We start from the raw sequence: 57,179 nt of genomic DNA, 5'->3' as shown, positions 1-57,179 counted from the left end.
ATTATCTCTAAATTCCATATCTATACCTGTTAATGTTAAACTTCTTTTTCTTTAAGGCGAATGTAGGTAATCAGCCATAAGCTGAGTGTGATGGCAGCCGAAACGAGGAATATCCATAATAAGATTTCATCTTTTTGAACCATAACATTTCTCATTACTTTATCGCCAATGAATAAGATACTTGCTTTGTATATCATATAGAATGTAATAGCGCTGAAAATAGCAACGGAAATGGCTGTTTTGATATAATGGAAACGGTTAAAATAGACCGATCCTAAAAGAAATATGCTGATCACCAGGAATGGAATAGGAAAATAACTACTCAAATACGTCAAATAATTTTTATCGCTGGTTACTTGTTTAGAAATACTTTCAACCCCATTTAAATGTGAGTGTTTTGCTGATTCCATTTTGAATTCACTTAAATGGCTGTTTACATATTTTACAAAGCCCAGATCAATGATGTAAAAAATGAGCAGATAGCTAATTACCGCTAAAAAAGCAGTATAAAAAAGAGCACCGGCAAATTTCTCAAAGGTAGAGGCGGGTAACATTAATTCTTGTATGGCTCTTGGTTTTTGCCCTAATATGCTGAAATAACTGCTTGAGGTGATGCTGATGAAAAGGAAGCCCAGGAAAATAAACAGGCCGTACCTGAAGCGCATATCAAGATTACCATCATAATCGAAATTATCTCCAATTGGGGATGGAATGAAATAGCAGTAAAATGAAAAGATCACGGCAACCAGAATAACCAAGGTGAGCAGGTAAACTTTTCCAAAGTCGAGCCATTGTCTTTTTAGCAGTAATCCAAATCGGTTTAAGTTGAATATATTACTCATGAGTGCTTAATTAAAATAAGGTTTGAATTTTGTTTTCTCTGTTAAAATGGCATTAAACAGCAGTTCCATGTCCAGTTTACTGTCTTCCTGATGATAGTTTGGCATTACGGCATGAAAGCCAGAGAGCGATGGTTCAGCATAAATAATGCTGGGATCCATTTCTTTAACTTTCTTAAAGGTGAGCTTTTCTGTAATTTCTTCGATAGAAGCTTGTAGCGCGATGTTGTTCTCATCCAAGATGATTACGGTATCAATCAGATTATCCAAATCCCTCACCTGGTGTGTAGAAATTACAATGCAGCGGTCATCTGTTAGGGCAGAAGCCATAATTTTTCTGAACTGTGTTTTCGAAGGAATATCTAAGCCGTTAGTAGGCTCATCCATAATGATGAGTTTGGCTTGTGTAGCCAAACCAAATGCAATAATCACTTTTTTCTTTTGCCCATAGCTCATATTAGTGAGTTTTTGGCTCACTGGAATATCAAATTCCTTCATCAGATCTGTAAAATAATCATGGTTAAAGTTTTTGTAAAATGGAGCATTGGCTTTGAGGTAAGCATCAATTTTTATGGCAGGTAAATAAAATTCCTCCGGAATAAAACAAATTTGTTCCAGCATGGCCGGTTGCCTGCTGGACGGATCGAAGCCGAACACATCGAGGGTGCCGCTTTTTGCATAAACCAAACCAGCCAGATTTTTTAATAAGCTGGATTTGCCTGCACCATTTTTTCCAAGTAAACCGTAAATATGGCCGGCACTTAGTTGAAAGCTCATATTTTTAAATAATGGCTGGTGCTTGCTATAGCCAAAATTAAGATTGTTAACTTTTATCATACCTACTGTATTAGTTAAATAATACACTAATGTATGGTGGATTTTTTAAACCTCCAAATTTTTTATTTATTTTCTCAACCTTGTTATTTATAACATGTTTGTAAAATGTAGATTTATCTTAACTGCATTAAAACATGATTAATGTGGAGATTGTCTGTTTATATAGTAACGCGATAACAATGGATATAAAATGAGCTTATTTGTTGGGCAGATTAGCAATTGGATTAAGCTTTTTCAGCCATGGTTTAGTCAGGGTGCCAAAACTTTATCTATGTTATTGGCCTGCCTGTCGAATAACAGTTACGCGGTTGATCATCTTATAAAAAAATAATTATGGAATACAGAAAAATAGGAAATTCAGATTTAGAACTTTCAGTAATTACCTTCGGTGCATGGGCTGCAGGCGGCTGGATGTGGGGAAGTACAGATAGAAATGACGCCATAAACGCAATCAAAGCTTCATATGATTTAGGGGTTACCTCTATTGATACGGCTCCGATTTACGGGCAAGGCGATAGTGAAGAAATTGTAGGCGATGCCATTAAAGGAATCTCCAGGGATAAACTTCAAATTGTAACTAAGTTTGGAATGCGCTGGGATTTAGCTAAAGGTGACTTTGGTTTCAAAAGTAAAAACAACGAAGGGAAAGATATTGATATTTATAAATATGCCAGTAAAGAAAGCGTAATTTATGAATGTGAGCAATCTTTGAAACGTTTAGGTACAGATTATATCGACTTATATCAAATCCATTGGCCGGATGTAACCACGCCAATCAGCGAAACCTTCGAAGCCGTAAGTAAGTTAATTGAACAGGGAAAAGTTCGTTATGCGGGAGTTTGTAACTATAGCGCAGCACAATTAAAAGAAGCAGATCAAACTATAGAAATCGTCTCTAATCAAATTCCATTCAGTATGATTAATCGTGCTGTGGAAGATGAAACGGTACCTTATTGTATTGATAACAATAAATCAGTTTTGGCCTATAGCCCGATGGAACGTGGATTGCTTACCGGTAAAATTACGCCAGATTATAAATTTGAAGAAGGTGATCACCGGAAGGATGTAAAGTTCTTTTCGGCAGAGAATATTGAAAAAACTAATGCCTTTTTAGCTAAGATCAAACCTTTGGCTGAGGAAAAAAATGCATCACTTTCTCAATTGGTTTTAAGGTGGACGGTAGAACGCCCTGGAATTACCATTGCTTTAGTGGGGGCCAGAAATGCCAAACAATCCGTACAAAATGCGGAAGCCATTAATGTAAAATTATCTGCAGATGAAATTCAGTTCATTAACACCGAATTGAAAAATGCAGGTTTTTAATCAAGATTAGTTAGTCAGCGGTTATCAAAGGCATGTTAAAGTAGCAATTGTTTTTGAAAATCCCAGATGAGAATCGATAATATACATATATCAATAAAATAAAAACATGTCAAAATTATTCTCTCCTTTAACCTTAAAGGATGTTACTTTAAAAAATAGAATTGTAATCTCACCAATGTGCCAATACTCAGCCGTAGACGGATTCGCGAACGACTGGCATTTGGTTCACCTGGGGAGCAGAGCGGTAGGTGGAGCAGGTTTGATCATTCAGGAGGCATCGGCAGTAACGCCGGAAGGCCGGATTACTTATGGAGATTTAGGAATCTGGAAAGATGAACATGTAGAAAAACTAAAGCAAATCGTTTCCTTTATCCATGAAAATGGTGCTATTGCTGGCATCCAGTTAGCACATGCAGGTAGGAAAGCAAGTTGCGAATTACCATGGAATGGTGGCGAACAAATTGCTTCGGGCGAAAACAGCTGGAAACCGGTAGGCCCTTCGTCAATTCCTTTTAAACAAGGTCAGGTAGAACCACAGGAACTAAGCATTCCTGAAATTCAGGAAATCGTTTTTGCTTTCAGATCAGCAGCAAAACGGGCCTTGGATGCAGGCTATAAAGTGGTAGAAATTCATGCGGCACACGGCTACCTGTTGCATGAATTCTTTAGTCCGTTAAGCAATAAACGTACAGATGTATATGGTGGGAGTTTTGAAAACCGCATTCGTTTGGTAATCGATGTGGTGGAAGCAGTACAATCTGTGTGGCCGGAAACGTTGCCGTTATTTGTGCGGATTTCTGCAACAGACTGGACAGAAAATGGTTGGAATGAAAATGATTCTATCCAATTGGCTGCAGTATTAAAAGATAGGGGAGTAGATTTAATAGATGCATCTTCTGGTGGAAATGTACCAGATGCGTTTATTCCTGCCGGACCAAATTATCAGGTGCCGTTTGCAGACAAAATCAGAAATGAAATTGGGATTTACACTGGCGCTGTTGGCGTAATCGTAGATGCAAAACAAGCAGAAGAAATTCTGCAGGAAGGCAAAGCGGATTTAATCTTCATCGCCAGAGAATCTCTTAGAGATGCTTATTTCCCTACACATGCTGCACAAGTATTAGGCGATGATATAGAATGGCCGAATCAATATGTAAGGGCGAAAAGAGAAACTTTTAAGAAATAGGTTCTTGAGTGTGGCGGTTTAATAAATAGTGCCATATAATAGCTTTGACAACTTTTATGGGCAACTACTAGCTATAAACAATGGTCATATCAAAAAAAGAGTTGTCAACCTTAATAGCAAATGCAGCTATAAAGTTGACAACTCTTAAAATGAAATCTTTTAAGCTAGGTTTCTATAGTCATACCTCGCTATAACGATTACCAATTATTATGGCTTTCGCTACGTGCCAATCTAGAAACGATCAACGAAAAACGCTTATCCTATTTCGCCACTATAAACGGTACATACAATCCGAAAGTAATATTTCTTCCTGTATTGTAAACCCCTAAGTTTGGATCTTCAGAACTTAAACGTCCTGGTTTATATCTGCTCAAGGCATCATAATATTTCTGATTCAATAGGTTATTTCCAGATACGGATAATTTAACCGGTTGTTTACCTAAATTGAATGTTGCGCCAATGCCAGCGTTTAACAAAGTATAGCCACTGGTTGGCGTTTCAAAGGTGTTATCTACACGCGTTTGTTTAAAGGCAGAGTTGATGCCAACGGAAAGATAAGCATCATTGGTTCCTTTAAATTTAGGCTCAAAACGAAGTTCGTTTCTTAAGGTACCTGCCGGGATGAATGCCAAAGGTCTGTCTAAACTATTATTGTGTGCATGAACGTATCCGAAGGTATTTTCAAAGTGAATAAACGAAACCGGGTGGATGGTTAAGCTTGCTTCTGCACCATATAAGTTAGCATTTACCTGACCATAACGATAAACACGATATTGGTTACCTTCTGAAATAGTCGTTTCACCATTATTTGATGCGTAAATGAAATTATGGATATAGTTATTGTAAACACTTGCACTTGCACTAATGATTTTACCTTCATATTCTAAGGCGGCATCTACCTGGTAACTGCGCTCCGGACTTAAATTCGGATTCCCAATTTCGTATCGGAAAGTACCTTCATGTACGCCATTTGAAGCCAGTTCTGCCGGATTCGGTGCCCGGAAAGCCGAACCTGCATTTGCCTTGAAGTTTAACTCCTCATTAAATTGATGGGTAAAACCTAAAGCACCACTTACGTTAGAAAACTTATTTTGGAAAGGTGCAAAACGTTCTTCATCATCTACAAACAATTGTTTGCCGTTGTTTTTACGGTAATCGTAACGGGCACCAATGCTTAAGGTATTGCTTTCCCAGTTCTTTTTCACGTAAGCAAAAGCACCGATACCATAAGTGTTGTAATTGGGGATTAAGAACTCGTCATCTGCTTTATTTTGACTACGGCCAGCATCGGCACTTACGCCGAAAACAGGCTGCCAGCCATCCATTTCATGCAGGTAATATTTCAAATCCCCATTATATGTTTTCAGGTCGAAGAATAATGAAGGGCTTGGTCCGTCTTCCAACTCGCGACGTTGATTTTGCTGGTAACCGAAATCTGCTTTCAAATTGCCATTGCCCAGAATAAAGTTGTTATTTAATGCAATTTTAAAATGTCTGATGTCCTGACGAGGGTATTCCAGGCTGCGGCTTTTAAATTCTGAGTTTAAAAACGGATCGCCGTCTTCCTTTACAAAGTTTCCATTCGCATCTAAACTCGGATCGTAAAAACCAATGTTATTGCGGAAACTGGAAACGTTTAAATGAGAATATCCCCAGCTTTTATTTAAGCCAACCATACCACTTAAATCGGTTTCATTAAATCCTGAATTTGGAAAATATCCCGTAGGGGTTTTAAAAGAATAAGCATTTTTATAAGTTCCACGGGCTCTCCAAACAAAACCATTTTCATTGCCGGTAAGCATTAAAGAGTTTGCCGTTAAGCCATTATTAGTAGAGTAGTTGGTAATCAATTCACCTTTCACCTGGCCATCTGGCGCCGTGCTTGGTTCTAATAAATTGATTACGCCGCCTAGTGCATCCGATCCATAAATTAAAGAAGCCGCACCCCTCAACACTTCAACGCGGTCTGATTTAAACTGATCAATCTCAATTCCATGCTCATCTCCCCATTGTTGTCCTTGTTGTTTAATTCCATCATCTAAAGTTACAATACGGTTGTAGCCTAAACCCCTGATTACTGGTTTTGAAATTGATGGTCCGGTGGTGATTTGTGATACACCCGGAATTCTGGTCAATGCATCAATCAGATTAGTAGATGGTGCCAGCAACTGGTCCTTTCCAATCACTGTGGATGATGCACTGTTTCGTTTGCTCGTGCTACTGATCATACTTCCCGTAATCACCACTTCTCTTGTTTCTATAGCAGTAGGCTGCAAGGCGAAAGTGATGTTAGGTGGCGTTGCGAAATTTACAATTTGAGTAGCTGTTTTATAGCCGATATAATGCACTTCCATTAAATAACTGCCTTTCGATGGCAGGTTATTTATGGTAAATTCTCCATCATTATTCGTTACTGCTGTAACCTTTAAATCGGGAATATAAATTGTTGCGCCCGCTAATGCCTGATTGTTGCTGGCATCAATTACTTTTCCTGTGATGTCTTTTAAAGCAGTTGCAAAAGCAGTGCTGCTTATTAATGTATAGATAATCATTAAGCGGATTAGCTGTAATTTTTTCATTTGTTGTATTTTAATGTTTAAACATGATGAATCCTGCGATTTTTTTCAATCAGAGCAACCTCATCACGATAGTAAATTGTAGTGAAAAGAAATAACCTGGTGGAACTTTTACAAGCATCACAGGTATGAATAGAAAAAACGAGGTGATAACCTCTAAAAAGACTTAGGCTAAAGGAGGGCCACGGAGACTGGTACTGAGTAACCTGGTGTAGGAACTTTTTAAAACAGGTGCTTTCTGGCTAAAAATGGTTACAGAAAGAAAAATCCGGTATATGTTATGAATTTGCACGTAGTCTTTTTCAAAACTGGCATTACAAATTAAACAGTTATCACCATGGGCTTCTACATGAGTAACATGATGACAATTAATTTCTTTCTTTGGAATTGGAATTTCCCGGTGGTGATGTAAAACACTCCAGGGCGTTAAAGCAATAGCAAACGTTAACAGCATAAATGCTGAAAAATATTTCCTGATATTTTGCTGATGCTTTTTCAATGGGTCAAAAGTAGTAATTATTAGTTATAAACTTCATCTTTGGAAAGTAACATTGCTTATATCGTATTTGCAACTTCAAAAATTTATTAATCTAAGGTTTGCTACATGAAATGGCTCAAAAGAAATAGTATTAACATTGGAATTTTAACCTTACTATTGGTAATGATCCTGATTCCGGATGCAAAAGCAACTTTAATCCGGGGATTAATGACTATTGGATTCTTTAAGCCCAATGTAGAGGAGGTAGCTTCAGGTGAGTCAGACCTCAGTGGGCTTAAATTTAAAGATGTAAAAGGTAATGTTGTAGATCTGGGTGATTTAAAAGGGAAAGTTGTTTTTCTTAACTTTTGGGCTACCTGGTGTCCACCGTGTAGGGCAGAAATGCCATCACTAAAACAAATTGTATTCACAATTTAAAGATGATGATGGCGTAGTATTCATCTTTGCAGATGCAGATGGTGAACTTTTAAAATCCAGCAAATTCATGACCGGCCGTAAATATGAAATGCCGGTTTATAAGGTAGAAAGCAACATTCCGGAACAAATATTCGCGGGCGCCTTACCCACCACAGTTATTTTTGATAAACGAGGCCGGTTATCCTTCAAACACGAAGGGGTGGCGAATTATGCTGATCAGAAAATGGCAGATTTTATCCAAAAATTGAAGATAACCAACTAGTTTCTATCAACAAACGGATTGTTTGCCTTTTATCCTTCAACTGCAAAGAAAAAATAAGTCTTTAATTTATGTAGTTGACTACGTATATTTGTGGAATAATATTTTTACTATGCAAAGCGAATTTAAAATTGAACGGTTAAGCAATCAATCCTGCAAAGAGATTATTGAGGTTATTTTACCCATCCAGCAAATAGAGTTTAATGTAGCTATAGATTTAGCTGCCCAACCTGATTTACTGGACATTGAAAAATATTATGATGGTTCTGGCGGAGCATTTTGGGGAGCTAAGCGCGATGGCGAACTTATCGGTACAATAGGCCTTATTGCCGCTGCTGAGCATGAATCGGCAACAATTAGAAAGATGTTTGTGAAAAAAGAATTCCGCGGTAAGGAATTGGGCATAGCACAAGTGTTGTTAGAAACCCTTTTAGCTTATTGCCGGGCTGAACATTTAAATAAAGTATATTTGGGTACCAAGGACATATTACAGGCTGCATGCCGTTTTTATGAGCGTAATGGTTTTAAGCAAATTGCAGCAGAAGATTTACCTGTTTATTTTCCACGGATGGCTGTAGATAATGTTTTTTATAACCTGGATTTAAAATCTTTGTAATGGAACAAAATGTAATTGATGCTTCTGGTTTGCTGGCCATTTCTACGCGTTTGCAGCGACTAAGTGATCAAATCCGTAAAGATGGTTTATTGATTTATAAAGCATTTGGCATCGATTTTCAACCGAAATGGTTCCCTGTGCTTTATACGCTGTATAAAAAATCGACCATGAGTGTCGTTTCCCTTTCCGATGAAATTGGCTACGCACATCCTTCCACGATTAGCTTATTGAAAGAATTAGAGAAGGAAAAATTGATTCGATCTACAAAAGATAAAATAGATACGCGCAAACGATTGATTGAACTTACAGAAAAAGGAAAGGAACTTCTTGCCAATATGGAGCCTGTTTGGGAAGTGATTATCAAGGCTACAGCAGAGATTACCAATACGGAAAATAACCTGATGAAAGCCATAAATGAAGTAGAAGCAACCTTAAAAGAAAAAAGCTTTTTGCACAGGGCGGAGGCTTACCGCAAATAGGGGAAGAGAAAGGAGTGATTTCGAAGCTAATTGATTTTAATGGCTGGGATGGTTAACCAATCATTTTGTTATTTTTGCAGCCATGATTTCATTTTTCGAGGCTACACTAAAACAACTTTCCATCCACCATACCGGTAATAAACTGGTTGAAGAATATTATAAATTATCTGATGCGCCGCTCCGGCTAGATGATGAGGTTTTGAGTAATTTGCTGATGCAATATTTCCTTAAGCCTTTCGAAAAAGTGAATGAAGTTTACCATTTCTTTCATCCTAACGATAACTTAAACTTAAATGAAGTTTATCATTTTGCACATGAAATTTTCGAAAATACCGAACTTTTTCATGAAGACTCGCAACAGCTCGCTAAATATTTATATGATGTAGCCAATCACCCAAAAATTAAATCAGGCGAACTTTATGTAGCCTATTTTGAAAAGGTGCAGATTGAAGGTGAGCAACTGGATGTACTGGGTATTTTTAAATCGGAAACGAAAGATACTTACCTGAAAGTTTTTCCTAAAGATGATGGCTTTAATATGAGCTATGAACAGGATGCAATCAGCATTAATAAACTGGATAAAGGCTGTTTAATTTTTAATACCGAAAAAGAACAAGGTTATAAAGTGGTGGTACTGGATCAGTCGAAAAGTAGCAATGAATCTGCCGTTTATTGGAAAGATGAATTTTTAAAGCTGAAAGTTAGAAACGATAGTTATAACCAAACCAATAACGTTTTGGGCGTTTACAAAAACTTTGTAACGCAGAAGCTGGATGATAATTACGAAATCAGTAAAGCAGATAAAATCGATTTGCTAAACCGTTCGATGAAATATTTCAAAGAGAAAGAAACCTTTGATATGGAAGAGTTTGGAAACGAAGTGATTGGGAATACTGAAGGAATAGAATCATTCAAAAACTATAAAAAGAATTACGAAGAAGAATTTGAATCGCCCATTGCCGATAACTTCGAAATTGCCGAATCAGCAGTGAAAAAACAGGCACGGGCTTATAAGAGCGTGCTTAAGCTTGATAAGAACTTTCACATCTACATCCACGGAAATAAAGATATGATCGAAAAAGGTTACGATGATGATAAATCAATGAACTTTTATAAGGTGTATTTTAGAGAAGAGGAGTAGGTTAAGAAGTCGTTAGTCGGGAGTCTTTAGTCATGAGTCCGGGGTGGAATGAGTTGGGAGTCTTTGGCTCGAATAGACTATCGACTACAGACTTTGGACTAATGACTGCGGACTAAACTGATTAAATCCGCTGTTGCGCTTTCAATGCTAAATACTGGTTAATCACGTTAACCGTTAATTTTTGAGGGGGTGTAAGTACCGAAAGGATGCCATGTTTGTTAAGCTCTTTCACCATCAGCTTTTTCTCGTAAATAAATTTTTCGGCGATGGTTTTGTGGTAAATGCCTTCAATATCTTTAGCTGGTTCGGTACTGAGCGCTTTGAGTTCGGTATTTTCGAAAAATACCACCAGAAGTAAATGATACTTAGAAATTCTTTTTAAATAAGGAAGCTGCCTTTGAAGTGCCGATAAGCTTTCAAAATTGGTAAAAAATACCAATAAACCACGTTGCTTAATTACTGACCTTATGGAGCTGTACAAAAGTTCGAGATTGCTTTCCAGGTATCTTGTTTTCTCTTTGTACAACACGTTCATAATGGTGCCCAGCTGTCCGGCTTTTCGATCTGCGGGAACGATGGCTCCAATGGTTTCTGATATGGTGATTAAACCTGCCTTATCCTCTTTAAGCATCGCTACTTTTGCGAGGGCAACACTTGCATTAATAGCATAATCCAATAAACTCAAACCTTCAAACGGCATGCGCATCACCCGCGATTTATCAATAATGCAATAGATGTTTTGCGAGCGCTCATCAGTATAAGTGTTTACCATTAAAGCACTTTTCCTGGCGGTGGCTTTCCAGTTTATGGTGCGAATGTCATCACCACCTACATAGTTTTTAATCTGATCGAACTCCGTACTTTGGCCAATTTTCCTGATTTTTTTTATGCCAAACTCTGTGAGGTACCGGGATACCGCCATTAACTCATATTTACCGAGATTTATAAATGATGGGTAAACGGGTAAAACTTTCGCGCCATCGAAATTATACCGGCGGGTTACTAAACCTATTGGCGAAGCAATAAAAACCCTGATAAAACCAAAATCATATTCGCCTCGTTTGGTTGGCCGTAAATTGTAATGAATGGATTTGATGGCGCCGGGTGGTAAATTCAATCGGAAATCTTTATCCCGTAGCTGAAACTGAAAAGGGATTTCATCAATTACCCTGACATTTACAGTAAAGCCATACTTGCTCTTTACTTCAATTTCAATCGGATTTTCATCGCCGTTACTTAAACGTTTGGATGTTAATCTCTTTGCCTCAATTCCCTGAACATTGCGGTATAAAATAAACAGATCAATAAACCACAGCATCAACACTACACCTAAAGCAATTTCCGGGATTTCGCCCAGCCAGCTGAAAAAAAACTTCAGCAGAAAAAGTAAAATACAAAATCCCAGGGCCGCAAATAAGCGGTCAGTTAAAAAGAGATTGGTATAATATTGCTGAAAGAATTTTTTCAAGGTGTATTATTTAATATGGTGGCGATTGGTGGTTATGCTGCTATCTGGGTACTTCAATTTTCTTAATAATTTGATGTACGATATCACTTGTGGTTAACCCTTCCATTTCCTTTTCTGGCGATAATAAAATCCGGTGCGCCAATACCGGAATGGCAACCGCGATAATATCATCTGGTGTTACAAAATCACGATTTTGAATGGCAGCTAACGCTTTAGCACTGTGCACAATGGCTAATGATGCCCTTGGCGATGCCCCTAAATAAAGTGATGGATTATTGCGGGTTTCATTTACAATCTTCGCAATAAATTCCAAAAGCTTAGGTTCTACAAATAAATTACGGATAATAGATCTGGCTTCCTGGATTTGCTGAACAGATAGAACCGGCTTTACATCGGAAGCTAAACTTTTATTCACCAGCGTATGTTGTGCCATCAAAATAGCTGTTTCTTCTTCAAGAGATGGATATTTCACCTCAATTTTAAATAAAAACCGGTCTAATTGTGCTTCGGGCAAGCGATAAGTTCCTTCCTGCTCGATCGGGTTTTGCGTGGCTAATACCATAAAAGGCTCGTCCATTTGGTAGGTTTCGCCATCAATCGTTACCTGGCGCTCTTCCATTACTTCAAATAAAGCCGACTGTGTTTTTGCAGGTGCACGGTTTATTTCATCAACCAGGATAATGTTTCCGAAGATTGGTCCCTTTCTAAACTCAAAATCGCCGCTTTTGGTGTTAAAGATAGGTGTTCCCAAAACGTCAGAGGGCATTAAATCTGGCGTGAACTGAACACGGGAAAACTGTGCATCAATAGATTTTGCCAATAATTTTGCGCTTAAGGTTTTAGCCACACCCGGCACACCTTCAATCAGGATATGGCCGTCGGCAAGTAAGCCAACAATTAGAAAATCGATAACCTGTTTTTGTCCGATAATGATACTGCCAAGCACACTTCTGATCTGTTCTACCGCCGCATTCAGGGCAGTTAAATCAGTGCGTTGGTTAAATTGTTCCTGCTCCATGGCGTTGTGTATTTTTAAAAAACTGTTCTATACTATCGTTTAAAATAATGAGTTCATGGTCGCTTACGCTGGCCATGGTTGGTATTTGCATAAAATACTTTGTTAATGTTTTGGCAGATGTTTCATTGATTCCCGTTTTCTCTGCTAATAATTTTGAGAAATTGCTATCTATTTCATTCGTTTTGAGGTAATACCTGGATCGTAAATATTCCATAAAATAATTGATTTTCTTCATGGCAATATCCTGGTTATTCCGTTCGTGGTAATAGACACTGCCTACAACGGTTACAAATTCAACAGAAGCATTTGTCATCAGATCAACAGTTGGGATAATGCGTTGTTTCCGTTTAACCTCATAAAGTACAAAAATAATCAGGCTGAAAATGGTTAGGTAATAAGCCCATTTCAGTTCCGGATGGGTAAAGAAAACCCTTAAAACATCTGTCGTTTCATTTTTTTGCCTGGAAAAATATTCGTCCAGAATAATCGTTTTGCTGTTTTGAAGGTAACTTAAAGTTTTGCCGGCATATTCTGCGCCATATTTATCAAGCAGCACAAAGTTGGTGTAAAAACCAGGTTCAGCAATGAGATAAAGCGATCCCCTGCCAAAATCATACTTAATAAAATTAGGCTGATTAGAAGAATTAAGGCCTAAAACGGTCACTTTTTTGAAATTAAGACCAGTAAAATACTGACTGCCTATCCCCCGGTCAAATCCGTAATTGGCATCGGTTTTTAGGTTTGGATTGGTAAAGTTTAATGAAGTTCCATTGGCCGACATTGAGCTTGCTGTACTAAACTTCAGCATTTTTTCGAGTTTGCCAAAATCATAGCTCGCGATAAATACATGATTACCTGCCTGGATATATTTTTTTAACTGTTCAAAATCATGGTCGGCCAGGTTCACTTTTTGAGCCACAATTAAATAAGAAGATTGATTAAAACCTTTGTTTTTAAGTGTATTGTAAATGGGAACTTTTGTTCGGTTAACCGTTGCGTGTGGTGCAATATCTTTGATCCTGTTATGGAGAATATAAGTGCCGTAAGGAATTTTATCTGAAGAAAGATAGGTTGGCGCCCAGTTGGTTGGCGTGGGCTTGTTGTATTCTGCCAGCAGGTAAGCCACGATAATGATTAAACCTAGTGCGAAATAAATTTTGAAACCCCTCATTTAATCTGATTATTAAACTGGTTAAACGACTTTTTTATAGGCTCAAACTTATTGGCATCTATCGGAAAATCTCCATACCAGATGTAATCAAACTGAAGGGTAAGATCGCTAAAATCACGCTTTAATTCCGGCTTACTGATTTCTGTTAAATAATTGTAATTGGTTTTATCTGGTTGCCATTGAATAATCTGCGCATCGCTAAGTTTCTTTAATGCCCGTAAATAAAGCAATCTCACTGCGAGGCGGAATTTACCATCTGCAACTAAACGTTGCAGTTCTTTATCGTAATCTATTTCGTGGATATTTTCATTTAAAACGTCGTAAGGTAAAATGGTTTCAAGTGGCTTTTTACTGAAGATATTTTTGGCTCCAATCATTTTTACGATTAAAAACGCCAGTAAAGCGATTCCTATACCAATGAAGAAATATCTAGAAACAGCGTTAGATGCTGCACCAACAAATAATTTACTAATCATTTTCCAAAACCACATCCAGAATTTCTCCCAAAAAGAGAGTTGCCTGCCTTCTACCTCATCATATTGAAACTCCTTTTGTTCTTTGTAATCGCTGATGGCACGTTTGTCAAATTTCGACGGGGTAATTTGGCTGCTGTCTGTTTTCATTGCCCTTTTTACCGGCACAGGTTTAGCAACCTGGGCTTGAGCAGTACCAATTATGGGTGCAAGACAGATTAAGGAGATTAAAAAATATTTCAAAAACTTCGGCATTCTAATATTCTTCAGGGCGGGTATCAGTTGGTTTTTCTGTATTTCCGAAATTAGAGATGCGTTCCATTAAACCTATACTTTCTTTTTCTTCGACCAGGCTAAAGTACATTAAAGAAACAGTGATAATGGGTACAATGGTAAATACCTGGCAAAGCGACTGTAAAATTGTGGTAATCATAGTTAAGGTTAAAGACATTTGCGGGCCCTGGTGAGAGAACATGCCAAGCATGCTAAATAGTGTTGTAGGTAGTACAATTAAGGTAGAGCAAGCGTAAATAATAATCCAGATGATAATTAAAGTACCGAACGTAACCCAGAAATTATTTTTAATAATGTTGAAACTTCTGGTGAATGAATAGGCTAAATTTGAATTTTCAATCACCATAATAGGAAACGTCATCGCAATAAAAGGAAAAAGGTAAAACCCTGGTACCAGGCAGAGTACAAAACCAACAACTAATAAAATCATCAATAAAAATGAACTTCCGAAAACCCTGAAAAAATAATGTTTAAAGTATATCCAGGTCTCTTCGAGCTTTGGGGTTTGATTTCCTTTCTGAACGTAAATTGCGATGTAAGAAAGTATGGCAACCGTCATGCTCGCATAGCTGGCAAATGAAAAGGTAAGGGATAAAAAGTATTCTATCCCATAAAGGCCCATACCTCTTGTTCTGTTAATGCTGCCTGCTGTGTTAATCACATTAACCATTTTAACCTGTTGCAATAAAAGGGTAGCCATGCTGGCCAGTACAAATAGCCCGCAAAAAGTAAAGTAGGTTTTTATAAGCGGCTTAATATTCTGCCGGATGAAAGTGAAGGTGTCATTGATCACCTGTCCAAAATCTCTTCTTTTCTTAAATTCAACGGTTTCGGCCATGTTAATTGATTTGTGCTAACTTCTTATGGATTTTAGCCGGGTAAATAAATACGTACCAGATGATAAATACAGCTGACGATAATAAAATGGTTAGGCTTACGGCCATTGGCATTTCGGTATGGCGGGTTACGAAGCTCTCAAAAAATGCAGCGACGATAAAAATCGGGATAAGGCCAAGCACTATTTTTAAGCCTTGTTTTGCACCTCTTAATGTAGAGGCTAACCGGGTATAGGTTTTCGGGAAAAGGAAACTATTTCCAAGAACCAAACCTGCAGCTCCCGCAAGAACAATCGCCGAAATTTCTAACGTTCCATGAATCCAGATAACCAAGACCGACTGTAAGCCCAGGCCCCTGCTGAAAAAGAAATATTGAAAGGAGCCCAGCATGATGCCGTTTCTAAATAAGGAAACAATGGAGCCAAAGGAAAAAATGATCCCCAATACAAAGGTATATAGCGCTACATAAATGTTATTTGCACCAATTTGTAAAAACATTAAAAACTCATTCTGTTGTTTGTAAACCCCAAATGGATCACCTTTTGCAATATTTTCATTAGTCATATTTACATAACCATCACCCATAATTAAACGAACAAATGTATCATCATATTTGGCAGATAAGGCGCCAATTGCACATGATACAAGAAAAAAAGCCAATGCATAGTAGATTTGCTTTCGGTGCTGGAAAAAAATTAAAGGGAGCTCTGTTTTCCAGAAATAAAGAAAGCGATTTGATTTTTCTTTCTTGTTCTTATAAACGGATTGATGGAGTTTGGAAGCCAGTCCGTTAAGGTAAGCCGTAGTTTTTGATTTTGGGTAAAATGTTTTAGCATAGGCCAGATCATTGGTTATCTCTATAAACTGGTTAGCAATTTCATCAGGTTTCGCCTGCTGAATGCCTTCGAAGTACTTCCACTTTTCTGTATTCTGCTTAACAAATAATGCTTCTCTCATTTAACGGTATTCCAAATCCTGGGTTAAAATAGTTAAATTTTAACAGATACAAAAGACAGATGCGAAACATTGATCGGTAATAACGGAAAAAAAGTAATTGTGGTTAACCACTTTATCCCCAAAAAAAATTATGTTTGAGATATGGATACCATTAAAATAAGCACTGCACAGAATATTGATATTGAGTATGAGATAGCAGGGCTGGGGGAACGCATTGCTGCAAGATGTATCGATTTGGCTGGCTTCATTGTATTATATTTTTTGTCCGTAATCATCGGATTAATTGCTTCTATTGGATTATCCGGGCTAAGTTTTTATGTGGCATTAATTGCGTTTCTCATATTGTTTGTTTTCTACGATCTGGTTTGTGAACTTTTTATGAACGGACAAACTTTTGGTAAGAAGGCACTAAGAATTAAAGTGATTAGTTTAGATGGCGCGCAACCCACATTCGGCCAATACATTTTCAGGTGGTTGTTCAGGATGGTCGATTTTGGAATTCCCTTTGGTTGGGGCGTAGTAGCACTGGTATCTGTTGTGGTTACGAAAAATCATCAACGCGTAGGCGATATTCTTGCCAAAACAACATTAATTAAAACCAGGCCGCGCACACAAATTGAAAATGTAGCTTTTAGTTTTACCTTGCCTGATGAATATCAACCTATATTTAAAGAAGTCCTCCACTTAAATGATCGGGATATTGAACTGGTTTACGAAGTGTTGACCAGTTATTACCAAACAGGAAACCCACAGTTGATTTATACCATGACAGGTAAAATTAAAGAGCATATTTTAACCACCATTCCGGCAGGAATGAATGAATTACAGTTTTTAGAAACCGTAATGAAAGATTATAAGCACCTGACTTCTAATCTGGGTTAAACTTCCGGCCCTGGTAACCGGAAGCTTTAATTGATTTCTGAAATTTGTCTACACAATTCCAGCGCCTAATATTAATCTTAACGAACCCAATAAGATAGCAATAGCACATAACACAATACCTGTAACTGCAGCGCCGGTAGGCATGTTGATCCGTTTCTCTTGATTGTATCCAAGTATACTTAGGATTAAACCTACTATGGCAAATGGAATGTTAAGCCAATTGAATGCTCCAAAGCAAGGAATGAAGCCTAAAATCATTCCTAGAATGGATAAAATTCCAAATATTAATCCTACTGTTTTCATAGTTAACTGTTTTTTGGTTTAAAGTGATTTATTAATTTAAATGTTGAAAAAGCGATAAAAAAGAGACCGTTAAGTAACATAGACACAAATAAAATTATGCTGCCACGGTTCAATACCAATGCATCTCTAAAGTTTAATAATCCAATTTGAATAAATGCCCTGCTCATGCCACAAAAGCAACAGGTATCATGACTGGCTTTTGCACTACACTGCGGAATGAGTTTTAAATATTCGGGATTTAAGAATTTACTGCTCAGTATAATAATTATCATAAGCAATGAGATGATAATCCAGACCATTTTAAAGGCGAAAATTGTTTCTGAATTTTTAGATTTCATTCACTTAAAAATCAATACCTAAGCCACCCGGACAGCGCATTTGGGTGATGTAAAGCATGTATATAAGCGCTGATTTGACAATGATAGGGATTAATATTGTCTTTCTAAAATTTAGGCTGATATTTTTTAAACTACGAAATTCGTATTATTGTGTTAATGCATTTAACACCTTTGGTAATAGTTCTAAAGCCCAATCAGCATACATTTTTCCGCTTGGATGGAGGCCATCCGGTGCTATAAGTGTTAAATCTGTAACTGCATTCCTGGATGCAGAGGTAATGTCAGTATAGCTTACTCCGGTAGTAATTGTGATATCGCGGTTTGCTGCGTTGAAACTGTCAATTTCTGCTGCAATCGCCTCCTGGCTTTTAGGCGAACTTTTTGCAAATGGCGTAGCACCCCAATCTGGAATAGAAACCACAAAAACACGGTCTTTCCTGCCATTAGCGAAATCAATCGCAGTTTGTAAAAGTGCCGCAAATTCTTTTTTATAAGTATCTATGGGGTAGTCCCGATATTGATTATTTACACCAATTAATAGCGTAACAAAATCGTATTTGGTAGTTAGACTGGCTTGCTTAATTGCGTTTTGTAATTCATCCGTAGTCCAGCCGGTGGTGGCCATAATTTTTGGGGAAGCAACTGCTATACTTTTTTCTTTTAATAGCTTTTGAAGCTGAAATGGAAACGATTCCTGCTGTGTTACGGCCTCACCGATGGTATAAGAATCGCCCAGGGCCAGATAAGAAATGTTGCGCGCTTGAAGGGAGGATGTTACCGGAGGAATGGTCTCTATAGCAGGCATACTTATTTCTTTAGTAAAAGCCGAAGTTAGCAAAGAAAATAAAAACCTCCTAACAGCCCTTAAGCAGTTGTTAAAAACTTAGTTTTATAGTAATGCGGTAATAAGCTTTTTTCTAAAAGCAGTATCGGTAATAATACTAGCTTCAAAGCCGCCAAAATTGTGATTGATCATTGTATTTTCTTTTTCCGTTAGGTTATTAAAGAAAAAGGCACAGGCTACTTTAGCTTCTTTTTGGTCTGTAGCATAAAAGGCATCTGTTATAATAAAAGCAGTTGACCCTCCTTTTTGCCCAAGGTGTTTAAATGCCTGTTGGTTTGCCGGGAATACCATTGGCCATTCCATAATCTGATCCAATATACTTTGAACTTCAGTTTTAAAATAGCTCCTGCTGTTAACCTTCTGCATTAAGTTTGCATAATCTGCTGCAGTTGAGGCCACTAATCTATCTGACCATATTTTCTGTAACTTCATTGATAAGTTTTTGAAGTTAAAAGTTTTAATAAATGTTGAGTCGGCTTTTAGTTTGAGATGATTGGCTTCACATCGCTTCCTATATTCATCTACCGGCATAGCCTCCAATAGCGCTGCCCATTTACTTTCATCAATATTTTCAGGTTTAAGGCAAGTCATTAATGCGGCGGCCGTGAAATAAAAGTATAAACTATGTTGTTGCAGTTTTAACGTTTTTATATTGTGGTTAATATTCGCTAAACCTAATAAATCTTCGAGGTATTCGGTATTGGCATTAGAACTAAACTGAATCATACCTTTTGCAATTTGGAGTAAAGAAACACTATCCCCTTTTTTCTTTTTTAAAGATTTTAGCCATTCGGTATGGGCACCTCCATCAGTAAAAGGGATGTAGTATTTGTTTAATTCGCTTATCGCTATGTTTTGATCTGGATTAAGCTTTTTAGCTGCTGCCTGATTTGAAAACTCCACTGCAATAATTGTTTTGGCTGCACTGGCTAAAGGCATTATCTGGTTGCCACTAAAATGGAGTGTTTCTTTACCATTCTCAATAAGTACAATCGATGCCTTTTTAGGATTATCCTTAATGAATTTAATTACATCATCTAAACTTTGTGCTGAAGCATGCGTTGTTGCCATTGCTAAAAAAAGTATAAAAATGAGCTTAACCATTAAGAAAGTTCCATTTTAAACAGATCAGCAATATGGTTTTTTAATTTTTCTTTCACTTCTTCCATGTCCAGTGTATAGCCTAATTCTTTCGCTAAAGAAGTAACCGCTTTATCATCAATTCCGCAGGGAACAATGTTTTTGAAATAATCAAGATCTACATTTACATTAAACGCAAAGCCATGCATGGTTACCCAGCGGCTGCAACGAACGCCCATGGCACAAATTTTTCTAGCCTGATCATTATCTGGATCTAACCAAACGCCGGTATAGCCAGGGTAGCGGCCCGCTTCAATGCCGTAATCCTTTAAAGTTAAAATAACAGCTTCCTCTAAAAATCGAAGGTATAAATGAATATCAGTGAAAAAATTATCCAGGTCCAAAATGGGATAACCTACAATTTGGCCGGGCCCGTGGTAAGTAATGTCTCCACCACGATTGATTTTATAGTAAGTGGCATGTTTCTCTTTCAGGCCTTCTTCATCAAGCAGTAAATTTTCCGGATGCCCACTTTTGCCTAGCGTATAAACATGGGGATGTTCATTAAAGATCAGATAATTAGGTGTTGGTAACTGAGTGCCGTTAACCCTGTTCTCCGTTTTAATGGCAACCGTTTTATTCAGTAATGCTTCCTGTTTGTCCCAGGCCTCCTGATAATCAGTTAAGCCCCAATCTATAAATTGCGTAGGTACCGGTTTTGTTTCCACAGCCTTTTCTTCGAACTCGCTCATTTGATAAAATTTTATGCCTTGTTAGCTACATAACCCAACATGTAACCATCTTTTGTTTTAAAATAGTTAACCGTTAAAGCCCTTGTTCCGCCAGGTAATTCTACAATAGCATTTAAACTACCCTCGGCTTTTAGTTTAAACGGTTTAATGTGAATATCCCGTTTAAATTCCAGTCCCTTTTTACCATGCCATTTGTAGATTGCTTCTTTTGCACACCAGGCAACGTAAAGACCTTCCGTATTGTTGCCAATTTGCTTTTGAGCAAGTTCAATATCACTTAAGAACTTATGTTTAATGCTTTTTATTTTATGTTTAATCAGTTCAATATCCACACCAACGGCAAACGCTTTACTAATCATTACTGCAGCATAATCATAAGAGTGACTTAACGAAATCTGATACTCAGAGTTTACAAGAAAGGGTTTACCATCCTCATCAAACTGGCAATCTATATATTCGGTTGTGTTGAGCAGGGTGCGCAATAATAGTCGCGTGCTTAACCAGTGTAAAAGCCTTTTGCCATTATTAAAGGAAGAGATCAGATCTAGTTCATGTTGCTTTAATTGTAGGCCAGCCAACATTTCTTCTTCAGTTTCTTCAATTTTCCAGATCGCCAGAACCGAATGGTCATCAATATTTTTATTATAAACTATTGGCATTTATAAAATTGGAGATTAGGATGCAACATTATCTTAATTAATTGATAATTTAGGCCAAAAATACGCATAAAAATGATATTATCTGACAAAAGGATATTAGAAGAAATTGAGAAGGGTACAATTATAATTGAGCCGTTTAAGCGGGAATGTTTGGGGACAAATTCTTACGATGTACATTTAGGAAAATACCTGGCCACTTATAAAAGCCGTATTTTAGATGCCAAGGCACACAACGAAATTGAGCATTTTGAAATTCCAAAAGATGGTTATATTCTTCATCCGGGCACCTTATATTTAGGCGTAACTTTAGAATATACTGAAACCCATAGCCATGTGCCGTTTTTAGAAGGTAAAAGCAGTACCGGCCGCTTAGGCATTGATATCCACGCCACTGCCGGGAAAGGTGATGTTGGTTTTTGCAATACCTGGACTTTGGAAATATCTGTTGCTCAGCCTGTTAAAATTTATGCGGGTATGCCAATTGGCCAGTTAATTTATTTTGTAGTGGAAGGAAATATCGAAACCATGTACAATTCTAAGGGCAATGCGAAGTACAATAACAAAACTACCCGCCCAGTAGAAAGTATGATGTGGAAGAATAATTTCTAGTATAAATTTCATGTGATCTTCATTATTATATGCCTCGGGTTTTGTACCTTGAGGCATATTTTTATTTATAGTTACCATATAATGAAATTCAGAATCACGCTCATTTCCAGTTTCCTGTTAATCATTTTAGGCTTCTCTGCTTTTAGAATGGATGATGATCCATTTACGCAGCTCCTGAAAAAGCTGGAAGACTATACCAATAAATTTCCACAAGAAAAGGTGCACCTCCATCTGGATAAACCCTATTATGCCATTGGCGACGATATTTGGTTTAAGGCCTATATTGTAGATGCAAAATCCGCCGCACCTTCCATATTAAGTGAGATCCTTTACGTGGAATTAATTAATGAAAAAGATTCGGTAAAAAAGCAACTTAAACTGCCTGTGGTGAGTGGCATTACCTGGGGAGATTTTAAACTTCCTGATTCCCTATCCGAAGGAAATTATCGCATCAGGGCTTACACCAATTACATGCGAAACTTTGGAACAGCGTTTTTCTTTGATAAATCCATAAAAATCGGAAATAGCTGGGCCAACAAAGTTTTTACCGAAACCAAATATGATTTCAAAAAGGAAAATAGTGCGGATCGGGTTACAGCTACCATTCACTTTGCCGATAAAGATGGGAAAGCCTATAACGATAACGAAGTAGCCTATGATGTTCAGCTGGATTATAAATCGGTGGAAAAAGGCAAGACAAAAACCACATCAAACGGCGATGCAGTTATTACTTTTGTAAATACAAACGGGTTTACCAATAAAACCGGGAAAATTGTTGCTACAATTACGTTAGCCAATAAACAAAAGGTAATGAAGTCGATTCCTGTCACGGCAACCTCCAATGATGTTGACGTTCAATTTTTGCCTGAAGGCGGCAGCCTGATCGAAAATTTGCCCGAAAGGGTAGCAATTAAGGCCGTAAATGCCTCAGGTCACGGAGAAAACGTAAAAGGAGTGGTGGTAGATGAAGCAGGTATGGAAGTAACCTCATTCGAAACAACTTATTTAGGGATGGGAAGTTTCATCTTCAATGCTCAGGCGGGTAAAACCTATACTGCAAAAGTCAAATTTGCTGATGGTTCTTCGAAAGATTTCAAAATGCCTTTAGCTCAAAAAAGCGGTTATGCCATTTTTATTAACAATCTAGATACAGGAAAGGTCTCGCTTAAAATCATGTCGAGTGAAAACCTGGTAAATGGAACAGAATTGAAAATTGTTGCACAGCAGGCTGGGAATGTCTTTTATGTCTCCAAAGCGAAAATGGAAAAGCAAGTGCTCATGGCTAGCATTTCCAAAAATAAATTGCCATTGGGTATTGTACAGTTTACGCTTTTTTCCAGCGATAATCAGCCCATTGCAGAAAGATTAATCTTCGTAAAAAATAAAGCTGAAGTATTAGATGTGGCCCTCAACACTTCGCAGGTATCCGCCAGTAGAAAAGGGAAAACCATTTTTAGTTTCGATGCCACAAATCAACAAAAACCAGCATTGGGAAGTTTCTCTGTCGCGGTAACGAATACAAACAAAGTTACGCCGGATGATGACAATGAAACCAATATTTTAACCTCATTGTTATTAACGTCAGACCTTACGGGATATATAGAAAAACCCAATCACTATTTCTTAAACGACGACCTTAAAACGCAGAAGGAATTAGATAATTTATTATTGACACAGGGCTGGAGGAGATTCCTCTGGAAAAATATCATCAGCGGCGCCGAACCATCAATTACCTATAAGGCAGAAAAATCCTTAGCCATAAGTGGAACCGTGATGAAGGGCAATAAACCAGTTGTTGGTGGAAAAGTGATGTTAATGGCGACAAAAGGTTCTGTTTTTATTCTTGATACGGTAACCAATGCAGAGGGTAAGTTCGTTTTTGATAACCTTAATTTTGGAGACAGCACTAAATTTGTGGTTCAGGCCAGAACAAAGACTGAACGGAAATTTGTAGATATTAATGTTGATGTAGTGCCAGGGCAGGTAGTAACGAAGAGTAAAAATAGCGGTGATGTCGAAATTAACGTGAACAATAGCCTGATGAATTATATCAAAGAAAGTGATAACTACTTTAATGAAATGACGCGTTTAGGTTTATTGGAAAGAACGATTAAACTGGAAGAAGTAACCATTACCGAAAAGAAAAATCCTGCGAAGAATTCTGCAAACCTGAATGGCGCAGGACGTGCAGATTATATCCTCACGAGCGAAAATTTATCAACCTGTATCACTTTATCTCAATGTTTGCAAGGTCGTTTGCCGGGCGTGCTTTTCAGGGGGAATGTTCCTTACCTGATGCGGAGTCAGAACACCCCAATGTCTATTGTTTTAGATGGCATGCGTGTCGAAGCTGAGTTTTTAGATAACATCGTTCCAAGCGATGTAGAAACGATCGAACTATTAAAGAGCATTGGCAATACCGCAATTTATGGCTCACAGGGCGGGGGCGGTGTCTTGGTAATTACCACTAAGCGCGGTGGAGGAACATCAAATTATAATCGATATGCACCAGGGATTGTAAGTTTAAGCCCTAAAGGATTTTCAGTTTCCAGGGCATTTTATTCGCCACTATATGATGCGGCAACAACCAATAATACCCGTAAAGATTTACGCACAACTATTTATTGGAATCCACAAGTGGTTGCGCAGCAAGATGGAAAGGCAAAATTTGAATTCTATAATGCGGATGAAGCAGGACAATATCGTGTAGTAATCGAAGGGATAGATGCTTCAGGCCATTTGGCGAGAAAAGTTTATACTTATGAAGTTAAATAAAGAAAAATAAATAAATTTGATTATTATGCAAGCATAGTGATTATTGATATTTAACAACCATTACCATGAACACAATTAAAGTAAGCGTAAAAGATCGACTGGCAACAATTACACTTGATAGCGGAAAATCCAATGCATTAGGACGTGAATTAATTACCGAACTGGATGATATGCTTAAAAATATCGCTGCTGATGCTAATATTGGTGGGGTAATCATCACAGGAAAAGCACCATTTTTTTCTGCCGGATTAGATTTGATAGAACTCTATGGCTACAATGAGGAAGAAGCGAAATCTTTTTTTGAGTTGTTCTTTGAATTTACAGCAAATTTAGTTTCATTTAAAAAACCAATGGTTGCTGCCATTAGCGGCCATAGCCCTGCAGGTGGTTGCGTAATTGCGCTGGCTTGCGATGCCCGGGTAATGGCTGAAGGTCAGTTTATTATCGGCTTAAATGAAGTTCCGGTTGGCATTATTGTTCCAAATAGCATTTTCCAGCTGTATGCTTTTTGGATTGGAAAAGCAGAAGCTGCCCGGAGTTTATTAACCGGAAGACTTTTTAGTCCGGAAGAGGCATTTAAGGTTGGTTTGGTAGATGAGCTGGTGAAAAATGAAAGTCTGTTAACCGCCGCAGAGCGAAAAATTAAGAAATTTATGGAGCAGGAAAGCAATACCTGGTCGCAAAGTAAACTTAATATCCGCGAAGAATTAATTGCCGCCATGACAGCTGATCAATCTGCTACTTTAGAAAAAATGCTGGCACAATGGTGGTCACCAGGTACACGCCACATATTAGAAACCATTTTGGCTAATTTGCAAAGGAAGTAATCAGTTGCAGTTAACAGTTAACAGTTAACAGTTGGCAGTTGAGCAGTTTGCAATTGCAATTTTACCGTTAACAGTTTAAATTTCCAGTTTCAAACCATCAATTTTCGAATAACCGTTTCACCCGCTAACCAATTTATCTTATGTTAAACTATAACTCACCAATGCTCAGAGAAGATGCTTTAAAAGGCAAAACAATTGTAATTACCGGTGGCGGAACAGGCTTAGGTAAAGCAATGGGGATCTATTTTTTAAAACTTGGCGCCAATTTGGTGATTACCAGTCGTAAGCAAGAAGTGTTGCAAAAAACGGCCGACGAAATGGAAGAGAAAACTGGCGGAAAGGTTTTGGCCGTAGCTTGCGATGTTAGAGATGTGGAACAGGTAGACCAGGTGCTGGCGAAGACATTAGAACGGTTTGGTGCGGTAGATGTGTTATTAAACAATGCTGCAGGTAATTTCATTTCGCCTACAGAACGTTTATCCGCGAATGCTTTTTCATCCATTATAGATATTGTTTTAAAAGGAACCGTTAACTGCACGCTGGCTTTTGGAAAACACTGGATTAAAGAAAAGCAATCGGCTACGGTGCTTAATATTATTACCACTTACGCTTTTACAGGTTCTGCCTATGTAGTGCCTTCCGCGTGTGCCAAGGGAGGTGTTCTTGCGCTAACCAGATCTTTGGCCGTAGAATGGGGAAAATACGGCATCCGAACGAATGCCATAGCTCCGGGTCCGTTTCCAACAAAAGGTGCCTGGGAAAGGTTATTGCCGGGAGATTTAGCAAAGAAATTTGACTTTAAAAACCGTGTGCCCTTAAAAAGGGTAGGAGAGCACCAGGAGTTGGCAAACCTCGCTGCATTTTTAGTGAGCGATTTTTCAGGTTATATTAATGGAGAAGTCATTACCATTGATGGTGGAGAGTGGCTACAGGGTGCGGGTCAAATGAATGGCTTAGAGGCGATTCCAAACGAAATGTGGGATGTGCTGGAGCAAATGACCAGAAGTGCTAAGGGGAGCTAAAAGCACGATTAAAGGCGAAAAAGCTTAATACCAAATAGAATAACCATAACAGATACGTTTATTATTGGCTCAATAATTAAGTATAACGTCTTGATACTTGATACCCGCATCTTGATACTAAAATATTATCTTTGCCCGTATGAATATCTTACTTTTAGGTTCGGGCGGCAGAGAAAGTGCATTCGCCTGGAAAATGAGCCAGTCTTCGCATTGCGATAAATTGATTATTGCACCGGGAAATGGTGGTACAGGCGTTTATGGTACCAACATTAACATCAATGTAAATGATTTCGATTCGATTAAAAAGATTGTTTTAGCAGAAAAAATCGAATTAGTCGTTGTTGGCCCGGAAGAACCTTTGGTTAATGGTATTCACGATTTTTTTCTTGCTGATCAGGCAATTGCCCATATCCCGGTAATCGGACCAAAAAAAGAAGGTGCAATTTTAGAAGGAAGTAAGGATTTCTCTAAACAATTCATGGAGCGCCATGGCATTCCAACCGCAGCCTCTAAATCATTTACTCCAGCAACATTAGCAACGGGTTTAGCGTATTTAGAAACGCACGCATTACCGGTGGTATTAAAAGCTGACGGGTTAGCAGCTGGTAAAGGTGTTTTAATTTGTACGGAAACTATAGAGGCACAGGAAGAATTAAAATTAATGCTCGGAGGTAAATTTGGTGCAGCTGGTGCAACCGTTGTAATTGAGGAATTTTTAAGTGGGATAGAGCTTTCAGTTTTCGTTTTAAGCGATGGCGAAAACTATGTAACCCTTCCGTCGGCCAAAGATTATAAGAGAATTGGTTTAGGAGATACCGGTTTAAATACTGGCGGTATGGGTTCTGTTTCTCCTGTTCCATTTGCTACACCAGAATTTTTGCAAAAAGTAGAAGAACGCATTATCAGGCCAACAGTTGAAGGTTTGAAAAAAGATAATATTGATTATACAGGTTTCATTTTCTTCGGATTAATTAAAGTAGGTGAGGATCCGTTTGTCATTGAATATAATGCCCGTATGGGTGATCCGGAAACGGAAAGTGTAATTCCCCGTATCGAAAACGATCTGGTTGAATTATTCCTGGCAACAGCAAATAAACAGTTAAATCAGGTTAATCTGGTAATTTCTAATCAAACGGCTGCAACGGTAATGATTGTTGCAGGTGGATATCCGGGAGAATATTTGAAAGGCAAAGCCATTAGTGGAATTGAAAACTTACGCCATTCGAATGCTTTTCATGCCGGCACATTATTAGATAACGATGTAGTTAAAACAAATGGTGGACGGGTAATTGCCATTACCAGCTTACAGAAAGATTTGTTTACAGCGTTACAATCAGCTACTGCTGATGCAGGCAGAATTTATTTCGATGGAAAATACTTCCGGGAAGATATTGGATTTGATTTAGTGTAGATCCAGGTTCCGTTCATTCGTTTAATCTATCGTAATAGGCCATTAAAATCTTCTAATAATATATCTGCTGATTCGTCAACGTGGATCACATCCATGAGAAAGGGTTAGCTCAGACAAATAAAAAGCCGAAGATTTGCAGTATTTTATCTGCGAATCTCCGGCTTTTCTTTTACGCCATAGTTAGTGTTTCCACTAACCATTAAAAAACTTAGTTATTTAGATTTGCTTCCCAATAACTCCTGAAGCTTCGTTTGTAATGCTTCTTCTCTTAAGCCTTTAGCAATGATCTTTCCAGTTGGATCAATTAAAAAGTTAGCAGGGATGGATTGAATGCCATACATTCTAGCCACTTCATTGTCCCAGAATTTTAAATCAGATACGTGTGTCCATGTTAATTTATCATCGGCAATTGCTTTTAACCAGGCATCTTTTTTACCGGGACGATCTAAAGAAACACCCAGAACAGTAAAGCCTTTGTCTTTAAATTTGTTATAAGCTACCACTACATTTGGATTTTCCTGACGGCAAGGGCCGCACCATGATGCCCAGAAATCTACCAGTACATATTTTCCTTTAAAATCAGATAATTTAACAGGTTTGCCGGCGGTATCGCCTTGTGTAAAATCCATTGCCATTGCACCAACAGCCGTTTTTCTACCCGCTTCAAATAATTGTGTAAGCTTATTTCCTGCTGGTGTAGACTTTAATTCCGGAGCTAATGCCGTAAAGGCTTTTTCAGCAGCAATAGCCTGTTCAGGATCGCCCGATAACTGACTGATTGCACTTAAACTGATATAAGATTTTGGATTGGCACTGGCAAACTGCAATAAAAGCGGGGTCATGCCTTGGGCAGCTTTTTCATAGCGGGTTCTTAAGGCATCCATTGTTTCTTTATTCTGTTTTTGCTCTGGCGTATAACCATTATATTCCGAGTTAATGGCCATTAACTGATCATTAACAGGTTTAGTTAAAGCGCTTAATTTTTTCGCATCATCATTTACAGGAGAACCCGTAATGGTTGCATTTTTTAATGAATCTGCCGCTGCTAGTTTGATTTTTCCAGGCTCCAGGTAAATGGCCAGGCCATCTACTTTCTCTCCTTGTGCCGGGCGATTAACAAAAGGATTTTTGTTCAAATATAAACTTCCCTGTGCCGGGCTGGCTACTGTTCCTTTAAAAGCGAAGGCGCCATTGGTTACAGTGGTAGAATCGGTTATGTTTTTTCCATCGCCCTGATAAATCAGGTAAATTTTATCTCCGGTTTTTAAGCCTTTAACTTCGCCATTCAGGGCAAAGGGTTTTTGTGCCAATGCTGCAAGTGGCAATAATGCAAGTGCAGATAATACTATTCTTTTCATAGGTTGGTTTAATTTAAATAATTGGAGGTTAGTGGATTGATTCAAAGATAATTATATTGTAATGCTTAAACGCAAATATCCAGGGAAAATTATGAAAGCTTTTGATAGGTTCTCCACCATAAATCCGGCATTTCGCCATTAACAGCCGTTTGGTAATCCTCATAGCGGCAGGGAACTAAATGATACCTTTCGTTTTTAGATTGACCTGACGGATATGGAACCTGCATCCACCAGCGATCAGATTTTTTACTTTTTACAAACATCATTTCGCCGGAACCGTCTTTTAAACTGGTTCTGTAAATCATGAACTGCGATTTTGGTGTAAGCGGGAAATCCTTTTTCCTTGCATAAAATCCATCCACAAAATACCAAATCATTTGCGCCAGTAAAAAGGCTGTTTGGCCATTATTGTCATAAGCCGGATTAAACTCATAGAAACCGATGGAAGTCAACTTATCATTCATGCCTGCATAGCGGGCAATTCTACAAGCTTCTTCACCATCGAAACCATTTGGGGTGGTGTTGGCATTGGCTGCGGCATCGGCCGAACGGATCGCGCCTAAATCAAAACTGATCATGTTCGCATTGCGGATGATTGGCTCTGTTAATGTAATATCCTGCGCAAATTCGCCTAAGCGATGCACGTCAAAATACAGTTTATCCATCACACTCAGGCTTTCCTGATTCACAAAATAGGTTTGATAACCTATATTACTATAGTTGAATAAGAAGTTTGGCTGATGGAGGAAAATTTTGTTCAGGTAACAATCAGACCTAGTATCAATGCCATCGCTTTCATCATCGCCAATATCAAATTGATTGTCGATCACTACTAAATCAACCTTTTGTTCTAAATCTTCATAGCCTAAATATTGCGCGTAGGTTAAATCCTGCCCGCCGCCAATAATGATTGGAATGATATTATTTTTTATCAGTTCAGATACCACCATTTTGATGGCAATATAAGTATCTGCGATAGTTGCCCCGTGTTTAATATTGCCTAGATCGACAATCCTGCTGGTAAAAGCACCTTCATTTAATTTATAGAATTTCTCTCTAAAATAATCAGGGGCCAAAGCACAACCTTCATTATTTACGGCACCCCGCCCATCCAACACGCCAATAATTGCTAAATCATAAGTGTTCTCTTCAAAATCTGGAAAAGATGTGCTGTGAATGTGTGCTTTTAAACCCAGCTGACTGGTGAAAAAACCTTGCTTGGGGGTGAAACGATCAGGGTTTACCGGGGAAAAGAAATCCGTTAACGACATATATTTAAAACTCTCGCCTCAAATATCTATTTTTGAATGCGTATTTCCACATATAGCTCGAAAAAAATAAAATGATACTGGTAACCGGAGGAACAGGGTTTTTAGGCGCTGAATTGCTAAAACAGCTCACTGATAAAGGTTTAGCTGTCCGTGCTTTGAAGCGGGAAAAATCGAATATCCCCCCGTTAGTTCAGGATAATACATTGATTGAATGGTTCGATGCTGATATCAATGAGCCAGCCACGCTCGAAGAAGCATTCGAAGGCATTGCACAGGTTTATCATTGTGCAGCTTTTGTATCCCTCAGTTCGAAGCATAAAAAGCAATTATTTCATGTTAATATAGATGGTACCTCAAATCTGGTAAATCTCTGTATCGAAAACAATTGCCGCCTGTTACACGTCAGCTCCGTTGCGGCTTTAGGCCTTGCTAAAAAAGGGAAACAGATTGCAGAAAAAGACTTTTGGGAATATGATGCTAAAGCCCATGCCTACGGACTTTCGAAATATGAAGGCGAAATGGAAGTTTGGCGAGGCATAAATGAAGGGCTTAATGCAGTGATTGTCAATCCCTCGGTAATTATTGGTAAAAACGCCGGTTTCGAAGGTAGTGGTGCTATTTTCAAACTCGTGAAAAATGGTTTTCCTTTTTACACCAATGGTGCATCTGGTTTTGTAGCTGTTGAAGATGTGGCGAAATCAATGATCCTGTTAATGGATGCTGAAGTTTCTGGCGAGCGCTATATCATCTCGGCAGGGAACATCCATTACAAAGACTTGTTTACAGCGATTGCAAATGGTTTCGGCGTAAAAGCACCAGCTAAAGAAGCCAAACCCTGGATGCTCGGCATCGCCTGGCGGGCGCTCAGATTTGCCGCATTATTTTCCAGGCAGGAGCCCTCTATAACCAAAGATACGGCCACAAGTAGTATCACTTTGAGCTACTATAAGAACAATAAAGTAATTGAACAAACTGGAATAACTTTCAAGCCAGTGCGTGAATGCATAACTGAAATTACCCAATATTTGAAATAATGCCCAAACAAAAAGCGTATTACATTATCGATTTCGATAGCACTTTTACCCAGGTAGAAGCGCTTGATGAACTCGCCAGAATCTCTTTAAAGAACCATCCGGATAAAGAGGCTATTTTCCAAAAAATAGAAGATTACACCAATTTTGCGATGGAAGGGAAACTTTCCTTTTCAGAAAGTTTAGCTCAAAGGGTGAAACTGCTTGAAGCGAATGAAGATCACCTCAAATTGCTGATCAAGCACCTGAAGAAAAAGGTTTCTACTTCATTTTCCCGCAATGCAGAATTCTTTAAAAAACATGCAGATGATGTACTCATTGTGTCTGGCGGTTTCAAAGAATTTATCACGCCGGTTGTGAGTCAGTACTACATTAAAAAAGAAAATATTTATGCCAATACTTTCGTGACTACGGGTGATGGAAAGATTATTGATTACGATCATGCTAATCCGCTAAGCGAAGAGGGAGGAAAAGTAAAGCTCTTGCAGCATTTAAAGTTAGAAGGAATGCTTTTCGGAATTGGAGATGGTTATTCTGATTTCCAATTGCGTGAAAGCGGGTTAATTAATAAGTTTTTCGCCTTCACCGAGAATATTGCCCGGGAAAGTATTGTGGCAAAAGCTGACCACGTTACGCCGAGCTTCGACGAGTTTTTATATGTAAACGATTTGCCCCGGGCCATTTCTTATCCAAAGAACAGAATTCTATGTCTGGTAATTGGTGAGGTAGATCCGGCAACCATTGCGATTTTAAAAAATGATGGCCTTTCTATAAGACAGAAAACATCCTTTGAAGAAAAGTATGTTCAGGATGTCGGAATCATTATTTTAGCAAATGGAGAAAAATTGGATAACGAGCAATTGAAAAACGCAGTTAAATTAAAAACCATTGGTTACTTGGGCAGCGCGAAAAACAAATTTGACTTCGATTTATGCACCAGACAAGGAATAGTTGTTTTTGATGATCCGAAAAATAACCCACGCAACATTGATTTCATTCCCAAACGTGTAGCCGATTTTATGAATACCGGGGCTACTTACTTAAGCAGCAACTTCCCTAATTTACAATTGCCAAAAATCGATAAATCACACCGTTTAATTCACATTCACAAGAATGTTCCAGGGATTATGGCGAAAATTAATACCGTATTTGCAAAACATGATATCAATATTGTCGGGCAGTTTTTAATGACCAATGCTGAGATCGGCTATGCCATCACCGATATCAATGCCCAATACGACAAACAATTGTTTAAATCACTGAAGAAAATTGAGCATACCATTAAGTTTAGGGTGTTGTATTAATTAAACCTAGAAATCGTCTTTGCGAGGTAGCTTTTTCAGCTGCCGAAGCAATCTCTTTTTGAAAATAGATTACATTCTCTATTTAATAGCCCGCCATTGGTTGAAACCAATGGCGATGAATGCCAGCAATCGCTATAAAACACTCGCTATTAGCATCCTGCAATTCATCGCAGTTTGCTTTAGCAGACTGCATCATATAAAGCTTCTAAATTCAAAGAACCTGCAATTCCCTACCTTAAAAACTGATGCTTTTTGATGCGAAATTTCCGAAAGCTACCGATTGCTTGTGATTTGTAAATGCCGGCATCACCAGAAAACAGGTATGCGGTAATGCAGACCAGGGCAATGTAAACCGAAGATTCTATTCCAAATAATTCAATTCCCATTAATATGCAGGCAAGCGGTGTGTTGGCTGCGCCAGAAAAAACAGCCACAAATCCCATTCCGGCCAATAAACCAACCGGAAGCGGGATGTAGAAACTTAGAAAACTTCCAAGCGTTGCGCCAATAAAGAATAGCGGCGTTACCTCACCACCTTTAAAACCACAACCCAAGGTTAGCGCAGTTAGAAAAAGTTTAATAGCAAAGGCATCATAAGGCTCTTGTTGAGTAAAAGACTCTAAGATTACCGGAATTCCCAGTCCAATAAATCTGGAATTCCCCAATCCATAAATAATAATAACCAATAAAATCCCACCAATTAATGGCCGGATGGGTGGATATTTTATTTTCCCAAATAAACCTGCTATCGTATGGTTCAAAACCGAAAAACTTCTGGCAGCTAAACCAAAAATTATTCCAGCACCGAGCGATAATATTAGGTTGATTACACTCATTTGTGGCACCAATGCAATTGAATAATGCGTGTGGCCAACGCCCCAGGCTTTGCAGGCATAATCTGCAATTATTGCGGTGATCAGTGCAGGGAAAATAGCTGAATACAGCAGGCTACCCAATACAAACACTTCGAGGCCGAAAACTGCACCAGCCAGCGGCGTTCCAAAAACGGAAGCAAAACCTGCACTAATGCCGCAGATCAAAATGATTTTTCGGTCGGCAGCTTGCAGCTTAAATATTTTAGTCAGCTGATCTGCAAAAGCACCTCCAATTTGTACCGCCGTGCCTTCGCGCCCTGCAGAACCGCCAAATAAATGAGTAATAATTGTTCCGGCGAAAATTAGTGGAGCCATCACAAATGGAATAACCTGTTTTGGGCTTTGCAATTCTTCAATTAACAGGTTATTCCCTTTAACAACGTCTTTTCCCCAATAGTGATAGCTAAAGCCTATAGCTAATCCTGCCAGGGGCAGAAAAGCAATCATCCATAAATGACTTTCCCTAAAATCAGTCGCCCAGTTTAAAGTAGCTAAAAATAATGCAGAAGCTGATCCCACCGTGGCCCCAATAAGTGTGAAAAAAAATACCCACTTCGGGATATTCATTAAAATGGATATAAAATCTTGCTTTTTAAAGCGATTGAAAGACAGAAGAGGTCCTTCCGTTAAATTTTTAACAGGCATTTGAATTCAATTTTAAATAAAATCGTAGGAGTCATCAGCCTGTCTGGGCGGTTTTGGCGGTACCCCATCGCCATCAGGCCAAATGTATAAATTTTAGCCATTTCTACAAAAATCTTTATCACCTTTGCATTAATAAATAAAAAAAATGGACTTCACACCAGAGATAAAAGACAAACTTGACCGACTTCAGGAAAAATATACTGCAATGGGGCAGGATATGGCCTCTTACCTGGATGGATTGCTCTATGCTGATTTTCTAACCTATTGGGATTATATTCATCTGGACACGTTGCTAAGCCTCCAGAGCCCGAAAACGCCAATTCCTGATGAGGAAATTTTTATCATGTATCATCAGATTACGGAGTTATATTTCAAGTTGTCTTTACATGAATGCCGTCAAATTGCTGAACATGAAAATTTAACTGTCGAATTTTTTACCGCTCGTGTTAAAAGAATTAACGCTTATTTTAATGCGCTAACCACCTCTTTTGAAGTGATGGTTGATGGTATGGAAAAGGAACAATTCCTGAAATTTAGAATGTCACTTTTACCTGCAAGCGGTTTTCAGTCTGGTCAATATCGGATGATCGAGATTTGCGCCACAGATTTTATTCGTCTTGTAGATAAAACTAAACGTGAAGAATTGGCTAAAGCTACGATTGAAGAACAGTTTGAATACATTTATTGGAAATTCGGTGCTACAGAACTTGCCTCGGGAAAACAAACGTTGACCTTAAAGCAATTTATTAAAAAGTATGCTGCGCAGTTTTTACAGTTGGCGAAAGATCGCACGTTCACTAATTTTTCTGCGTTATATCATCAGTTAGAAGCTCAGGGAAATGATGTTTCTGCGCTTGCAGAAGAGTTGCGTAAACTGGATTTATACGTAAATGTAGAGTGGCCGCTATCCCACTATAAATCTGCGGTACGTTATCTGGAGAAAGATCCTGTTGATGTGGCCGCCACTGGAGGAACAAACTGGCAAAAATATTTGCCGCCACGTTTTCAGAAAAGAATTTTTTATCCTTTCTTATGGACAGAAGAGCAGATGGAAGAGTGGGGAAAAGGTTGGGTGCTTAGTGTACTCAAAACACTCAGAAACAAAGATTAATATCTAATAAATCTATTATAAAAGCGGCTTTTTTGCTAATTTGCGCAAATACAACAATGATTAAATTATTGGATGAGAGAACAACTTAATTTGCTGGATGCAAATCATTCACTCATTCAAAAATTATTCATAAAAAATTCAAATACAATGACCGAGACATTAGAGATAAAAATCACTAAAGCTGACGAAACTCGTTTAACAGTTACTGATTTTTCTGAATTACCGTTCGGTAAAGTTTTTACCGATCACATGTTTACAGCCGACTATGAAGACGGCGAATGGAAAAATTTGCAGATTCTTCCATATGGACCGATTCCAATGAGCCCGGCAATTTCTGCGCTTCATTATGGGCAGGCAATTTTTGAAGGTTTAAAAGCTTACCGCTTACCTGATGGAAAAATTAGTGTCTTCCGTGCAGATAAAAACTTCGACCGTTTTAATAAGTCTGCCGCCAGGATGTCTATGGCAACCATTCCTGAAGAGATTTTTATGCAAGGCTTGGCTGCGTTAATTGCTGTTGATGAAAAATGGGTGCCAAATCAGCCAGATTATGCGCTTTATATTCGTCCGGTAATGTTTGCTACAGATCCTTACCTGGGTGTTCGTGCCTCAGATTCGTATAAATTTGCGCTTCTCACTACGCCTACAGGACCATATTACAGTTCTGCTTTGAAAGTTAAGATCGAAACTGAATATACCCGGGCTGATGAAGGCGGTGTTGGTTTTGCAAAAACTGCCGGGAACTATGCCCGTTCATTGTATCCTTTTGAACAAGCAAGAAAAGAGGGTTTTGATCAATTAATCTGGACCGATTCTATTGCCCACGAATATATCGAGGAAGCAGGAACAGCGAACTTAATCTTCGTAATTGATGGTAAATTGGTTACTCCATCGGTAAGAAGTACAGTATTAGACGGTGTTACCAGAGATACAATTATCAAACTGGCTAAAGAATCGGGAATCGAAGTGGAAGAACGCAGAGTTTCTGTTAAAGAGGTTATTGAAGGGATTCAAAATGGAAGTTTAACTGAAGCTTTTGCTGCTGGTACAGCTGCAACGGTAACTCATGTTGGCCAAATTGGTTATAAAGGTGAAATTTATCAGTTAACAGACCCCTCAATCAGAAATATTTCTAACGGTATTGCTAAAAAATTGAATGATATCCGTTACGGTTTAGCTCCGGATGAATTTGGTTGGAACTGGATTTTGTAACAACACGTTATAATATACAAGGCGCAATATGGAAACGTATTGCGCCTTTTCTTTAGTTTTAGCTTTTAACTAATCCAGAATTACTACGCCTTTAGCTTCAAAGGCTACTTCCTTTTTAGGGTCGGTTATTTTCGCTACTTCCTCTGGTGTTTTTTTCGCATCTTCCGCATAATGACGTAAAGTTTCTACTGAGATCGTCTGTTTTTTTGCTAGACCATCTAATACAACGTTTTTGCCGACAATATCCATCGGCATAAAAAAAGCATAATCTTTAAAAGTTACCCTCATCGGATCGCCGTTTGGCATCTCTAACGTCATCCAGCAACCCTTTTTCTTGCAAACATCAACAACTTTTCCTTGAATTTTCATGTCGGCTGTTGTTTTATTGCCCATTGCAGCTTCCATTTTAGCTGCAGGTTTAACCTCTCCGGGTTTAACTTCTTCTCCAAATTTTCGACCTGTATATGCGGTTTGAGCATATCCGGCGATAGCAAATAGGCAAAAGCTCAGACTTATAATGATTTTTTTCATTAGCTAGGATTTAGGATGATTTGATTTAGTTATTAATCTGATCTAAAGTTATTTAAATTTTAATAAATAGCGCATAACAAAAAAAAGTCCTCGTTAGCTCTCACTAACGAGGAAAATCATCCCTATTGTTTAGATCACATCCCATGATCTAAGACACAATATCTAAGGCAAACGTGAATCCAAAAAACCACAAAGCACTAACGTTACGGTACAATCATCTGATATTAAGTATTTTATGTGTTTTTACAGGCGGTGTCGAATAAATTTATCCTTTAAAGAATGGGGAATTTAGATATCAAACTGGGAAAATCTGTTGAATAATTTCCCCTATTTTACCGAGCCTGCTAACCAAAAATCATTTCAAATACTTCTTCAATTTTGCTTACTGCTTTAATTTCCAGATTATATTTAGCAATATCAATTCCTTTAAGGTTATATTTTGAAATATAAATGGTTTCAAAACCCAACTTATCTGCCTCGGCAATGCGCTGCTCAATCCGGTTTACAGCCCTGATTTCTCCAGAAAGGCCGACTTCTGCTGCAAAACAGTTTTTAGATGAAATGGAAATATCCTGGTGAGAAGAGATAATCGCGATTAAAACAGCCAAATCAATAGCGGGATCTTCCACCCGGATTCCACCTGCAATATTTAAGAAAACATCTTGCGTGCTCAGTCTAAAACCACAACGTTTTTCCAATACCGCCAAAAGCATGTTCATTCTCTTGGTATCAAAACCAGTAGCCGAGCGTTGCGGTGTGCCATAGGCAGCAGCGCTCACTAAGGCTTGTGTTTCAATCAACATCGGCCTTGCGCCTTCAAGCATAGCAGAAATGGCAATGCCGCTTAGTTCTTCGTCGCGTTGTGAAAGTAATATTTCAGAAGGATTGGAGACTTCTCTCAAACCACTTCCCTGCATTTCATAGATTCCAAGTTCAGCCGCCGCCCCAAAACGGTTTTTTATAGACCTTAGGATTCGATAAACGTGATGCCTGTCGCCTTCAAACTGGAGAACAGTATCTACCATGTGTTCGAGGATTTTCGGACCAGCAATGGCGCCATCTTTGGTGATGTGACCAATTAAAAAAACGGGCACACCTGTTTCTTTCGCGAAACGAAGCAGCTCTGCTGTACATTCGCGCACTTGCGAAACACTTCCCGGGGTAGAATCGATATGGGAAGAATGCAGGGTTTGGATGGAATCAACCACTAAAATCTCCGGTGCTAAGATTTCAATTTGCTTGAAAATATTTTGTGTCGATGTTTCTGTAAGGATGTAGCAGTCTGCGGATGGACTTTCCTTAATCCTTTCGGCCCGCATTTTAATCTGCTGCTCGCTCTCTTCGCCAGAAATGTAGAGCAGTTTTTTCCCTTTGATGTTCAATGCCAGTTGTAGCATGAGGGTAGATTTTCCAATACCAGGTTCACCGCCAATTAATACCAGTGAGCCTTCTACCAGGCCACCGCCCAGAACGCGATCCAGCTCTTTATCGCCAGTTAAAATTCTTCGTTCAGCAGACGATTGGATTTCATCAACCTTACTGGGTTTACTTAATTTTCTGGAACTTGTTTCGGTTTTCCAGGTGGGTACTGATGCCGCAGTTTTCTCAATTATCTCTTCAACCAAGGTATTCCATTGTCCGCATGACGGGCATTTTCCCAACCATTTTGCAGACTCATAACCACAGCTTTGACAGAAATATGCCGTTTTTGTTTTTGCCAATTGATTTCAATTTTAGAATACGAATTTACCCTTTACGATGCGAATGTGGATTTATTTTTTTTAACAATTTAATAAGCTAATCAACCTTAATTCAAACATCAGTCTTCAGTAGCTTATTTAATTCCTCATCTCTTCCTAAAGCCATTTTAATAGTATTTTAGGTCGAATGAGGTCATTCCATTTAGAAAAGAAACTTTCTTACCGCCTGATGGTTTTTAAATGAAATTACAAGTTTGCAAAATTCGTATATTTGTACATATTACATGGGAAAACAAAAATTTTTTGATACTGCGATTAAGCAGGAACGGGCCATTTTGGTTGGGGTAATTACGCCAGGCGAGAAGGAGGAACAAACAAGAGAATACTTAGATGAGCTGGCCTTTTTGGTAGAAACAGCTGGTGGTAAAGTAGAAAAAAACTTCACTCAAAAGATGCTGAAGCCAGAACGTGCCACATTTGTGGGTACGGGTAAGCTGGAAGAGATTAAAGCATATGTTAAATCAGAAGAAATAGATACCGTAATATTTGATGATGAGTTATCACCATCTCAACTGCGTAATATCGATCGGGAACTTGGCGTAAAAGTATTGGATCGCAGTAACCTCATCCTCGATATTTTTGCCAGCAGGGCGCAAACAGCGCAAGCTAAAACGCAGGTAGAATTAGCGCAGTTGCAATATGTTTTGCCTCGTTTAACGGGGATGTGGACTCACCTTGAGCGTCAGAAAGGTGGAATTGGGATGCGTGGACCAGGTGAAACGCAGATAGAAAGTGATAGACGGATTATTTTAAATAAGATCTCTTTATTGAAGGAGCGGCTAAGGCTGATCGATAAGCAGAACGAAACGCAGCGGAAAAACCGTGGCGAGCTTATGCGTGTAGCTTTGGTGGGTTATACCAATGTTGGTAAATCAACCATCATGAATATGCTGTCTAAATCTGAAGTATTTGCCGAAAATAAACTTTTCGCCACGCTGGATACCACTGTAAGAAAAGTGGTAATCGAAAATCTCCCTTTTCTGTTATCCGATACGGTTGGATTTATCCGAAAATTGCCTCATCATTTGGTAGAGTGTTTTAAATCTACGTTAGATGAAGTAAGAGAAGCCGATATTTTGATTCATGTGGTGGATGTTTCACATCCTAATTTTGAAGATCAGATTCACATCGTTAACGAAACCCTTAAGGATATTGGAGCCATTGATAAAGACATGATTTTAGTTTTTAATAAAATCGATGCTTATGTTTCGCCTGAAACCGAGGGAGATGATGATGATGGAAAATTGAGTTTAGAAGACTTCAAAAAAAGCTGGATGAGCCATGGTAAAGTGCCGGTTCTATTTATTTCAGCAACACAGAAAGAGAATATAGAAGAGTTTAAAACTTTATTGTACAATAAGGTAAAAGCTGTACACACAGTAAGGTACCCGTATGATAATTTACTTTATTAATAATAGAAGATATGGAAAGTAAACGTCAGCAGAAATTTGCAGGAGTACTACAGGAAGAATTGGCGCAGGTTTTTCAGCGTGATGGTGGCGCATTTTTGCCAAACACTCTGGTAACCATTACCCGCGTAAGGGTATCGGCTGATTTAGCCGTAGCAAAGGTTTATCTTAGCTTTTTTAATACCACAAATACGACATTATCGATCAATACAGTTAATTCACATGCCGGAGAAATCCGATATAAATTAGGTGCCAGAATCCGCCATCAGGTGAGGGTAGTGCCAGAACTTACCTTTTTTGTAGACGATACGAATGAGTATGTAGAGCGTATGGATCATATTTTTGAAAAAATTGCGAAAGAGCCAAGGCAGCCGGATGAAGAGGCTGAATAGTCTTTTTTTAATCTGCTTTAAGCCTGAAGATTTTACGCCCGCATGGTAGCTATACCTGCGGGTTGTTTTTTTAAGATTGATATCCATATTTATTTATAATGAAAACATTTGAGCAGGTTATTCTTGCGAACGCAAATTCCATTAAAAAGGTAATTGATTTTGACATAAGCAACGATCGGCTTTTGCCATTAGATTTTACCGCACAAAATATAGAATTAACGGATGAAACTTTAGCGGATACTGATTTGTTCTCCAACTGGGTGAATGAAAAACTTTTGAAGCACAGTGCCCGATATGGAATTGGCGGTTACAATGAACATCGAACCATATATACCCGCAGTGCCCATTTCGATACGGAAGAGGAGCCGCGAAGATTACATTTAGGTGTAGATATTTGGGGTCCTGCCGGAACAGCAATTTATAATTTCTATGATGCCACTGTTCATAGTTTCGGAAACAACAACCATCTTGGAGATTATGGTGCAACGATTATCCTATCCTATCATATTGACGGTTTCCAATTCCATTCGTTGTATGGGCATTTAAGTCTGGAATCTTTAAATGAGTTGAAGGAGGGAAGCTTTGTTCCTGCCGGAGCGAAAATAGCAACATTAGGCGCAAAGGATGAAAACGGGAATTGGCCACCTCATTTACATTTTCAAATTATCCGGGATATGAATGGTTTGAAAGGAGATTATCCCGGTGTGTGTAAGTTCAGCGAACGGGAGGAGTATTTGAAAAACTGCCCCGATCCAAATTTAGTTCTGTCGCTTCAGTTTAAGAACAGAATGCCCGGATAAATTCAGGTTTGATCTTCAACCCCGTTTTTTACGTAAATTAGAATTATGAAAGTGCTTTTTACCATTTGTTTTGTTTTTATCAGTGCGCTTGCTTCTTCACAAGTGCAGTTTAAATCGGGAAAGGGGAACTTCACTGATTTTTTGAGGGAAAACACGATTTATCCTTCCTTTTCAAAAGCAAATTGCATTCAGGGAACAGTAAATATAAGCTTTAAGTTAGATAAGCAGGGCAAGATTTATGCTTCAAAAGTGAGCAGGGGGATTTTGACTGATTTAGATGATGAAGCCCTAAGGTTAGTGCGTTTAAGTAGTGGGAAATGGCAGGTGCCCGCTGGCTACGACACCACAACAGCAGTAGTTATTCCCGTTAATTTTAAATTAGAAGGCTTCAATTGCGAAGGAAAATCGAGCTCAGCTATGGAAACCGCAATTAGGGCTTACCAATCGGAAGAAGCTTTAACCAACTCGGTGATTAACTTCTATAAGAATATTGATCAGGCCAAGCCAGGTCAGGAGTTTCAGTTTATCGCCATAAAAAAACAATTAGGGATTGATGATGAATACCTCAACTCTAGAATAGAAACAGGGTTACAAAAGATTAAACAAGGCGATAAGCAAGGTGCTTGTGAAGATTTTTCGTTTGTTAAAAACATGGGGAGTAATTTAGCAGATACTCAACTCTCGAAATATTGTAAATAGATGAAAAACACATTGAGGTTTTTTGCTTTCCTGGACCTGATTAGCATTATTTTATTGGGGAAACAGTTTTGGGGAATGATTACCCATATTCAGGAGACTCCGGATCAGTTGGTTTCGCAGGTAAAAGTATGGCTAACATTGTTTTTATTTGTGCTGCTTTTTGTTTCTGCAATTGGCCTGCTGATGGTTAAAAAAATCGGGTTTATTGCCTATTATATCCAGTTTCCATTTCGATTAGTAGTCTGGATTTTTTCTGTTGGCTTCATTACTTATTTGCCTGAATTGCTGAATTTGAGTGAGGCCTGGTTTAATATCCTGTTTCGCATTTGCTTCATTGCGGAGTTTTTCAGGCTATATTTTACGGTTCGAATACACAGAAGACATTTTTAAATGGAGTTTCGGTTGTGAGCTATTCTGATTTTAAACCACAGTTGGGCACAGAGAAACACAGATCAGGTGTTAAATTTTAGGTTATATTGGTATTAAGTATTGAAGATCTCAGCATAAGTCCGGTGGAAGGAGTATTAAACTAAATAGAACACAGCGCTTATCTGTGTTTATCCGGTATATCTGCGTTATTGAATCAATATTTCAAACTATAAAATTACGGTTACTGAAGCTGGTAAAATTTCTGCGGTTACTTCGTTTACCTTGCCAACATATTCCCCATCAATCTGGAAGTGGGCCTTATATTTGGAGAATATTTTCACTTTCGATGTTTGAAAAACTTCAATTTTTTTAGGGTTGAAAGGCAATTTTGTAAGCCAGATTTTCAGAATCTCCAGATAAGAATAATCCTTAACCACAATGATCTCGAATAATTCGTCGTTGAGTTTACCATCCGGGTTAATTTTCAGTCCTGTTCCGTACATTGTTGCGTTTGCTATAGCCACCATTGCTGCTGCAGATTTTATGGTTTCGCCCTTAATGTTCAATTCAATCTGCATTCTTTTGTGGTTCCACAAGGCATGCCATGTGGCCTTGGCATAGCCCCACATGCCGCGTTCTGGCAATGTATCAAACTTCTTAACCAGATAAGCATTAAAGCCAAGATCAGAAAGGTGGATGCAAATTTCGTTATTCAGCTTAATAGCGTGAATTTGATGTGGTTTGCCCGTTAAGACCAGATCTAATGCCTGTTCAATCTCAGTCGGGATTCCGAGTTCTTTTGCCATTCCGTTCGCAGAGCCGGCCGGAATAATCCCAATCGGAACATCGGTATTGAGTAAACATTCTGCAACAAGTTTTAGTGTCCCATCGCCGCCAACTGCTACCACCCGATCTGCTTTTTCCTGTTTAATCTTATCTTTTATTTGTTCAATAGCGCAATCTTTTGGAAGTTCAAATAATTCGATTGACACTTCTTTTGATGAAAAGTGTGAAGAAATCACTTCCTTGAAATTGATATTGTGGCTACCTGAGCCAGGATTTATGATGAACAGTAATTTCATGTGCTTAACCTAATGGTTTAAAACACAAACAACTTTTGCTAAACTCTGTTTTAATATCAATGAATAAATCTGTAAGTGTAAAAGTTTATCATGGTTATGGGCACAAGCATAACCTGGTTGTTTATGGTCATGTGTTTAAGCGCAAATCGAAAGTAAAGCAGGTTTACAGCAACAATATCTTTGTAAATATCATTCACCTTTTAAAATTATTCATTTTACAACCATATCCTTCAGTAGCGGTGCAACTTCAGTTTTACGGACAAACAATTTATCAGAAGACTGAAAAAGATGGTTTTTTTAAGTTTGAATGGGAAGCTGAAGAAGATGTATCGGCCGGGTGGCACTACGTAAAAGTAGAGGCTGTGGATCAGGAAGGAAATATTCTGAATACTGGTGAAGGGAAAGTTTATGTACCACACATTACGCAATATGCCTTCATCTCTGACGTGGACGATACCGTGATGATTTCGCACTCTGCAACCATTGGAAGAAGGCTTAGGGAGCTGTTTATTAAAAATCCACATACCCGAAAAACATTTCCAGATGCGGCAGATCATTATCAGCTACTTGCTTTATCGCATACTAAGCCAGATCAGCCTAATCCCTTTTTTTACGTAAGCAGCAGCGAGTGGAATTTATATGATTACCTGCTGGAAACCTTTCGGTTTAATAAACTTCCGGATGGTGCTTTTTTGCTTAATACCCTAAAAAAGTGGAGCGATTTACTAAAAACAGGTAAGACCGGCCACGAGGGAAAGTTGCTTAGAGTAATGCGTATTTTGGATGCTTTTCCAAATCAGAAGTTTATTTTTTTCGGTGATAATTCGCAGCAGGATCCGCAAATTTATACCCAGATTGTGGAAAAATATCCTGAAAATATTGAAGCAATTTATATCCGCAATATCAGGACTGAAAAGGGTGATCAAACCCTAGAATTATTAAATAAAGCAAAAGCCAAGAATGTGAATACATGTTTATTTAATACCAGTGACGAGGCAATTCAGCATTCTAAAACTATTGGTCTCATTGAATAATCATGCAGCATTTTATATTAAACCTTTAAGAAATTGATTTGCCAAATGGCGTAAAGGCAAGGTTCATTAGTTTGAAGTGTTGCCTTCCGAATGGAATGCCAATGATGGTGATGCAAAATAAGATTCCGAAAAATAAATGGGTAAGCGCAATCCAGAAACCACCGCATACCAGCCAAAGGAAATTCATAATGGTAGATAAACAGCCGGTATTGGAAGAAGTATCGGTGATTTTAACTCCAAAAGGTGCCAGGCCAACTATTGCAAATTTGAAACACTGAATGCCAAAAGGGATACCTATAATGGTTAAACAAAGGATTAATCCGCCAATAATGTATTCGAAGAAAATAAAAATTCCACCAAAAATTACCCAAATAATATTACCTAGAAAGTTCATTTTCTTTTTTTAATTTAAGATCGGTTTTTGATAAAAATGTTACAACTATCTATTAAATCTTCTTTTTTCATCGCCTGATTATTCTTAATTTAACCACACACACAAAAGAAACACATGATGAAAAAATTAATGATTTTGGCCACGCTGGTGGCTGGCTTTGCATTATTCGATGTTAAAGCACAAACCGTAAATGGAGTGCGGCTAAGTGAAATTACTGCTGATTACATCCAGATAAAGCAAATTGAGCGAACTTTTTCCGATAAGGTTTTTATTGAGGTAGAATATGGCCAGATTACTTCTGATTCAAACAATCTTTGCATCAAAGATGACAACGGAAAAAAAATGGAATTTAATTCTGCTTTAGAATTTGTTAACAAGGTGAAATCATATGGCTATGAGCTGTTTCAGGTTTTTTCAGAACGTGAAGCCAAAAGCGATAGTAGTGCTGTATATGTTTTGAAAAAGAAATAGTTTACCTTTCACAGAAGTAAGACTTATAAAAGCCTAGTCGGCTAAACGGGTAGCAACGAAAACGCCGGCAATTTTTCTATTGCCGGCGTTGTAGCAGGACAGGAGCAGCCGAAGCAGGCACAGGTTTTGCTTTCTAAATTTTAGATAAAATCCAGCGTGTTAAATTTTTTATTTAGGATTTCACTGTTATTTACATCCAGCCATTTGTCTAAAATGGTGCCGTAAACCTGCCGAAAATCCAATTGGTATTTTAGGTCGCCGCCGTCTAAATCACTCAGGTTTGGTGCAGCATTAAAAATTCCTTGTTTTTTTAGGCGACCGCCAAAAATAAACATATTATTGGCCGTTCCATGATCGGTACCATTACTCGCGTTTTGTTCCACCCGTCGGCCAAATTCTGAAAAAGTTACTACCAGCGTATCTTCGAGTTTGTTATTGGCTTTCAAATCTTTTAGAAAAATTGCCATGCCTTCGCTATACTGTTTTAATAAATTACCCTGTTGGGTGGTTTGATTTACATGGGTATCGAAACCGCTAAGAGATACATAATAAACCCTGGTTTTTAACCCTGATGAAATAAATTTTGAAACCGTTTTGAGCTGGTTGGAAAAACCGGTATTTGGATAGGTGGCTTTAGATTGATAAATTTTAGAGGTGTTTTGGATGTAGCTTGCCGATGACTGGGTTTCGATCATGGTTTTATACAGATAACCTAAATTATCTTCGTCTAAATGTTCTTTATCGCCTTGCAATACGGCTTTGAAAAATGGATTATTCGTATTGCGAAATAAGGCCGCGGGATCTTTCAAGGCGATTCCTTTTTTAGTCTGACCTTTCATGGCTAACGACAATGAGTCATCTACCTCGATGGCAGTGTATGGAAACTTGCAGGTTTGGCAATTGCTATCCAGGTAACGCCCAATCCATCCGGTGGAAAGAAACTGGTTACTGTCGCTACCGGTTTGCCAAATATCCATCGATCTAAAGTGCGAACGATCAGGGTTTGGATAGCCTACATCATTAATAATCGTCATCCAGCCCTGATCATGAATTTCTTGCAGGGCAGCCATATTCGGGTTCAGCCCCTGCATATCGTTCAGCTTAATTACATCTTCGGGTTTAATGGCGATATTTTTTCTTTTTTGATAATAAATATCGTTTCCAAAAGGTACAACGGTATTTAAACCATCGTTACCACCTGAAAGTTGCACCACCACCAGATTTTTATAAAGGCTTAACTCATCAAGCGCCATCGCTTCCAGCGGTTTCATAAATGCAGGAACAAATAATGATCCTGCAGCAACAAACCCTGTATTTCTTAAAAAATTTCTTCTGTTCATCTCCTTCGGATTTTAGGTTTAGCCCAACTGATATTCGGGCATACTGGTAATTTCTACGGCTGTGCTTCTGAGGCCCTTATTGTCGCTCACCATTTTTATTATCTTATCATTCAGTTTAGGCTGTAATAAAAACTCCGTAAGTTCAAGAGGCGAAATCCGCTTAGGTAAAGTATCTATAAATTTTGGCCAATCGGCATTTGCATTCACATAAGATTTTGGTTTAGCCTTGGCATTTGCATTTGCCGTGGCACTTCTGTTTAAGGCAATTACAGCTTCATCTTCCGGATCGGCTTTGCCACTGAAATCAATCTCGCCATCATTTAATACCAACGATGGAATCCGCATTCTCAACATTAGTGAAGAGCTGTCGATCCAGCTTTGCCCGCCTGGCCACCCTGCAACATTGGGTGGGTTAAAAAGGTATTGGCCCAAACTACTTTGTAATTGAATGAGTATTTGCGGCTTGTTATAGGTTACATAAAACTCACGGCTCAGGCCAACCAAAAATTCTACGGGCGATTTAATTTTAGTACCCACATTTTCTGAATTGTAAAACCAATCAGCAGTGAACATTTTTTTTACCAATTCTGAAATCTGATAATTAGACGCGTAAAAATGACTGCTAAGTTCTTTCACATGATCTTCATTAGGTTGATCATTTACAAAGAATTTATAAATTTTTCTAGCAATAAATGTAGCCGTTTCTGGTTTTTCTAAAATGAGATCGATGATGTTTTCTCCGTCAAAATTACCTGTTTTGCCAAAAAAAGTTTTAGGGCCTTCGTCGTGCAGGTTCTGGCGGAAGATGAATGTTCCGTCTTTATCATACATCCAGCCAGTAAAAGACCTGGCAGATTCTTTAATGTCATGCTCAGTATAATTTCCTCTGCCCAGGGTGAAAAGCTCCATCAACTCCCGTGCAAAATTCTCGTTCGGTTTGCCCTTTCTATTTTGTTGATTATTTAGATACTGCAGCATTGCTGGCGATTTTGAGACTTCCACGAGCAGTGTTTTAAAACTTCCTAATCCGTGTAGCCTTTGAATGTTATTAAGCTGCTGTGCATAAAGCGGATCATTGCTGCGGCAGGCGAAATGTCCATGCCAAAAAAGGGTCATTTTTTCGCGGAGGGGAGATGTGGTATTGATCATTTTATTCACCCAGGTAATGTTCAGGTCTTTACTCACTTCATTCTGCATTCGAACGATTTCCTGACGCATTTTTTTCTCTTCATCATTTAGATCTTTTTTTGCGTATAAACCAGATTGAATCAGCATTTGACGTTTAGATTCCATCCCATCAACCAAGGTTATCAAATCGTTAGGCTTTGGTTCTTTGAGCAGGTCTGAAACAACCTTATCAACATTTTTTCTGCTGAGTTTTTGTAAATCGGAGTAAGAGATCCCAAATCCTGCTCTGTTATAAAGATGCTTTACTTTGAAGAAATTTTCTTTGGCGCTCATAATTAACAGTTTAACTGTATGACATAATTTAAACGTCTGGGTTTAATCATTATTTTCTTTCTTATTTTTGAAGATGTTTTTTCGACTGCCAGACCATGAAATGGTTTTTCCCGATCCAGCTTTGGCTGAAGAAGATGGTTTACTTGCTATCGGTGGCGATTTAAGTATGGAGAGGCTACTGCTGGCTTATTCAAACGGCATTTTTCCGTGGTTTAGCGAAGGAGAGCCAATCCTGTGGTATTCGCCACATCAAAGATGTGTAATTTATCCTGATCGCATTCTGGTGAGTAAAAGCATGAAAAAAGTATTGCGTGATGAAGTATTTAAAATTACAGTGAATACCGCATTTGAAGAAGTGATTTTAAGTTGTGCCAAAACTCCAAGGAAGGGCCAGGATGGAACGTGGATTACCAACGAGATGCAGGCTGCTTATATTAACCTCCATAAAAATGGTTTTGCCCATAGTGTGGAGGTTTGGCTGGATGAGCAACTGGTGGGCGGTTTGTATGGTTTAAAGGTGAACCGGGTGTTTTGTGGCGAAAGTATGTTCAGCAAAGTTAGTAATGCTTCAAAAGCGGCATTAATTTATTTGAGCAAGCTAAATATTGATTTGATTGATTGCCAGTTGCCAAACGACCATTTGTTGAGTTTAGGTGCCGAGATGATAGAGCGGGGTGTTTATATGAAAGTACTTCAAGCTGAATAGGATTAATAAAATAAAAAAACCTGCAAAGGTGATTTGCAGGTTTTGAAGAATTATAAGTCTCTAATCCAAATGTTTCTGAAGCTAATCGGCGGACTTGGGTCGCCGTGATCTTGAAGTTTAATAGATGTTGCGCCATGTTTTTTGTATTCCGGGGCACCAATCCACCTCGTTTCACCTTTTACAACAAAATTGTTTTGTAATAATACACCGTTAAGGATTACGGTTACGGTTGCAGGTTTTGAAACTGATCCATCTTCATTAAATCTTGGCGCATTCCAAATGATATCATAGTATTGCCATTCACCTGGTTTTTTATTTGCATTGGCTAACGGAATCCCCTGTTTGTAAACGCTTCCGGTTTGGCCATTCACATAAGTTTTATTGTTATAAGAATCCATGATCTGGATCTCATAACCATTATCTCCTGGCCCTGTAGAAGCTAAAAATACACCGCTATTTCCTCTGGCCTGGCTCGTTCCGGTAATATTTGCAGGAATTCGCCACTCCATATGAAGCTGATAATCGGTAAATTTTTTATTGGTTTCAATATTTCCGGTGCCTTTTTTTACAGTGAAAAAGCCGTCATCTATTGTCCAGGCAGCAGGTTTTGAAGGATCATTAACCGAATGCCACGCATCCAGGTTTCTGCCGTTAAACAAAATTGTCGCGTCAGAAGGTGCTTCCTGAGGGAGGCCCCCTGGAGTAACAGTTTTAGGAACTGGTTCCCAGACTTCTGTTTTAGCAGCTTCTTTCGCCGGATCTGTTTTTTTTTCCTGCGCTAATGCCGACATACCAAATAGAGTTGGAATAAAAAGTAATGCGTATTTGCTCATAATTGTAGGTTATCTTTTTTAAAGTTAACCAGTTTATTAAGAAAAGGAAATTTCGTGTTCAATTTATTACGCCAAATCATCAGCAAGATAAGTTTCCCTGACAATGATTTCATCTGGTGCCAATTCTTCGCGCTGCTCCTGCAAATCTTTTAGCGGGCAATATCCGGTTAAGCCCCTATAAAGTAAGCCGGCACCGGCTGCCGCGCCTGTTAATGCAATTACCGGATGTGAAAATACATTTGTTAACCCTTTGAAAAGCAGGTAAGTTCCGGCTGCGCCAGATAACCAGCGTTCTGATGTTGAAATGTTTTGAAATAATTCAGGGTATTTCCAGGCCTCTTTTACATTGTCGATGGCTCTATTTAAATTTTCGTTTTCCATGATAATAGATTTATGTTAACTACTTAACAATTAGAAAATGATAGAGTTTTAAAATGATAAAGAGAATTTTATAACGCTTAAATCTAAGGCTAGTTTAAGATATCCCTGATATCATCTTTACTTAACGATTTAAAGAAACTTTCTTCGGTGGTAATTAAAGAATTTGCCAGTGTTTTTTTGCGGTTTTGCAAAGCCAGAATTTTTTCTTCTACCGTATCTTTTGCAATGAATTTATAGATAAAAACCTTTTTATCCTGGCCAATTCTATGCGTTCTATCGATGGCCTGTTGTTCTACCGCAGGATTCCACCATGGATCTAGAATAAACACATAATCAGCCTGGGTTAGGTTTAAACCAACTCCTCCAGCTTTTATAGAAATTAAGAAGACCTTTAAATCTGTATTCTGCTGAAACTCTGATACAATTTCACCACGGTTGCGCGTAGAACCATCCAGGTATGCAAAAGGTATATTTTCTGTTTCGAAATGCTTCTTAAAAATATCCAGGTGCTTTACAAATTGCGAAAATACCAGTACTTTATGTCCGCCTTTAAGCACATTATCCAGTGTGTGAATTACGTTTTCAAATTTGCCTGAATCCGAAAGGTATGCGCTATCAATCATAATCGGGTGGTTGGCCAGTTGGCGTAAGGCCGTTAAGCCTTGTAACAGCTGGACTTGCTTTTGTGCAAAAGTTCCATCATCCATGCTTTGAAGTAAATCATTGCGATAGGCCGATTTTGTTTTCTCATAATAAGCCGCCTGATCCTCGCTCATATCACAGTAGATTACCTGTTCCGTTTTTGGTGGTAATTCTGCAGCAACTTGCTCCTTGGTTCTGCGCAGCACAAATGGCTTGATAATAGATTGTAGTTTCCGTGCCTTTTCCTCATCCTTTTTCTTCTCAATAGCCTGCACATATTCCTCATTAAAAAATGCCTGAGTGCCTAATAAACCCGGGTTTAAAAAAGTAAGTTGCGACCACAAATCACCTACAGAATTCTCTACAGGCGTACCACTCAAAATAAGCCTATGTCTGGATTTCAGACTTCTTACCGCTTTAAATGACTTAGATGCAGGATTTTTAATATTCTGACTTTCATCCAGAATTACATAATTAAAATAAAAGTCTTTCAATTCCTCTACATCAACTCTCGTTACGCCGTAAGTGGTGATGATGATATCGTAATTTGCAAAAATGGCTACATCTTTATTCCGGTTACTACCCGTATGGGCATAAATTTTCAGTTTTGGTGTAAACTTTTTAGCCTCCGTTAACCAGTTATAAATTAATGAGGTAGGCATGATAATGAGAGAGGTGCTTGGAGTAGCCGCTGCCTGATCATCTTCTTTCACTTTTTGCAACATGGCCAATGTCTGGATGGTTTTACCCAAACCCATATCATCTGCAAGGCAGCCACCAAAATTATATTCGCGTAAAAAGCTAAACCAGTTATAGCCTGCTTTTTGATAATCACGAAGACTACCTTTAAAGTGCACCGGCATTTGCGTATCTGCAATATCTTCAAAATCTGTTAGTCGCTGAAGCTTACGTTCCAGTGTAATATTCGCCAAACTATCTTCGGCTAGATCATTAAGTAAGCCGATATGGTGTTTTTTTAATCTGAGGTTTTTGCCTGTTTCTGCTAAACTAAACAAACTACCGTATTGCGTGAACCATTTTTCAGGAATTATCGCTACTTCACCATCTGGTAAAAGAAATTCTCTCCTTTTATGGAGAATATGCTGTTTAAGGGAAAGAAAGGGAATCTGATATTTGCCAAACCAAACTACGGCGTTAATGTCAAACCAGTCGTTTCCTTCTTTAACTTCTAAATCGATTTTGCTGGTGCCAAATACAAAACGTTTCTGACCGGTAGATTGCTCAATTTCAAAACCAAGCGATTCGAGCATTTCGATGTGTTCATTTACCCAGTTAATGGCGGCATAACTTGGATTTTCTTCGCTGCTGTTTACTTCAAGGTTATTGAAAAGTGCACTGGTTTTTTTTAGGCCTAGCGAAAGAAGTAGATTGAACTGTTTTTTCTCCCAGTCGGCAGAGCGTTTAATGCGGTGGAAAATATAATTATCTGCGGTTTTCTCCAACCGAACCGTTACCTTATGTGCATTTTCTATAGAGAAATTGTATTCGCCATATTTAAAATACAGTTGAATCTGAGATATTCCGCCATCAACATATAATACTTTGATAACGGGTGTAGCTTCAAATTGTTCTGTTCTGATTTCGAAACCTTCGGCATAAACATGATGCTTTTCTATCAATGGAGCAACAAATTTTTCAAAGTATGTGGCTTCTGTAGATTTTGGAATGGAAATGTATCGTTTAGCTAAAAAAGGCTGAAGTTTTTTGCCTTCAATATCCTGATCAAAAAAGTATAAAACATCATTTAGCAATAACCAGGCAGGTTTATTGCTGATGATTTGTGCTTCCTTGAACATAAATTCAATTCGCAGATTCTGGTATTTAATGGTTGGGAAATATCGTGTTTCGGTTTCGTTTCTACGGAAATGGAATAGAATTGACGCAGGTTCGGTGGCCAGCTCAATTTTGCGTTCTACAGGCCAGCCGTCTTTGTCCATTACATAAAGTTCATTCTGAACCTTTAGTATTTCGAGTGCCTCAGCAAGTTTTTTTTCTATTTTAGGTCTAACGCTTTCATAGAATTTATCATCGAATATTTTCGCGAAGAATTCGGTAGGCCGGATTAGCTTTTTATAATGTTTTTTGATGACTGAATCTTGTTCAATATCGTCAAGAATTTTGATCAGCTTATAATCAATGTCTGTTAAACAGGCTTTAAATTCTTCGGCAGTATGGGTGAAAATCCTTTGATAAGTGAAGGAAAAATCTCCATTCGGATTAAGTTGAACAATGTGAGGTTCAATTAAATAGCCCAGGTACTCATGTTTGCACAATGAGTAAACAATTTTACAAGCTTTTGAGCTATCTACGCGTAACATTGAATGGTTTGAAAAAGATTAATTGGTAGCCTCTTAAAAAACTTTAAACTTACAACATTTTTGGTACTACATCAAAAGATTTGTAACAATTTAAGTGAAAAATCTTTTTTATCCCTGATGTTATCTAATTTATATCAGATCGGTCTTTCAGCAGATATTTTCTTTTGGTTTAGAAATTTTTTCAAATTTCTTTGTGTGCTGAACTTAGTCATTCTGGCGATTAAATTTATTTCTTGATCAACCGGGAATTGAACTGCACCTTTACTCCGTTGGTAGTTTTAGATCGCGCATTTAGAGGCTTCAATTCCAATAGCGAAATAAACCAGAATATCTTAATGTTTAAACGCGGGCATTTTATAGCTAATATTTCCTTTGGGGCGGGCACTGCTAAGTGAATGGCCTTTACTTACCTGCTACAGGATCTTTTGTGTAGCAGCCGGAAACTGAGTAATAGACTCTGGTTCTTGTTTTTCCAGAATATGCTTGTATTGATGTGAAATTTAAAAAGTTAAATAAATTATTGACTGATGATAATGTCGTGTTTAGTCAATAAGCCTGCTAATCCGGACTGAGAAAACCTGGCTTTTTTGATTCTGTTTTTATCGGGATCAATTATGTAATGAGTTGCGGTTCGGAAATCAGTTTTTTCAAGATTGGTCCTGTCGAATGTTGCGTTAAGGAAATCGCAGTAATCGAAACTCGAATTGCTTAAGTCAGATTCGGTAAAATCAACTTCGTGGAGTTGGTTGTTTTTAAAATTAGTCTTTTTTAACTTTAGCTTATAAAAGGATGAATGATCCAATTTACAGCTATCGAAACTAAATGCGAGACCAAAATCGTTGCAGTTTTCGAAACGTAAGCCTAACATTTTGCAGTCTTTGAAATTTACCTCATTAAATGAGGTTTTGGTTAGCATAGCCAGGCTTAGGTTACAGGAAACAAACTCACAATTTAAAAACCTGACGCCACTTAAATCTGAACCGGAGAAGTCGCAGTATGTAAATTTGCAGTTTTCATATTCGCCTTTTGGCAGTGCTCTTAAGGTGAAATCGGCTTTTTCGAAGGTTTGCTCAGCTATGTATTCAGACATTAGGTAATGGGGTTTTTAACGAGACGAAGATAAAGATTTTATGTTTGAGCAGGAACAGAATGAAGTTTTTAGCACAGTTTTTTGTTGGATAAACCTGACAGTAACGGAAATACTTTTTGTACGCTGGCTGGAAAGATTACCCGGTTGCTTCCTCTTCGCACTAACGAAAATAAGGAAGGGGTAGCATTCAAAAAGATTGAAGTGGATGGCAGGGCTGAACCGGCCAAGGATTGTTGCCGTTGATTTTCAAAATGATTTTAATTCGCCTATGCCTAAAAATTTTGTAAAAAAAATCCTCTAAACATTTGCTTAGAGGATTTGTATGTTTAGTCTTCGACTTGCTTAGACGAATAATTCTTATTTTGTTGCGTACATTACTTCTTTAACCGCTTTAACTACTTTATCTGCATTTGGTAAGCTCGCTGCAATTAAAGTTGGAGAATATGGAAGTGGAACATCAGCACAAGTGATTCTTAAAACCGGAGCATCTAAATAGTCGAAAGCTCTTTTTTGTACCATGAAAGCAATCTCGCCAGAAAGTGATGCCAAAGGCCACGCTTCTTCTACTACAACCAAACGGTTTGTTTTCTTAACAGATTTGATAATGGTATCATAATCGATAGGACGAACCGTACGTAAATCGATCACTTCAACATTAATACCTTCTTTAGTCAATTCTTCTACAGCAGGGTTTACCACGCGGGTTAACATTTTACCGAAAGTTACAATGGTAACATCAGTACCTTCTTTGGTTATGTTTGCTTTACCAAATTCGATGTAATATTCTTCTGCTGGAACATCACCCTTATCACCATACATTACTTCAGATTCCATGAAAATAACCGGGTCTGGATCAATAATAGCTTGTTTTAGTAAACCTTTAGCTTCGTATGGAGTTGATGGAATCACAACTTTTAAACCTGGAGTGTTTGCAAACCAGTTTTCGAAGTTTTGGGAGTGTTGTGCACCTAACTGGCCAGCGTTACCTGTTGGACCACGGAAAACCATAGGACAAGAGAACTGACCACCGCTCATTGATAATATCTTCGCAGCACCATTGATGATCTGGTCAATTGCTACCAAAGAGAAGTTAAATGTCATAAACTCTACAATTGGAATAAGGCCAGCAGTTGCGGCACCAGTTGCAATCCCAGCGAAACCTAATTCGGCAATAGGGGTATCGATAATACGTTTAGCACCAAATTCATCAAGCATGCCCTGACTCACTTTGTATGCACCGTTATATTCTGCTACTTCTTCACCTAATAAAAAAACGCGGTCATCTTTACGCATTTCTTCTTGCATGGCTTCGCGTAGTGCTTCTCTAAATTGGATTTCTCTCATTGTAAATTTTAATAACGGTGGCAAATATAATTATTAATCGCTTTGAAACCAAAGGCAATAATGCGTGTATTTTGTAATAATTATAGTGAGCAATTAGCAGTTTTTTTGGCGATAAAACTGATATTTACCTGGATCTGGAGAAATCTGAAATTTTATTTCGCAGCGCTTTGAAATATGTGGTTATTGTATTAAGAATGAAGTGCTTTTCGAAATATCTGCTTAAAAAAAGCAATTGTGCAAACTTGTAATATTTGTATGCATTTTTATTAATGATTTGGATTGATTAGTCCATAAATTTCACTGTCGAGGAATTTTCCTTTGAAATAGTAGTCTTGCTTAAAAAGTGCTTCTTTTACGAAGCCATGTTTGATTAATATTTGTCTGGAAGCTTCATTTCCCGTATTGATATTTGCCTTAATGGTATGTAAATTCATGGTTTCGAAACCAAAATCTATTGCTTTTTTTAGGGCTTCGGTGATTATTCCCTTTCTCCAGAAATCAGGATGAAGCATATAGCCGATTTCTGCCCTGTGATTGGCATAATCTGTTTGCCAAAAGCCTACTGTACCAATCATTTGTTCTGGATTTTCTTTTAACACGATTATCCAGGCCAGGTTATTGCCATTTTCAAAACCTTCATTAAATTTTGTAATAATCGTTTTTATCGTTAATAAATCTGCTGGCCGCTCTCTATCAATGTATTTCATTACCCTTTCATCGGTACGCATGGCATATAAGGTTTCTGCATCTGAGAAGCTATGTTCTCTTAAAATTAGTCGTTCGGTTTCGAGAACAGGAAATTTAGTAAAATTTAGCGTGAGCATTTTTTAATATTTTTTAATCAAATTTAAACTTATCGGCGAATTCTTTCGCTTCTTCTGCGAATGATTTTTTACTGTGGTGTTTTTCTTGATTCTTTATATAGTTGGTTACAATCTCAACATTCGATTCACTTACTGAAACAGCATAATACTCGTTTTGCCACATAAAGGTTTCATCAGTCAGCTTGTTTTTATTAATCCAGAAAGCAGATTCACCTTTAATCAGCTGTGCTATTTTCGCTATACTCTGTTCTCCTCTTATTGAAATGAGACAGTGCAGATGATCAGTATAACCATTAACAGCTTGTAGGAAAATCGATTTTTCTTTACAATTTTCAATAATATGGCTTTGTAGTTTATAGCGGATGTTCTTGGTTAAATAGGGATGCCGGTTTTTAGTTGAGAACACTAAGTGAACCCAAATTCTTACATACGACATGTTTCAAAGTTTAACTAAAAGCCAATATAAGGTTTTTTTGGATAATTGGTAGCAGTGAGCTGAAGCGGACTGCCATGAAATGGATGGTGGCTATAGCGCTGGTTTTATAGCGATTTCTGGGTTCATCGTCATTGGTTTCAACCA

At 38.2% G+C, this 57,179-nt stretch carries 57 protein-coding genes and 1 riboswitch (1 of these 58 running past the window's edge); of the genes, 25 read left to right on the top strand and 32 right to left on the bottom strand.

The window, feature by feature from the left end:
• The 3 genes in view from GJU39_RS15715 to GJU39_RS15705 are tightly spaced (at most 17 nt apart) and all read right to left on the bottom strand, a layout consistent with a single transcriptional unit that may run on beyond the window.
• Positions 1–18, bottom strand: partial view of a GntR family transcriptional regulator gene (locus tag GJU39_RS15715; RefSeq protein ID WP_154281937.1) — the start only. It extends 357 nt beyond the left edge of the window; the window shows 18 of its 375 coding nt (coding positions 1–18); its start codon is at positions 16–18; its stop codon lies off the left edge, out of view.
• 17 nt (positions 19–35) lie between these two features.
• Complete coding sequence (locus GJU39_RS15710; protein ID WP_154281936.1) at positions 36–842, bottom strand: hypothetical protein; 807 nt, start codon at positions 840–842, stop codon at positions 36–38.
• 6 nt (positions 843–848) lie between these two features.
• The gene (locus GJU39_RS15705) at positions 849–1,616 is read right to left on the bottom strand and encodes an ABC transporter ATP-binding protein (protein ID WP_245227941.1); all 768 of its coding nucleotides are present in this window, start codon (positions 1,614–1,616) and stop codon (positions 849–851) included.
• 393 nt (positions 1,617–2,009) lie between these two features.
• Here GJU39_RS15705 and GJU39_RS15700 point away from each other — a divergent pair, with 393 nt between their 5' ends.
• Complete coding sequence (locus GJU39_RS15700; protein WP_154281934.1) at positions 2,010–2,999, top strand: aldo/keto reductase; 990 nt, start codon at positions 2,010–2,012, stop codon at positions 2,997–2,999.
• A gap of 106 nt (positions 3,000–3,105) precedes the next feature.
• Entirely contained in the window at positions 3,106–4,185 is a 1,080-nt protein-coding gene (namA, locus tag GJU39_RS15695; RefSeq protein ID WP_154281933.1) for an NADPH dehydrogenase NamA, read from the top strand.
• A gap of 260 nt (positions 4,186–4,445) precedes the next feature.
• Here the strand turns inward: namA and GJU39_RS15690 are convergent, their stop codons facing one another.
• A complete protein-coding gene (locus tag GJU39_RS15690) occupies positions 4,446–6,764 on the bottom strand; it encodes a TonB-dependent receptor (RefSeq protein WP_154281932.1) in 2,319 nt (772 codons plus the stop codon).
• Positions 6,765–6,927: 163 nt separating this feature from the next.
• Entirely contained in the window at positions 6,928–7,260 is a 333-nt protein-coding gene (locus tag GJU39_RS15685) for a hypothetical protein (protein WP_154281931.1), read from the bottom strand.
• A gap of 105 nt (positions 7,261–7,365) precedes the next feature.
• On the opposite strand from GJU39_RS15685, the gene GJU39_RS23930 reads away from it, so the two are divergent.
• From GJU39_RS23930 to GJU39_RS15665, 5 genes are all read left to right on the top strand, one after another.
• Positions 7,366–7,677, top strand: coding sequence for a TlpA family protein disulfide reductase (locus GJU39_RS23930; RefSeq protein ID WP_245227940.1), 312 nt, complete (start codon positions 7,366–7,368; stop codon positions 7,675–7,677).
• A complete protein-coding gene (locus GJU39_RS23925) occupies positions 7,661–7,939 on the top strand; it encodes a TlpA family protein disulfide reductase (protein ID WP_245227938.1) in 279 nt (92 codons plus the stop codon). The genes GJU39_RS23930 and GJU39_RS23925 overlap by 17 nt, the downstream gene beginning before the upstream one ends.
• A gap of 109 nt (positions 7,940–8,048) precedes the next feature.
• Positions 8,049–8,552, top strand: a complete 504-nt coding sequence (locus GJU39_RS15675; protein WP_154281930.1) for a GNAT family N-acetyltransferase — start codon at positions 8,049–8,051, stop codon at positions 8,550–8,552.
• Positions 8,552–9,031, top strand: coding sequence for a MarR family winged helix-turn-helix transcriptional regulator (locus GJU39_RS15670; protein ID WP_154281929.1), 480 nt, complete (start codon positions 8,552–8,554; stop codon positions 9,029–9,031). The genes GJU39_RS15675 and GJU39_RS15670 overlap by 1 nt, the downstream gene beginning before the upstream one ends.
• Before the next feature lie 82 nt (positions 9,032–9,113).
• Entirely contained in the window at positions 9,114–10,172 is a 1,059-nt protein-coding gene (locus tag GJU39_RS15665) for a nucleoid-associated protein (RefSeq protein ID WP_154281928.1), read from the top strand.
• Between the two features lie 121 nt (positions 10,173–10,293).
• Here GJU39_RS15665 and GJU39_RS15660 read toward each other — a convergent pair whose 3' ends face one another.
• Genes GJU39_RS15660 through GJU39_RS15635 form a run of 6 tightly spaced genes read right to left on the bottom strand, consistent with a single transcriptional unit; the run spans position 10,294 to position 16,389 of the window.
• Positions 10,294–11,640: a DUF58 domain-containing protein gene (locus tag GJU39_RS15660; RefSeq protein ID WP_154281927.1), complete on the bottom strand. Its 1,347-nt coding sequence runs from the start codon at positions 11,638–11,640 to the stop codon at positions 10,294–10,296.
• A 40-nt stretch (positions 11,641–11,680) separates the two neighbouring features.
• Positions 11,681–12,658: an AAA family ATPase gene (locus tag GJU39_RS15655; protein WP_154281926.1), complete on the bottom strand. Its 978-nt coding sequence runs from the start codon at positions 12,656–12,658 to the stop codon at positions 11,681–11,683.
• Positions 12,639–13,829, bottom strand: a complete 1,191-nt coding sequence (locus tag GJU39_RS15650; RefSeq protein WP_154281925.1) for a DUF4350 domain-containing protein — start codon at positions 13,827–13,829, stop codon at positions 12,639–12,641. Before GJU39_RS15650 ends, GJU39_RS15655 begins: the two co-directional genes overlap by 20 nt.
• Positions 13,826–14,545 carry a DUF4129 domain-containing protein gene (locus tag GJU39_RS15645; protein ID WP_167515704.1) on the bottom strand — a complete coding sequence of 240 codons (720 nt, stop codon included), beginning with the start codon at positions 14,543–14,545 and terminating at the stop codon, positions 13,826–13,828. The genes GJU39_RS15650 and GJU39_RS15645 overlap by 4 nt, the downstream gene beginning before the upstream one ends.
• Positions 14,546–14,558: 13 nt before the next feature.
• Positions 14,559–15,434 (bottom strand): hypothetical protein, encoded by an 876-nt coding sequence (locus GJU39_RS15640; protein ID WP_154281923.1) that lies wholly within the window; start codon positions 15,432–15,434, stop codon positions 14,559–14,561.
• Between the two features lies 1 nt (position 15,435).
• The gene (locus GJU39_RS15635) at positions 15,436–16,389 is read right to left on the bottom strand and encodes a stage II sporulation protein M (RefSeq protein WP_154281922.1); all 954 of its coding nucleotides are present in this window, start codon (positions 16,387–16,389) and stop codon (positions 15,436–15,438) included.
• 141 nt (positions 16,390–16,530) lie between these two features.
• Here GJU39_RS15635 and GJU39_RS15630 point away from each other — a divergent pair, with 141 nt between their 5' ends.
• Positions 16,531–17,271: an RDD family protein gene (locus tag GJU39_RS15630; RefSeq protein WP_154281921.1), complete on the top strand. Its 741-nt coding sequence runs from the start codon at positions 16,531–16,533 to the stop codon at positions 17,269–17,271.
• A 48-nt stretch (positions 17,272–17,319) separates the two neighbouring features.
• Here the strand turns inward: GJU39_RS15630 and GJU39_RS15625 are convergent, their stop codons facing one another.
• The 5 genes from GJU39_RS15625 to GJU39_RS15600 all read right to left on the bottom strand — a co-directional run bounded on the left by GJU39_RS15625 (position 17,320) and on the right by GJU39_RS15600 (position 21,247).
• Positions 17,320–17,574, bottom strand: coding sequence for a hypothetical protein (locus GJU39_RS15625; protein ID WP_154281920.1), 255 nt, complete (start codon positions 17,572–17,574; stop codon positions 17,320–17,322).
• A 483-nt stretch (positions 17,575–18,057) separates the two neighbouring features.
• A complete protein-coding gene (locus GJU39_RS15615) occupies positions 18,058–18,717 on the bottom strand; it encodes an SGNH/GDSL hydrolase family protein (protein ID WP_154281918.1) in 660 nt (219 codons plus the stop codon).
• Positions 18,718–18,801: 84 nt separating this feature from the next.
• Positions 18,802–19,860 carry a serine hydrolase gene (locus GJU39_RS15610; RefSeq protein ID WP_154281917.1) on the bottom strand — a complete coding sequence of 353 codons (1,059 nt, stop codon included), beginning with the start codon at positions 19,858–19,860 and terminating at the stop codon, positions 18,802–18,804.
• Positions 19,860–20,588, bottom strand: coding sequence for a lipoyl(octanoyl) transferase LipB (gene lipB, locus GJU39_RS15605; protein WP_154281916.1), 729 nt, complete (start codon positions 20,586–20,588; stop codon positions 19,860–19,862). The genes GJU39_RS15610 and lipB overlap by 1 nt, the downstream gene beginning before the upstream one ends.
• Before the next feature lie 11 nt (positions 20,589–20,599).
• Positions 20,600–21,247: a 4'-phosphopantetheinyl transferase family protein gene (locus GJU39_RS15600; RefSeq protein ID WP_154281915.1), complete on the bottom strand. Its 648-nt coding sequence runs from the start codon at positions 21,245–21,247 to the stop codon at positions 20,600–20,602.
• Between the two features lie 72 nt (positions 21,248–21,319).
• On the opposite strand from GJU39_RS15600, the gene dcd reads away from it, so the two are divergent.
• From dcd to purD, 5 genes are all read left to right on the top strand, one after another.
• A complete protein-coding gene (dcd, locus tag GJU39_RS15595; protein ID WP_154281914.1) occupies positions 21,320–21,856 on the top strand; it encodes a dCTP deaminase in 537 nt (178 codons plus the stop codon).
• An 81-nt stretch (positions 21,857–21,937) separates the two neighbouring features.
• A complete protein-coding gene (locus GJU39_RS15590; RefSeq protein ID WP_154281913.1) occupies positions 21,938–24,631 on the top strand; it encodes a TonB-dependent receptor plug domain-containing protein in 2,694 nt (897 codons plus the stop codon).
• Between the two features lie 65 nt (positions 24,632–24,696).
• Positions 24,697–25,458: an enoyl-CoA hydratase/isomerase family protein gene (locus tag GJU39_RS15585; protein WP_154281912.1), complete on the top strand. Its 762-nt coding sequence runs from the start codon at positions 24,697–24,699 to the stop codon at positions 25,456–25,458.
• Between the two features lie 140 nt (positions 25,459–25,598).
• Positions 25,599–26,480 carry an SDR family oxidoreductase gene (locus GJU39_RS15580; RefSeq protein ID WP_154281911.1) on the top strand — a complete coding sequence of 294 codons (882 nt, stop codon included), beginning with the start codon at positions 25,599–25,601 and terminating at the stop codon, positions 26,478–26,480.
• Positions 26,481–26,619: 139 nt separating this feature from the next.
• On the top strand, positions 26,620–27,891 hold the full coding sequence (gene purD, locus GJU39_RS15575) for a phosphoribosylamine--glycine ligase (protein ID WP_154281910.1): 1,272 nt from the start codon (positions 26,620–26,622) through the stop codon (positions 27,889–27,891).
• Positions 27,892–28,103: 212 nt separating this feature from the next.
• Here purD and GJU39_RS15570 read toward each other — a convergent pair whose 3' ends face one another.
• Positions 28,104–29,249, bottom strand: coding sequence for a TlpA disulfide reductase family protein (locus GJU39_RS15570; RefSeq protein ID WP_154281909.1), 1,146 nt, complete (start codon positions 29,247–29,249; stop codon positions 28,104–28,106).
• Between the two features lie 89 nt (positions 29,250–29,338).
• Positions 29,339–30,520, bottom strand: coding sequence for a formimidoylglutamase (locus GJU39_RS15565; protein WP_154281908.1), 1,182 nt, complete (start codon positions 30,518–30,520; stop codon positions 29,339–29,341).
• A gap of 71 nt (positions 30,521–30,591) precedes the next feature.
• Here GJU39_RS15565 and GJU39_RS15560 point away from each other — a divergent pair, with 71 nt between their 5' ends.
• A complete protein-coding gene (locus GJU39_RS15560; protein WP_154281907.1) occupies positions 30,592–31,554 on the top strand; it encodes an NAD-dependent epimerase/dehydratase family protein in 963 nt (320 codons plus the stop codon).
• The gene (locus GJU39_RS15555; RefSeq protein WP_154281906.1) at positions 31,554–32,855 is read left to right on the top strand and encodes an HAD-IB family phosphatase; all 1,302 of its coding nucleotides are present in this window, start codon (positions 31,554–31,556) and stop codon (positions 32,853–32,855) included. The genes GJU39_RS15560 and GJU39_RS15555 overlap by 1 nt, the downstream gene beginning before the upstream one ends.
• Before the next feature lie 230 nt (positions 32,856–33,085).
• Here the strand turns inward: GJU39_RS15555 and GJU39_RS15550 are convergent, their stop codons facing one another.
• Positions 33,086–34,375: a voltage-gated chloride channel family protein gene (locus GJU39_RS15550; protein ID WP_154281905.1), complete on the bottom strand. Its 1,290-nt coding sequence runs from the start codon at positions 34,373–34,375 to the stop codon at positions 33,086–33,088.
• 18 nt (positions 34,376–34,393) lie between these two features.
• Positions 34,394–34,456, bottom strand: a riboswitch (Fluoride riboswitch).
• 64 nt (positions 34,457–34,520) lie between these two features.
• On the opposite strand from GJU39_RS15550, the gene GJU39_RS15545 reads away from it, so the two are divergent.
• A complete protein-coding gene (locus GJU39_RS15545; RefSeq protein WP_154281904.1) occupies positions 34,521–35,486 on the top strand; it encodes a tryptophan 2,3-dioxygenase family protein in 966 nt (321 codons plus the stop codon).
• A gap of 147 nt (positions 35,487–35,633) precedes the next feature.
• Entirely contained in the window at positions 35,634–36,698 is a 1,065-nt protein-coding gene (locus tag GJU39_RS15540; RefSeq protein ID WP_154281903.1) for a branched-chain amino acid aminotransferase, read from the top strand.
• Between the two features lie 69 nt (positions 36,699–36,767).
• On the opposite strand, the gene GJU39_RS15535 is transcribed toward GJU39_RS15540, so the two are convergent.
• Positions 36,768–37,229, bottom strand: coding sequence for a DUF4920 domain-containing protein (locus tag GJU39_RS15535; RefSeq protein WP_154281902.1), 462 nt, complete (start codon positions 37,227–37,229; stop codon positions 36,768–36,770).
• A 344-nt stretch (positions 37,230–37,573) separates the two neighbouring features.
• The gene (gene radA, locus GJU39_RS15530) at positions 37,574–38,950 is read right to left on the bottom strand and encodes a DNA repair protein RadA (RefSeq protein WP_154281901.1); all 1,377 of its coding nucleotides are present in this window, start codon (positions 38,948–38,950) and stop codon (positions 37,574–37,576) included.
• A gap of 263 nt (positions 38,951–39,213) precedes the next feature.
• Between radA and hflX the strand changes: the two genes are divergently transcribed.
• The 5 genes from hflX (at position 39,214) to GJU39_RS15505 (ending at position 42,679) form a co-directional block, all read left to right on the top strand.
• A complete protein-coding gene (gene hflX / locus GJU39_RS15525) occupies positions 39,214–40,401 on the top strand; it encodes a GTPase HflX (protein ID WP_154281900.1) in 1,188 nt (395 codons plus the stop codon).
• A gap of 11 nt (positions 40,402–40,412) precedes the next feature.
• A complete protein-coding gene (rbfA, locus tag GJU39_RS15520; RefSeq protein ID WP_154281899.1) occupies positions 40,413–40,790 on the top strand; it encodes a 30S ribosome-binding factor RbfA in 378 nt (125 codons plus the stop codon).
• A gap of 98 nt (positions 40,791–40,888) precedes the next feature.
• Positions 40,889–41,590, top strand: coding sequence for a peptidoglycan DD-metalloendopeptidase family protein (locus GJU39_RS15515; protein WP_154281898.1), 702 nt, complete (start codon positions 40,889–40,891; stop codon positions 41,588–41,590).
• Positions 41,591–41,635: 45 nt separating this feature from the next.
• Entirely contained in the window at positions 41,636–42,289 is a 654-nt protein-coding gene (locus GJU39_RS15510; RefSeq protein WP_154281897.1) for a TonB family protein, read from the top strand.
• Entirely contained in the window at positions 42,290–42,679 is a 390-nt protein-coding gene (locus GJU39_RS15505) for a hypothetical protein (RefSeq protein WP_154281896.1), read from the top strand.
• A gap of 206 nt (positions 42,680–42,885) precedes the next feature.
• Here the strand turns inward: GJU39_RS15505 and GJU39_RS15500 are convergent, their stop codons facing one another.
• Positions 42,886–43,740 (bottom strand): diacylglycerol/lipid kinase family protein, encoded by an 855-nt coding sequence (locus GJU39_RS15500; protein ID WP_154281895.1) that lies wholly within the window; start codon positions 43,738–43,740, stop codon positions 42,886–42,888.
• A 59-nt stretch (positions 43,741–43,799) separates the two neighbouring features.
• Between GJU39_RS15500 and GJU39_RS15495 the strand changes: the two genes are divergently transcribed.
• A complete protein-coding gene (locus GJU39_RS15495) occupies positions 43,800–44,774 on the top strand; it encodes an App1 family protein (RefSeq protein ID WP_154281894.1) in 975 nt (324 codons plus the stop codon).
• 25 nt (positions 44,775–44,799) lie between these two features.
• On the opposite strand, the gene GJU39_RS15490 is transcribed toward GJU39_RS15495, so the two are convergent.
• Positions 44,800–45,168, bottom strand: a complete 369-nt coding sequence (locus GJU39_RS15490; protein ID WP_154281893.1) for a YccF domain-containing protein — start codon at positions 45,166–45,168, stop codon at positions 44,800–44,802.
• A gap of 114 nt (positions 45,169–45,282) precedes the next feature.
• Here GJU39_RS15490 and GJU39_RS15485 point away from each other — a divergent pair, with 114 nt between their 5' ends.
• Positions 45,283–45,639: a hypothetical protein gene (locus tag GJU39_RS15485; protein WP_154281892.1), complete on the top strand. Its 357-nt coding sequence runs from the start codon at positions 45,283–45,285 to the stop codon at positions 45,637–45,639.
• Positions 45,640–45,779: 140 nt separating this feature from the next.
• On the opposite strand, the gene GJU39_RS15480 is transcribed toward GJU39_RS15485, so the two are convergent.
• The gene (locus tag GJU39_RS15480; protein WP_154281891.1) at positions 45,780–46,979 is read right to left on the bottom strand and encodes a DUF1501 domain-containing protein; all 1,200 of its coding nucleotides are present in this window, start codon (positions 46,977–46,979) and stop codon (positions 45,780–45,782) included.
• Positions 46,980–46,997: 18 nt separating this feature from the next.
• Entirely contained in the window at positions 46,998–48,440 is a 1,443-nt protein-coding gene (locus GJU39_RS15475) for a DUF1800 domain-containing protein (protein WP_154281890.1), read from the bottom strand.
• Between the two features lie 73 nt (positions 48,441–48,513).
• Here GJU39_RS15475 and aat point away from each other — a divergent pair, with 73 nt between their 5' ends.
• Positions 48,514–49,146 carry a leucyl/phenylalanyl-tRNA--protein transferase gene (gene aat / locus GJU39_RS15470; RefSeq protein WP_154281889.1) on the top strand — a complete coding sequence of 211 codons (633 nt, stop codon included), beginning with the start codon at positions 48,514–48,516 and terminating at the stop codon, positions 49,144–49,146.
• 50 nt (positions 49,147–49,196) lie between these two features.
• Here the strand turns inward: aat and GJU39_RS15465 are convergent, their stop codons facing one another.
• The 7 genes from GJU39_RS15465 to tnpA form a co-directional block, all read right to left on the bottom strand.
• Positions 49,197–49,979, bottom strand: a complete 783-nt coding sequence (locus GJU39_RS15465; protein ID WP_154281888.1) for a 3-keto-disaccharide hydrolase — start codon at positions 49,977–49,979, stop codon at positions 49,197–49,199.
• 66 nt (positions 49,980–50,045) lie between these two features.
• Entirely contained in the window at positions 50,046–50,360 is a 315-nt protein-coding gene (locus GJU39_RS15460; protein ID WP_154281887.1) for a YgaP-like transmembrane domain, read from the bottom strand.
• A gap of 89 nt (positions 50,361–50,449) precedes the next feature.
• Positions 50,450–53,341 carry a DEAD/DEAH box helicase gene (locus GJU39_RS15455; protein ID WP_154281886.1) on the bottom strand — a complete coding sequence of 964 codons (2,892 nt, stop codon included), beginning with the start codon at positions 53,339–53,341 and terminating at the stop codon, positions 50,450–50,452.
• A gap of 517 nt (positions 53,342–53,858) precedes the next feature.
• Entirely contained in the window at positions 53,859–54,431 is a 573-nt protein-coding gene (locus GJU39_RS15450; RefSeq protein WP_154281885.1) for a pentapeptide repeat-containing protein, read from the bottom strand.
• 357 nt (positions 54,432–54,788) lie between these two features.
• Complete coding sequence (locus GJU39_RS15445) at positions 54,789–55,775, bottom strand: pyruvate dehydrogenase complex E1 component subunit beta (RefSeq protein ID WP_154281884.1); 987 nt, start codon at positions 55,773–55,775, stop codon at positions 54,789–54,791.
• A gap of 266 nt (positions 55,776–56,041) precedes the next feature.
• The gene (locus GJU39_RS15440; protein WP_154281883.1) at positions 56,042–56,599 is read right to left on the bottom strand and encodes a GNAT family N-acetyltransferase; all 558 of its coding nucleotides are present in this window, start codon (positions 56,597–56,599) and stop codon (positions 56,042–56,044) included.
• Positions 56,600–56,612: 13 nt separating this feature from the next.
• Positions 56,613–57,035: an IS200/IS605 family transposase gene (gene tnpA, locus GJU39_RS15435; protein WP_154281882.1), complete on the bottom strand. Its 423-nt coding sequence runs from the start codon at positions 57,033–57,035 to the stop codon at positions 56,613–56,615.
• Positions 57,036–57,179: the final 144 nt, after the last annotated feature.

It is taken from the genome of Pedobacter petrophilus, assembly GCF_009674725.1.
Lineage (GTDB): Bacteria > Bacteroidota > Bacteroidia > Sphingobacteriales > Sphingobacteriaceae > Pedobacter > Pedobacter petrophilus.
The sequence above is the reverse complement of the archived record's forward strand: the minus strand, read 5'-3'. Positions and strand labels throughout refer to the sequence as shown.

What these genes read in the sequence shown, in the direction of transcription:
- aat (WP_154281889.1), top strand. Translation starts at nt 48,514, where the DNA reads ATGTTTTTTCGACTGCCAGACCATGAAATGGTTTTTCCCGATCCAGCT.
- GJU39_RS15565 (WP_154281908.1), bottom strand. Translation starts at nt 30,520, where the DNA reads ATGTCGTTAACGGATTTCTTTTCCCCGGTAAACCCTGATCGTTTCACC.
- GJU39_RS15630 (WP_154281921.1), top strand. Translation starts at nt 16,531, where the DNA reads ATGGATACCATTAAAATAAGCACTGCACAGAATATTGATATTGAGTAT.
- GJU39_RS15445 (WP_154281884.1), bottom strand. Translation starts at nt 55,775, where the DNA reads ATGAGAGAAATCCAATTTAGAGAAGCACTACGCGAAGCCATGCAAGAA.
- purD (WP_154281910.1), top strand. Translation starts at nt 26,620, where the DNA reads ATGAATATCTTACTTTTAGGTTCGGGCGGCAGAGAAAGTGCATTCGCC.
- GJU39_RS15560 (WP_154281907.1), top strand. Translation starts at nt 30,592, where the DNA reads ATGATACTGGTAACCGGAGGAACAGGGTTTTTAGGCGCTGAATTGCTA.
- GJU39_RS15640 (WP_154281923.1), bottom strand. Translation starts at nt 15,434, where the DNA reads ATGGCCGAAACCGTTGAATTTAAGAAAAGAAGAGATTTTGGACAGGTG.
- GJU39_RS15670 (WP_154281929.1), top strand. Translation starts at nt 8,552, where the DNA reads ATGGAACAAAATGTAATTGATGCTTCTGGTTTGCTGGCCATTTCTACG.
- GJU39_RS15475 (WP_154281890.1), bottom strand. Translation starts at nt 48,440, where the DNA reads ATGAGCGCCAAAGAAAATTTCTTCAAAGTAAAGCATCTTTATAACAGA.
- GJU39_RS15600 (WP_154281915.1), bottom strand. Translation starts at nt 21,247, where the DNA reads ATGCCAATAGTTTATAATAAAAATATTGATGACCATTCGGTTCTGGCG.
- GJU39_RS15635 (WP_154281922.1), bottom strand. Translation starts at nt 16,389, where the DNA reads ATGAGAGAAGCATTATTTGTTAAGCAGAATACAGAAAAGTGGAAGTAC.
- GJU39_RS15665 (WP_154281928.1), top strand. Translation starts at nt 9,114, where the DNA reads ATGATTTCATTTTTCGAGGCTACACTAAAACAACTTTCCATCCACCAT.
- GJU39_RS15625 (WP_154281920.1), bottom strand. Translation starts at nt 17,574, where the DNA reads ATGAAAACAGTAGGATTAATATTTGGAATTTTATCCATTCTAGGAATG.
- GJU39_RS15480 (WP_154281891.1), bottom strand. Translation starts at nt 46,979, where the DNA reads ATGAACAGAAGAAATTTTTTAAGAAATACAGGGTTTGTTGCTGCAGGA.
- GJU39_RS23930 (WP_245227940.1), top strand. Translation starts at nt 7,366, where the DNA reads ATGAAATGGCTCAAAAGAAATAGTATTAACATTGGAATTTTAACCTTA.
- GJU39_RS15580 (WP_154281911.1), top strand. Translation starts at nt 25,599, where the DNA reads ATGTTAAACTATAACTCACCAATGCTCAGAGAAGATGCTTTAAAAGGC.
- GJU39_RS15655 (WP_154281926.1), bottom strand. Translation starts at nt 12,658, where the DNA reads ATGGAGCAGGAACAATTTAACCAACGCACTGATTTAACTGCCCTGAAT.
- GJU39_RS15570 (WP_154281909.1), bottom strand. Translation starts at nt 29,249, where the DNA reads ATGAAAAGAATAGTATTATCTGCACTTGCATTATTGCCACTTGCAGCA.
- GJU39_RS15495 (WP_154281894.1), top strand. Translation starts at nt 43,800, where the DNA reads ATGAATAAATCTGTAAGTGTAAAAGTTTATCATGGTTATGGGCACAAG.
- GJU39_RS15615 (WP_154281918.1), bottom strand. Translation starts at nt 18,717, where the DNA reads ATGCCTGCTATAGAGACCATTCCTCCGGTAACATCCTCCCTTCAAGCG.
- GJU39_RS15700 (WP_154281934.1), top strand. Translation starts at nt 2,010, where the DNA reads ATGGAATACAGAAAAATAGGAAATTCAGATTTAGAACTTTCAGTAATT.
- GJU39_RS15505 (WP_154281896.1), top strand. Translation starts at nt 42,290, where the DNA reads ATGAAAAACACATTGAGGTTTTTTGCTTTCCTGGACCTGATTAGCATT.
- rbfA (WP_154281899.1), top strand. Translation starts at nt 40,413, where the DNA reads ATGGAAAGTAAACGTCAGCAGAAATTTGCAGGAGTACTACAGGAAGAA.
- GJU39_RS15490 (WP_154281893.1), bottom strand. Translation starts at nt 45,168, where the DNA reads ATGAACTTTCTAGGTAATATTATTTGGGTAATTTTTGGTGGAATTTTT.
- GJU39_RS15465 (WP_154281888.1), bottom strand. Translation starts at nt 49,979, where the DNA reads ATGAGCAAATACGCATTACTTTTTATTCCAACTCTATTTGGTATGTCG.
- GJU39_RS15535 (WP_154281902.1), bottom strand. Translation starts at nt 37,229, where the DNA reads ATGAAAAAAATCATTATAAGTCTGAGCTTTTGCCTATTTGCTATCGCC.
- GJU39_RS15450 (WP_154281885.1), bottom strand. Translation starts at nt 54,431, where the DNA reads ATGTCTGAATACATAGCTGAGCAAACCTTCGAAAAAGCCGATTTCACC.
- GJU39_RS15705 (WP_245227941.1), bottom strand. Translation starts at nt 1,616, where the DNA reads ATGAGCTTTCAACTAAGTGCCGGCCATATTTACGGTTTACTTGGAAAA.
- GJU39_RS15545 (WP_154281904.1), top strand. Translation starts at nt 34,521, where the DNA reads ATGGACTTCACACCAGAGATAAAAGACAAACTTGACCGACTTCAGGAA.
- GJU39_RS15510 (WP_154281897.1), top strand. Translation starts at nt 41,636, where the DNA reads ATGAAAGTGCTTTTTACCATTTGTTTTGTTTTTATCAGTGCGCTTGCT.
- GJU39_RS15555 (WP_154281906.1), top strand. Translation starts at nt 31,554, where the DNA reads ATGCCCAAACAAAAAGCGTATTACATTATCGATTTCGATAGCACTTTT.
- hflX (WP_154281900.1), top strand. Translation starts at nt 39,214, where the DNA reads ATGGGAAAACAAAAATTTTTTGATACTGCGATTAAGCAGGAACGGGCC.
- GJU39_RS15710 (WP_154281936.1), bottom strand. Translation starts at nt 842, where the DNA reads ATGAGTAATATATTCAACTTAAACCGATTTGGATTACTGCTAAAAAGA.
- namA (WP_154281933.1), top strand. Translation starts at nt 3,106, where the DNA reads ATGTCAAAATTATTCTCTCCTTTAACCTTAAAGGATGTTACTTTAAAA.
- lipB (WP_154281916.1), bottom strand. Translation starts at nt 20,588, where the DNA reads ATGAGCGAGTTCGAAGAAAAGGCTGTGGAAACAAAACCGGTACCTACG.
- GJU39_RS15610 (WP_154281917.1), bottom strand. Translation starts at nt 19,860, where the DNA reads ATGGTTAAGCTCATTTTTATACTTTTTTTAGCAATGGCAACAACGCAT.
- GJU39_RS15515 (WP_154281898.1), top strand. Translation starts at nt 40,889, where the DNA reads ATGAAAACATTTGAGCAGGTTATTCTTGCGAACGCAAATTCCATTAAA.
- GJU39_RS15690 (WP_154281932.1), bottom strand. Translation starts at nt 6,764, where the DNA reads ATGAAAAAATTACAGCTAATCCGCTTAATGATTATCTATACATTAATA.
- GJU39_RS15440 (WP_154281883.1), bottom strand. Translation starts at nt 56,599, where the DNA reads ATGCTCACGCTAAATTTTACTAAATTTCCTGTTCTCGAAACCGAACGA.
- GJU39_RS15500 (WP_154281895.1), bottom strand. Translation starts at nt 43,740, where the DNA reads ATGAAATTACTGTTCATCATAAATCCTGGCTCAGGTAGCCACAATATC.
- GJU39_RS15460 (WP_154281887.1), bottom strand. Translation starts at nt 50,360, where the DNA reads ATGGAAAACGAAAATTTAAATAGAGCCATCGACAATGTAAAAGAGGCC.
- GJU39_RS15585 (WP_154281912.1), top strand. Translation starts at nt 24,697, where the DNA reads ATGAACACAATTAAAGTAAGCGTAAAAGATCGACTGGCAACAATTACA.
- GJU39_RS15675 (WP_154281930.1), top strand. Translation starts at nt 8,049, where the DNA reads ATGCAAAGCGAATTTAAAATTGAACGGTTAAGCAATCAATCCTGCAAA.
- GJU39_RS15540 (WP_154281903.1), top strand. Translation starts at nt 35,634, where the DNA reads ATGACCGAGACATTAGAGATAAAAATCACTAAAGCTGACGAAACTCGT.
- GJU39_RS15455 (WP_154281886.1), bottom strand. Translation starts at nt 53,341, where the DNA reads ATGTTACGCGTAGATAGCTCAAAAGCTTGTAAAATTGTTTACTCATTG.
- GJU39_RS15485 (WP_154281892.1), top strand. Translation starts at nt 45,283, where the DNA reads ATGATGAAAAAATTAATGATTTTGGCCACGCTGGTGGCTGGCTTTGCA.
- GJU39_RS15590 (WP_154281913.1), top strand. Translation starts at nt 21,938, where the DNA reads ATGAAATTCAGAATCACGCTCATTTCCAGTTTCCTGTTAATCATTTTA.
- GJU39_RS15550 (WP_154281905.1), bottom strand. Translation starts at nt 34,375, where the DNA reads ATGCCTGTTAAAAATTTAACGGAAGGACCTCTTCTGTCTTTCAATCGC.
- tnpA (WP_154281882.1), bottom strand. Translation starts at nt 57,035, where the DNA reads ATGTCGTATGTAAGAATTTGGGTTCACTTAGTGTTCTCAACTAAAAAC.
- dcd (WP_154281914.1), top strand. Translation starts at nt 21,320, where the DNA reads ATGATATTATCTGACAAAAGGATATTAGAAGAAATTGAGAAGGGTACA.
- GJU39_RS15650 (WP_154281925.1), bottom strand. Translation starts at nt 13,829, where the DNA reads ATGAGGGGTTTCAAAATTTATTTCGCACTAGGTTTAATCATTATCGTG.